This is a genomic window from Exiguobacterium sp. s28 (assembly GCF_018618135.1).
Lineage (GTDB): Bacteria > Bacillota > Bacilli > Exiguobacteriales > Exiguobacteriaceae > Exiguobacterium > Exiguobacterium mexicanum_A.
In genome coordinates this window covers 400,852-458,306 of record NZ_JACSLL010000001.1, presented here as the reverse complement: position 1 = coordinate 458,306, position 57,455 = coordinate 400,852, and the positions used below count along the sequence as shown (strand labels likewise).

Here is a 57,455-nt window from a genome sequence, read left to right as displayed (position 1 = left end):
GCTTCTCAATCGCCCAGATGACGGTCTTCTCTTGGCCGCGGATGAAGACGGTCTTCCCGAGATCTTCCGGCGTGAGGCTCACCAAGACGTCATCCAACAGCTGCCAACGTTCATCCCATGTCGCCATGAGTTCAGCGCGGGACTGTTGTTGGTCCTCGAACTCGGCGTCACGGTTCCGGTCCGGCTTCTCGCCGTCCGTCGTCAGAAAATCGGTCCAGCGTGACTTCATGTTGTTCGAGATATGTTGCACGATGACCGTGAGCGAGAGCGTGTCCTTCGCGAGCACGCGATGCATGTCCTCATCGTTCACTTGCTTCAACGCGTCCTCGGCGAGCTGTTTCTGTTCCTGGAAAATCGAGCGTACCGTTTCGATATAACGTGCTTCAAACATGGAATGACCTCCTTTGGATTCCTACTAAGCATACCGCATTCCGGACGTGAGCGTTTGTCCGTGAGTGGATGAGCGCGGTTTTTTTGTATGCGAAAAGGGAGAGACGCGGCTCTCCCTTTTACGCGTGTTCGATTCTAAAGTCTTCCCAATGCGACCGGGCTTGTGTGCGGATCCGCTCCGACACTTCCTTGCTACCGAGCAAGATGCCGTACCAACGCCTCGCGTCCTCATACAGACCGAGCGCGGCCGACAAGTCGGCGATCCGCAGCATGAGCTGGTCGTACGGGAGGCCGGTCCGGACTTGGTCCGTGTACGCCTCTTGTACCTCGTTGTATTTGTCGAGCGTCCGTTTCATCCATTCCTTCTCGGACGCCTCATTCCCCGTCAGGCGATACATCCAGACGAGCCGCATGCCGAGCATGGCGACGACGGACGGTTTCTGCCCGCTCAGTTGGGCCGTCACGACGGCGAACTTGTACAGCCGGATGACGTGCTCCGCCGAACGGTCACCGTTGAGCGCCTCGGCGTTGACGCGGTCGAAGTAGCCCGTCTCGAGCGCCTCACGATGCGTCTTTCTCACCTTGTCGAACGAGTCGTGAAAGACGAGGTGACAGTGACTGCAGACGGTCGGCTCATAAAAGTATGGGTTCGGGCCGTCGTACGTCGTATATCCGTCCTTCGCGACGTCCTGCGGCCGGATGTGGCGTGACAGCACGCGCGGCGTCTCGCTCTGTTTCAAACAATACGGACATTTCACTTTTTTCGAAAAGATATGTTCTGCCATTACTTCACCTCACACGTATACGTTGACGAGCAGGCCGCGAATCTCACCGACTTGATCGAGGAGCGAGAGACGTGACGTCTCGCCCGAGATGACCTGGTCCGTCAGCGCGAGCAGCTTCTGGTCGACCTGTTCGACGATCTTATAAATCTTGGCGCGGCCACGGCGGTTGAAGCCGCGTTTGTCCTCGAGGCGGAGTGCCGCGTCAACGGCGTCCTTCATAAAGTCTTTGATGAGCTGTTTATATTCGGCGAGCGACTCGACCGTCTGGCTTTCGGCGAGGAGTTCGCCTTTCTCGTGAATGGCCGCGATTTGGCGTTGGAAGCGCTCGTGCTCGCGGTCCTCCCGTTTTTGACCGATGACGTTCTGGAACGAGACGCCAGGCTCAGCCTCGGGGCGTTTCGCCTTACCGGCGCCGTGAAGCGACTGTGTCTCCATGATGCGACGAATGTCCATAGGATCCGTCCTTCCTTAAGTTAGTTCAACAATTGTAGCACGCCTTGCGGCAACGCGTTCGACTGGGCGATCATCGCCATGCCGGACTGGTTCAAAATGTTGAGACGGGCGAAGTCCATCATCTCGCGCGCCATGTCGGCGTCGCGGATGCGTGACTCGGACGCCGTCAAGTTCTCGGACCCGATCGTGACGACGCTTACGTTCGCTTCCAAACGGTTCTGGATGGCACCGAGCTTCGAGCGTTCGAGCGAGACCTTTTGGATGGCGGCGTCGAACTTGGCGATGGCGTCATTGGCGCCACCTTGTGTCGTCACATCCAAGCCGTCAATCCCGAGTGCGTCAGCACGCATGTCGTCGACGTTCAAGACGACGCCTTCACCGCTGCCGGCCCCGAGTTGGAAGAAGAGCGTCTCATTGCCGGCGATAAAGTCACCGTTCATGATCTTCTTCGAGTTGAACTCGGTCGTCTCGGCGATCCGGGTCACTTCAGCCGTGAGCGCCGCAATCTCGTCTTGAATCGCCTTCGCGTCATCACCGCTGAGCGTCCCGTTCGACGCTTGGACCGACAGTTCGCGCATCCGTTGCAGGAGGGCGTGCGTCTCGCTCATCCCACCTTCGAGCGTCTGGGTGAGCGAGATCCCGTCGAGCGTGTTGCGCTCGGCCATCGACAACGAGTCGAGGCGGATGCGCATCTTCTCGGAGATGGCGAGCCCGGCCGCATCGTCGGACGCCTTGTTGATGCGGACACCGCTCGAGAGTCGGTCCATCGTCTTTTTCATCGTCGCCTGGTTGACCGTGAGCGACGAGTAGGCTTTCAGTGCCTGGACGTTATTGGTAATTTTCATAGCGGTTTCCTCCTGCCGGTACGGGTTTCAGACGGGCATTCTCGATCGCCTCGCCCCATGTCTGGTCGAGCTCGGTCGCGAGACCGTGGAGCTCCTCGATTTTGTCCATGTCTTGTTCAATCAACGCCTCGAGGCTCGATTTCGCCATATAGAGGTAAAGCTCGTCGAGTTGGGCCGAGATGATGCCGCCTCCGTCGTGGAGTCCTTGATGGAGCTTCGCGAGCAGCTCGCGGGCTTGACGTAAATGACGGTTGCGTTCGGCGATCGTCGCCGTCCTAGCTTGTTCATAGTGATAGACGAGCGCGTGGAGCATCGCTTGCGTCAGCTCTTCCGGGCTCATTTCGTATAATCGGTTCGGGTTCATGATGGGTCTCCTTTGATGGTGTCGAGTTCTTCGATCAGTAATAGCACTTCGGCCATGACGTCATACAGTTGGGGCGGGATCGCGTCCCCGAGGTCGAGGTCGAGCAGGTGGCCAAGGAGCGAATGGTCATGCTCGATGGCGACGCCGCGCGCTCTCGCCTCATCTAAGATTTTATCGGCGACGGCACCAGTCCCGCGGGCGACGATGACCGGGGCACGGTCAATCGTCTCGTCATAGCGGACGACGGCGGCCGTCTTGCGTTTCGTCAAATCCATGCGTTGATACATAACAGCCTCCTAGATGCGGAAATCATAGCCGGTCGTCTCGAGTGTCGGACGCTCGGTCTCCGGTCGGTCGGACTTCGTAAGCGGGCGGAACTGGGTCGTCACGCTCTTGTAGCCGATCGCCTCGAGCGTCGTCTCGATCTTGCCGAGCAGGGGACGCGCGAGTGCCTCGACGGTCGGGTCATCGTGTTCAAGCGTGAGCCGGAGATTCCGGTCAATCGCTTCGAGCTTGACGCCAATCTCGCCGAGCCGCGGCGTCTCGAGCCGGATATAGAGCACGCTGTTCTCCCAGTCGACGACGTCCCCGGCCTCCCGGTTTTGGATATGGACGTGGATACCGGTGTCGATCTCTTGGACTTTCGCCGGCAAGGCGAGGATGAGCTGCTGGAGCTGTCCACCGTCGAGCCGGTTCAACGTCTGTTGGACTTGGAAGAACGAGGCGAGCCGCTGCGCTTCAGGTGTCGCCGCATCGGTCTTTAGCGACAGCGTCGAGGCCTGAACGCGCTGCGCCGTCTCTTGGATGACGCGGCCGGATAGGTTCGGGTCGACCTTGAACGGTGTGACGCGCGGCAGTTCGCCGGCGCGGGTCGCCTGGTGCGGGATGTATTCGAGCCGGACATGGTTCGGCACGTAGCGGAACTCGTTCAAGCTGGCGCGCACTTCTTTGATGAGCGCGGCACTCTCGGCCGGTTTCGTCGACAGCAACCCGAGGGCGACGTCGAGCTTCGCCGTCATCGCGACGAGCGCCTTCTCTTGGGTCGCGCTCGTATGTAGCAGGGCGTCCGTCTTTTGGATGAGTTGCGTCAGCCGGGTCGACACCGTCTCGAGCGCGGGGCGCGCCTGATGCGGGTTCGTCTCGACGAGGGCGGCGACTTGGCCGAGCTGTTTCGTCACCGTCACTTGCTCGTTTTGGAACGTGTTCGTCACGGTCGCGAGATGTGTCGTCACTTCTTTGACGAGCACCGGTCGGCCGAGAACGGGCGGTAACGCCTCGCGCGGCTCGATTCGCGTCGGGCGTGGCTCGGGTAATTCGTTGATGAGTCGGTCGACCGTCTCCGGTGTCGGCGTCAAACGTTCGCTGACGGGACGCGACAAGTTGACGTGCTCGATGAAACGTTCTTTCTGAGGGTAGGGGGCGTCGGGTGCCGGACGAGTCACCAGTTGTCTCGCTTCATCTAATGACGCGACGGCGATGTCGCGGGCGACGTCACGCGGGAGCGTGGGCGCCTCGATTGTCTTTAGCCAAAGGACCGCATCGCGCAGGTCACCTTTAAAGACGGTTTCGAGCAGACGCACCGTGTCCTCGTTCATCGGCAACCGTCCCGATTGGAGCAAACGGCTGACGGCGCTCCGCACCTCGGGCGGTAGCGACGCGAGCAACGCTTGGATTTTTGTATCGAGTTTCACCGGTTGGCCGCTCGAAGTGTCCGGCGTCTCCGGCTCAGGCTTGACGACGATCGTCCCGATTAGCTGGCCGTCTTGTTCGGCGAGCGTCAATTGGAACGGATTCGTCTTTGGGAGCCCGCCTTCGAACGTGACCTCGACGTGCTCGCCGTTGATTTTAACGATGCCGGAGTCGGGTCCGGTCTGTTTGACGAGTTCGGTCTTATAGACCCGGTTCGTTTGGATACCGGCCGTGACCGCGACGGCCGCGGTCAAAGGGGATTGGATTTGCATAGTTGTCACCTCGACCAATATATCGACCTCTTTTTCAAAAAGTGAAGCGAAACCGACAGAAAAAAACCTCCCGTCGGACGACGGAAGGGTCAGGATTCGAGCAAGGCGTTCTGGTTCAATTGTTGAAACCGGGCGACGAGTTCGCCCGTCGCTTTCAGCTGGTTGCGGAGGACGTACGCGGTCGCATTCGTTTGAATCCGGTGACCGTCCTGGGTGACGACCGAGCCGTTCGGCTCTAGCGAGTCACTCGAGATGTCACGGATGTGGGACCAGGCGTACCATTCGCAATCAGGGCGCTTCGGGGACTTCGTCGGGAAGAAGACGAGCCCGGACGTCGGTTCGATGACGACAGGCACTTTGCCTTTGACACCGGCGACGCGCTTGGCAACGAAGATGCGTTCCTCGATCGAACTGCTGTACTGGCGGCACGAGAGCTGCAACAGCTGGTAGGGCCGGAGCGGCGTCATGATCTCAGATCCGTCCTCGAGAATGATCCGCGATTGCATCGTCATGTCTCGACATGGCAAAATCGCCACCGTCCGTTTCGTGATACGGTATTTCTCCTCGGAATGGTAGGGGCGCATACAGCTGCACCGTCCTTTTCGTATTGGATTTTCAGGCTCGGCCATAACAGATGGAACACAAACCTAAATCATCCCTTCCATGATATATCACAAAATATGTAAATTCAATAAGACGATATGAAAAGTAGGGAAATATAATTCCAATGTAAGCCAAACGCGAATTCGTTTGCAAAAATTTGAGAAAGTGTTTGTCACGCCTGCAAGAAGGTGGTAAGATTACCGATAGAGGGAAAGCCTCTGTATTCTTCAATGGTGAAAGGAATGGATTTACACATGGTAGGTAAAGTAAAATGGTTTAACTCAGAAAAAGGTTTTGGATTCATCGAAGTAGAAGGCGGCAAAGACGTATTCGTACACTTCTCAGCAATCCAAACTGACGGCTACAAATCACTTGACGAAGGTCAAGAGGTAGAGTTTGAAATCGTTGATGGCGAGCGTGGCCCACAAGCGGCTAACGTTACAAAATTATAATTTCGAACCACGAGTCGGCTCCTAACGGGGCCGACTTTTTTGTTTTTCTCACATAATGTCCTTCCCAATCAAAATCGCGTTTAAGAACGGACAGAACGGGTAGTTTGTTTCTATACTACCGATTCATCTAGAAGACGGACCTGTCGGAACAAAATTGTCATTATTTTATGATGATAACGTTTTCAAACGATTCGGATTCGGGGTATACTATAAATGAGCCACCTGGTTCCACTTTCTTTTTAAGATTTAAGAAATGAAGCAGGAGATTCGGTCCAATCTGACGAATCATTGGGTCAAGCGGTTATTTTAAGGAGGAGTTCAGATGATTTATAACATTCGCGGCGAAAACATTGAAGTCACACCAGCCATCCAAGACTATGTCGAGAAAAAGCTGGACAAATTGACTCGGTATTTCACAACTCCTACGGATGCACAGACGGCTTACGTCAACTTGAAAGTGTACAATGAGAAACAAAAAGTGGAAGTGACGATCCCGATGCCGAACTTGTTGCTCCGTGCTGAGGAGACCAACCTCGACATGTACGCGGCAATCGACCTCGTCGTCGACAAATTGGAACGTCAAATCCGTAAACACAAAACGAAACTCAACCGTAAATCGCGTGCCAAAGATGGCGGTATCGGCGAGTACTTCAAATCACTCGAAGGTCCCGAAGACGTGGTCGTCTATGACGAGGACGAGGCAGAACTCGAACTCGTGCGGACGAAGCGTTTCACGCTCAAACCGATGGACACGGAAGAAGCGATTCTTCAGATGGACATGCTCGGTCACAGCTTCTTCGTCTTCTCAGACGCAGAGACGGGCAACACGAACGTCGTCTACCGTCGTAAAGACGGCAAATACGGCTTGATCGAACCTGAATAATTCAACCTTGAAACCACACGGCCCTCCGACTCGGAGGGCCGTTTCCTTTTGCCTTTCCTTGAAAGCAAGGGTCACTTCGGTTAAACTGTACATTAGGGAAAAAACATGCATTTTTTCAGTGAATGCAGAGGAGATAAAGCGTATGGCGAACTTTTTGAAAGATTTATTTGCTCCACAGAAACGAGTATTGAAAAAAGCAGAAAAAGCGGCCGACCTCGTCGAGTCGTTCGCCGAACCGATCAAGGCATTGTCTGACGAAGCACTTCAGGCGAAGTCGGTTGAGTTCCGGGAGCGTTTGGACAAGGGCGAGACGCTTGACGATATTTTGCCAGAAGCGTTCGCGGTCTGCCGCGAGGCGTCCGAGCGCGTGCTCGGCATGCGCCACTACCGTGTCCAGCTCATCGGGGGCTACGTGCTCCATAACGGCGACATCGCCGAGATGAAGACCGGGGAAGGGAAGACGCTCGTCGCGACCCTCCCGGTGTACTTGAACGCGCTCACGGGACGCGGCGTCCACGTCGTGACGGTCAACGAATACTTGGCCCGCCGTGACAAAGAACTCATGGAACCGCTCTACTTCGCGCTCGGTCTCTCGGTCGGCCTCAACGTGTCGAACATGGACCGCGTCGAGAAGCAGGCGGCATACAACTGTGACATCACGTACTCGACGAACAACGAGCTCGGTTTCGATTATTTGCGTGACAACATGGTCCTTTATAAAGAAGACCGTGTCCAACGCGAGCTCTACTTCACGATCGTCGATGAAGTCGACTCGATTCTCGTCGATGAGGCGCGGACCCCGCTCATCATCTCGGGATCGGCTCAAAAATCGACAGAACTCTATACACGGGCCGACGCGTTCGTGCGGACGCTCAAGATCGAGGACGACTACACGGTCGACGTGAAGACGAAATCGGTCCTCTTGACGGACAAAGGGGTCGACCTCGCCGAGAAGTTCTTCGGCATCGACAACTTGTTCGCGATCGAGCACGTCTCGGTCAACCACCACGTCGGACTCGCCCTTCGTGCCAACGCCGTCATGCATCATGACGTCGACTATATGGTCCGCGACGGCCAAGTCATGATCATCGACCAGTTCACGGGTCGGGTCATGGACGGACGCCGCTACTCGGAAGGGTTGCACCAGGCGATCGAGGCGAAAGAAGGCGTCGAGATTCAACGCGAATCGATGACGCTCGCGACGATCACGTACCAGAACTACTTCCGTATGTATGAGAAGCTGGCCGGGATGACCGGGACGGCGAAGACGGAGGAAGAAGAGTTCCGTAACATCTACAATATGCAGGTCGTGACGATCCCGACGAACAAACCGATCCTTCGGGAAGACCGTTCGGACCTCATCTTCAAATCGATGGAAGGCAAGTTCAAAGCCGTCGTCGACGAAATCATGGCAGCCCACGCGACGGGACAACCGGTCCTCGTCGGGACGGTCGCCGTCGAGACGTCGGAGTATTTGAGCAAGCTCCTCTCGAAGAAGAAGGTCAAACACGAAGTGTTGAACGCGAAGAACCACGCCCGTGAGGCCGAAATCGTCGAGAACGCCGGACAAAAAGGTTCGGTCACGATCGCGACGAACATGGCCGGACGCGGTACCGACATCAAGCTCGGCGAAGGCGTCATCGAGCTCGGCGGATTATACATCGTCGGGACCGAGCGCCACGAATCGCGCCGGATCGACAACCAGCTCCGTGGACGGGCCGGACGACAAGGGGACCCGGGTAAATCCCAGTTCTACTTGTCACTCGAAGACGAGCTTATGCGCCGCTTCGGTACCGACAGCCTCCAGAGCATGATGGAGCGCCTCGGCATGGACGACACGCAACCGATCGAGAGCCGCATGGTCTCGAAAGCGGTCGAGTCGGCCCAAAAACGTGTCGAAGGCAACAACTACGACGCACGGAAACAGCTCCTCGGCTACGATAACGTCATGGCCGACCAACGGAAAGTCATGTACAAAGACCGGGCCAGCATCCTCGAGAACGAATCGGTCACGGACATCGTCCGTTCGATGATTCAAGAGACGGTCGAGACGGGCGTGGCGCAATATACGCCGCTCGAACTCGTGCCGGAAGAGTGGAACATCGAGGAACTCGCGCACTGGGCCAACCAGACGCTCGCCCTCGAGCAACCGGTCGAAGGCAAGGACTTCTTCGGCAAAGAGCGCGAAGAAATCATCGAGCTCCTCGCTGAACGTACGAACGCGCAGTATGAGGCGAAACGCCAACTCGCGCCACCGGAACGCTTCAACGAGTTCGAGAAGATCATCGTTCTCCGTGCCGTCGATTCGCACTGGATGGCGCACATCGACCATATGGACCAGCTTCGTCAAGGGATTCACTTGCGCGCTTACGGGCAGAATGACCCGCTCCGTGAGTATCAGGCGGAAGGGATCAACATGTTCGATGCGATGAATGTGGCCATCTCCGAAGAAGTGACCGGCTTCGTGCTCCGTGCCGAAGTCGGCGACAACCTCCGACGCGAGAAAGTCGTCGAGGAGGAAGTGGCGGTGTCTGGCAAGGACGACACGCCGGTGAAGAAAAAGCCGGTCCGTCGCTCTGAAGACCAACGGCTCGGGCGCAACGACCCGTGCTGGTGTGGTTCAGGCAAGAAGTTCAAAAACTGCCACGGCAAACAACAGGCTTAATTTTGAAAGAGGCGAGCCCGCTCGCCTCTTTCCTACGGAAAGGTGACCTACACTATGGAAATTTCAGATATTCGTAACGAACTCGAGGCGATGGCGAAACGCCTCGAGAATTATCGCCAATCGCTCAACCTGACAGAGAAGCAGGCCCGCATCGCCGAGCTTGAGAACGAGATGACGTACCCGGACTTCTGGGACAGCCAAGAGAAGGCGCAAAAAGTCATCGACGAGTCGAACGCGCTCAAAGCGATGGTCGACAAGTATCAACAGCTTGCGGACGGCCATGAGGACGGCGAAGTCACGCTTGAACTCATCAAAGAAGAGCCGGACGCCGAGATGCAAGAAGAACTCGCGGAAATGGTGACGGCGCTCAAAGCCGACTTCGACGCGTTCGAACTCGAGATCCTCTTGAACGGACCGTATGACGCCAACAACGCCATCCTCGAGTTGCACCCGGGGGCGGGCGGTACCGAGTCGCAAGACTGGGCGTCGATGCTTCTGCGCATGTATCAACGTTTCGCTGACAAGCAAGGCTGGAAAGTCGAGACGGTCGACTACCTTGCGGGCGAAGAGGCCGGCGTCAAGTCGGTCACGCTCCGTATCGTCGGGCATAACGCCTACGGCTATTTGAAAGCGGAGAAAGGGATTCACCGATTGGTCCGCATCTCGCCGTTCGACTCGTCAGGCCGCCGTCATACATCGTTCGTCTCGTGCGATGTCATGCCGGAGTTCAATGACGACATTGAGATCGAAGTGAAGACAGAAGACCTCCGCATCGACACGTACCGCGCGTCGGGTGCCGGCGGTCAGCACATCAACACGACCGATTCGGCCGTCCGGATCACGCACGTGCCGACGGGTGTCGTCGTCTCGTGTCAGGCTGAACGTTCGCAAATCAAGAACCGCGAAGCGGCGATGAAGATGCTCAAAGCGAAACTGTATCAACGCGAACTCGACGAGCAGCAACGCAAGCTCGATGAGATCCGCGGCGAGAAAACAGACATCGGCTGGGGCAGCCAAATCCGCTCGTACGTCTTCCACCCGTACGCAATGGTCAAAGACCACCGCACGAGCTATGAGGTCGGGAACACGGGCGGCGTCATGGATGGGGACATCATGGGCTTTATCGACGCTTACCTCCGCAAGACAAATATGTGATGCAAGTGGCTCAAGGACTGACGTCTTTGGGCCACGTTGTATGTAGAGGAGAAAACCTTTAATGAAGCAAATCGTCAAAGACTACATTTATTTACTGACCGGGTCTGTCTTCGTCGCCTCGGCGTTCAGCTTGTTTCTATTGCCGAACAACCTCGCCTCGGGCGGCGTCAGCGGGATCTCGATCATCACGTACGAGCTGTTCAACATCTCGCCAGGGGCGTTCCAGCTCGTGTCGAACGTGTTGCTCCTCCTCGTCGGCTGGATGATCCTCGGGCTCGGCTTCGGCGTCAAGTCGCTCGTCGGGTCAATCTTTTTGCCGGGCGTGATCTTGTTTTATGAAGCGATCGACGCGGGAGCGGCCGTCAATGACACGTTGCTCGCGGCCATCTTCGGCGGGGCCGGCGTCGGGATCGGTCTTGGGCTCATCTTCCGGGGACGGGCATCGACCGGGGGAATGGATTTGCTCGCGCAGATCCTACATAAGTTCACCCACATCCCGCTCTATCTCTGTATCGCCATCCTCGATGGGGCGGTCGTCCTCGTCGCTGCGGTCACGTTCTCGTTCACGACGGGACTATACGCACTCATCGCGCTGTTCATCACGATCAAGATGATCGACTTCGTCCAGCTCGGCTTCACGCAGGACAAGATGGCATACGTCATCTCGGAGAAGCGGGACGTCATCACGCGCGCCGTCTTCGATGAGCTCGACCGGGGCGCGACGGAGATCCAAGCGATCGGGGCGTACTCGCGTCTCGAACGGCCAATGCTTCTCGTCGTCGTCCGCCAAAACGAGGTGAGTCGTCTGAAAGAGATCATCCGCCGCATCGATCCCGATGCGTTCCTCATCTTCAGCGAGGCGCACGAGGTGATGGGGCAAGGATTCACGTCGGACAAACGCTATATCAACGTGCCGTAAGTTGTGGAATCTTTGTGTATTTTTCGTGAGTTAGGTTAGAAAGCGGTTCATAACGGCTATAATGGTAAAAGTAGGTTATTTCTACGACATAGGAGGGGAACCTGATTATGAAGAAATGGATGATGGCGATCGGACTTGGCGCCATGCTCACGCTCGGTGCGTGCGGCGGTGGCGATGAAGAAGAGTCGACGAGCAACGGGGACGGCGCGAACACGGCGTCGGTCGACGCGGAAGCGGTCTACGCCCAAAACTGTGCGGCGTGCCACGGCGCGAACTTAGAAGGCATGAGCGGTCCGAAACTTTCGGACGTCGGTTCACGTCTGTCGGCTAGTGAAATCGAAGAAATTATCAAAAACGGGAAAGGCGCCATGCCTGCGAACGTGATCGAGGGAGACGAAGAAATCACAGCGGTCGCGGCTTGGCTCGCTGAGAAAAAATAATCAGGGCACGGGAGACACTCGTGGTTTGACTCAGGCACTCGCGGACGCGAGTGCCTTTTTGAATGTGCGTTTCACCGTCTGTGTCGATCTCGTGAAGCCCATCTTCATTTCGACAATTTCACACCGAACTCCATCCAACTGAAACATTCCTGTAATGGTTATTTAAAAGTCCGATTGCTATAATTGTAGGCGCTTGAAGAATATCGCCTGTCGCCTTTTTTGGATAGGTGGGCACGAACAGGGTCCCTTGACAGGACGAGTGCTTATCGTGTAGAACAGAGGCTAGGCGAAAATATTCACTTAACGAATCAATTCGATGAAACCAATTCAGAATTCGTCATAGATGCATGGAAAATATATAAAAAGGGTAGGGGAATACGTTATGATATCGATGCAAAAAGTCAGCAAAGTATATCCGAACGGCGTCGTCGCAGTCGACGACCTCGATTTGAAGATCGAAGACGGCGAATTTTTATACGTCGTCGGACCATCCGGCGCCGGGAAATCGACGTTCATGAAAATGATTTATCGGGAGGAGAAACCGTCGAGTGGTCAGCTCATGATTGACGGGATCGACGTCGGCAAACTGAAAAACCGCCACGTCCCAAAACTGCGCCGTCAACTCGGCGTCATCTTCCAAGACTACAAGTTGTTGCCGTCTTTGACGGTATATGAGAACGTCGCGTTCGCACTCGAGGTCGTTCAAGCCGACACGGGCACGATGCGCAAACAGGTCATGGACGTGTTGAACCTCGTCGGCCTGAAGCACAAGGCGCGCAACTATCCGGACGAACTGTCGGGTGGGGAGCAGCAACGTGTGTCGATCGCCCGTGCCATCGTCAATAAGCCTAAGCTCATCATCGCCGACGAGCCGACCGGTAACTTAGACCCGGACACGGCTTGGGGCATCATGGAAGTATTTGAAGAGATTCACCGTCGCGGGGCCACGATCGTCATGGCGACGCACAACCGTGATATCGTCGACAAGATCCGTCATCGCGTCATCGCGATCGAGAACGGAAAAGTCGTCCGCGATGAAGAGAAAGGAGCATATGGCTATGATATTTAAAAGTGGAATCCGTCATCTGCGCGAAGGGTTCAAGGGAACACTTCGCAACGGGTGGATGACGTTTGCGGCTGTCAGTGCCGTCACCATCACCTTGTTACTCGTCGGGGTGTTCGCCCTCGTCATGTTCAACGTCAATGAGATCTCGGAGAACGTCGAGAACGACGTCGAGATCCAAGTATTCGTCACCCGGACCGCGGAGGAAGCGAACGTCGAGAAGCTCGGCGAGAATATAGAGCAGATTCCAGGCGTCGCATCGGTCACGTTCAGCTCGAAAGAGGATGAACTGGAGAACTTCCGTAACCAGCTCGGGGAAGACGCCAACGCCTATGGAACGGTCGAGAAAGACAACCCGCTCCATGACCGCTATATCGTCAAGGCATCAGACCCGCTCGAGACGGAGACGGTCGCCGACGCCGTGCAATCACTCGACAACGTCGATAAGGTCACATACGGACAGGACTATATCGACAAGATGTTCGCTTTCTTCAACGGGATTCGCATCGGTGGACTCGTGTTGATCGTCGGTCTCACACTCATGGCGATGTTCCTCATCTCGAACACGATCAAGATGACGATCTTCTCACGCCGTCGCGAGATTGAGATCATGCGCCTCGTCGGGGCGAAAAACAGCTTCATTCGCTGGCCGTTCTTCATCGAAGGACTTCTCCTCGGTGTGCTCGGCGCGCTCATCCCGATCGCCGTCATCTACTTCGGTTATGACGTCGCATATAGTGCTTTACAACCATCGCTAGATCAACTGAATAGTGATATATTTAAATTGATTGATCCATCGGTACTGACGACACAAGTGTCGCTCGTCCTCTTGGCGCTCGGTGCTTTCATCGGGATCTGGGGCTCGACAACATCACTCGGTCGGTTCTTGAAAGTCTAATCTAATTTAAATATGAGGAGGAGTTGGCGGATGAAACGTTCGCTTGCGCTTGGATTAAGTTTGACGCTACTTGCCTCGCCGGTCATGGCGACGGAGAAAGACACGCTGAAAGCACGACAAGATCGTCTATCCAATCAATTGGAGGAGTCCAAGAAAGCGCAAGACGAGACGGACGCCGAGCTCGACATCACCGAGGCGGAACGCGACGCGGTAGCGACAGAGATTCGCGCCGTCAATGAACGTCTCGAGGGATTAAGTGAACAGATCGCCGTCCAGCAGGAAGAAGCGGACGCGGCGCGCACCGAGCTCGAGGAAACCCGTGATCAACTCGCTGCCCATGGGCAGTACCTCGAAAGCCAGAAGGCGCTCCTTAGTGAGCGTCTTCGTGTGCTTCAAGTACACGAGGACCGGTCCTATCTCCAAGTCGTCTTTGAGTCCCGCTCGTTCGGAGACTTCGTGACGCGGCTGTTGACCGCGCAGACGATCGCGGAGCAGGACCGGGACCTCATACATACCTACATGAATGAAGTCGAGCGGCTCGAAACGCTCGAGGCACGGCAACGGACGCAGCTGTCATTCTTGAAACAAAAAGAACGTGAGCTCGTCGTGACGAAACAAGCGCTCGACGTCGCCGCCGAACAGAAGCGCGACTTGTTGTCGGAGCTGAACGAACAGGTCGAACTGCTCGAACTTGAAAAAATGAGCCGTGCCGAAGAGCAGGCGCTCATGAACGAACAGAGCCGCATCATCGCCGGACAGCTCGAAGCGATCGCCACGGCGGAACGAGAAGCGGCCGAAGCGCAGGCCCGAGCCGAAGCGGAAGCACGGGCGAAGGCGGAAGCCGAGGCGAAAGCACAGGCCGAGGCCAAAGCCGCAGCTGCAGCGGAAGCGAAAGGACAGTCGGACGAGAAGGCCACGGCCTCACCAGCACCGACGCCCCCACCGCCTGCGGAAGCCCCGACGAACGTGTCGGGGCCGGCGACCTCGTTCGTCCGTCCGGTGTCCGGTTACGTGTCGAGCCCGTTCGGTCCTCGCCAAAACCCATTGACAGGCGTGGCGGAGTCGCATCGCGGCATCGATCTCGTCAATGCGACCGGGACCCCGATCGTCGCGGCGGCACCAGGCATCGTCATCAAGGCGGCGCCGGCGACAGGATACGGCAACGTCGTCTTCGTCTCCCACATCGTCGGTGGGGCCGTCTGGACGACCGTATATGCCCATCTCGACTCGATCACGGTCTCGTCTGGGCAAACGGTGTCCGCTGGCCAGACCGTCGGTACGCTCGGCAACACGGGCTGGTCGACGGGACCGCATCTCCACTTCGAATTACATCGCGGACAATGGGCGCCAGGGCAACCGAATGCGGTCGACCCGGGTCCTTATATCGGTTACTGATGAGACGGACGTGTTCCAAATTTGTGGAACGCGTCCGTTTTTCTGAACTTTTTGCTATACTGAATGAAAGACTGACAAAGAGAAAAGAGGGAATCACCCGTGAAAAATACAACCGCAGGATTACTAGCCGGCGCTACGTTCGTCGCCGGGGCCGGTGCAGGGCTCGCGACGATGGCGTTTACGGATACGGCGCTGCCGATTCAACCGAAGGCAGAAGGCTGGGACAAGGTCGACCAAGTCCGGCAATTGATCGAGACGCATTCATTGAAGGATATTTCGGAAGAGGATTTATTGACCGGTGCCCTCGACGGGATGACGGCAGCGCTCGACGACCCGTACTCGGACTTCCTCGATGCCGAAGAGACGTCACAGTTCACCGACTCAATCGAGTCGAGCTTTGAAGGAATCGGCGCGACTTTGGAGAAGAAAGGAGAAGACATCTTAATCGTCGCTCCAATCAAAGGCGCACCAGCCGAAGCGGCAGGTCTTCGGTCCGGTGATGTCATCACAGCGGTCGACGGGGAATCGATTGAAGGGATGGCCGTCGAAGAGGCGGTTCAACTCATCCGGGGCGAGAAAGGGACGGTCGTTACGCTGACGATTCAGCGCGGCGGCCAAGAGGCCGACTACGAGATCACACGCGATACGATTCCAATCGAGACCGTCTACTCGGAAGTGAAAGAACAGGACGGAAAAAAGGTTGGTTATATCGAGGTGACCCAATTCTCCGAGCCGACGGCGGACGAATTTTTAGAGCAGCTCGAGGCGCTTGAATCGGAAGGGATCGATAGCCTGATCATCGACGTACGAGGCAATCCGGGTGGATTGCTCCCTGCCGTCATCGAGATGACCGAAGGATTCGTCCCGACGAACAAACCGGTCGTCCAAATCGAGAATGCGGACGGGGACCGCGAGTCGCAGAGCGGCCGTGCCCGGGAAGCGAAGCCGTACGACTTGTTCGTCTTGACGGACGAAGGGTCGGCATCGGCGTCTGAAATTCTGGCCGGAGCCCTCAAAGAAGGTGCCGGGGCCACGATCATCGGCAACAAGACGTTCGGGAAAGGCGTCGTCCAGACGGCGTTCGATTTAGAGGACGGCAGCAACTTGAAGCTGACGACGAGTAAATGGCTCACACCGGACGGGAACTGGATCAACGAGAAAGGCATCGAACCGGACGTCGAGGTCGATCAACCGGATTACTTCAATGTCACCCGCATCCTCGCCGACGCGGATACGCTCAAAGTCGGGGACTACGGGGAAGCGATCTCGAACTTGCATACCGTGTTGACGGGCATCGGCTATGAGCCGGGCGGACAGCCGGGCTATTTCGGTGATACGATGGGCCGTGCCGTCAGTGCCTTCCAAGCCGACAACAACTTGTCGGAAGACGGGATCGTCAATGAAGCGACGGCGTCGGCGCTCGAGTCACGCTTGCTCGAGGAGATTCAAGATGAGGCGAACGATGCCCAATTGAATCGCGCGCTCGAAGAAGCTGCAAAATAAGGATTAGGGAAAGGATTGGACAAGTGTGGACGTTCTACGAATGAGTTTTACTGCTTTGTTGACCTTGATCGGTAGTCCGCTACTCTGGGCGACGCTCGTCGCCCTCGCTTACATATCCATGACGCGCATCAAACGGGAGCGGGGCATGTTCCGCTCGCGTCGGCGTTCGCCGAAATCGGACTGGCGCCATTTTCTATGGCCGAGCCTGCTCCTTGCCGTCATCGGTTCGGCGGCGCTGATTCTGCTCGAGACGACCGTCAACTGGGAATGGGTCGTGACGTTCAGCGTGCTGTACGCGCTCATCGTCTTGACGATGCACCCGCGTTTCAGTAGCCCGGCGTTCCCGTTTTTGATCATGCTGACGGCAGTCGCGCTTCGTGACGTCATCGAGTATGGCGGACTGACAGGGTGGATGGATCGATTGGCCGAGGTCGACTGGCCGGTGTATGCGCTCGTATTCGGTGTCGTGACGCTCGCGGAAGCGATCCTCTTACGGTGGAACGGTCCGGTCGAGACGTCACCGACGCTCATCTTGTCCAAACGGGGCCAATTCATCGGCGGCCACGTCGTCAAACGGCTCTGGTTCTTCCCGCTTGTCGTCTTCCTACCCCCGTCCTTCGGTCTCGACGGCCCAGTGCCGATCATCTTGCCGATCCCAATCGGGGTGAGCCTGCTGTCGACGGGAGCACTCCCAGGGACGCTCCTCGGCCGCTTGAGCCTGTATCGAGGCCTGCTCGCGCTCATCGCCATCGGTTTGGTCGGGGCTTCCTACGCCATCGACGTCCCGTACGCGGCCTACATCTTGCTCGGTCTGTTCGTGTTGTATGAGTTGGCGCTACAACTCATCAAGCGAGAGAATCGAGGGACGACGCCGGTGTTCATCAACGGCAACCGAGGAGCGGTCATCATCGACACGCTCCCGGGCTCACCGGGCGAGGCGATGCAGCTCATCCCGGGCGAATCGATCTACAAAGTGAACGGAACCGTCATCACGGGCGGGAGCAGCTTCTATGAGGCGCTCCAGTTGCATAAACCGTACATCAAGCTCGAGGTGCTCAACTTGAACGGGGACATCCGTTTCGTGCAACGGGCGATGTATGAGACCGACCCGCACGAGCTCGGCATCTTGTTCGTCGCCGAACCGGCGAGCCCACGTTTGCGGTTACGGAAACTATAAAAGGGAGCATCCTTGGCGGATGCTCCCTTTCGTGCGTTCAATTAAAGTTCAAGTTTTGATGGTTTGAAGCCCATTGTCGCTTCGACTGCGTGTTGCCAGCCTTTATACAGATTTTCGCGGTGTGCGTCGTCCATCTTCGGTTCGAATTGATGGTCAAGTTTCCACTGTTGTTTGATCTCTGCTTGGTCTTTCCAGAACCCGACGGCGAGACCGGCGAGATAGGCGGCACCAAGAGCCGTCGTCTCGCTCACTTCAGGTCGTTCGACCGGGACGTCCAAGATGTCCGCTTGGAACTGCATGAGGAAGTTGTTGTTGACCGCACCGCCGTCGACGCGGAGCGTCTTCAACTCGATGCCAGAATCTTGTTCCATCGCCGTCAAGACATCGCGTGTCTGATAGGCGAGTGACTCGAGCGTCGCCCGGACGAAATGTTCTTTCTCCGTCCCGCGCGTGAGGCCGAAGATGGCACCACGGACGTCCGAGTTCCAATACGGGGCACCAAGTCCGACGAAGGCTGGGACGACGTAGACGCCGTCTGTCGTCTCGACGCGGTTGGCGTACTGTTCCGTGTCTTTCGCCGACTTGAGCATACGGAGTCCGTCACGGAGCCATTGGATGGCCGAACCGGCGACGAAGATTGAACCTTCGAGCGCATATTCGACTTTACCGTTGTATCCCCATGCAATCGTCGTGAGCAGACCATGGTCCGACTTGACGGCTTCTTCGCCCGTGTTCATGAGCATGAAGCAACCTGTACCGTACGTGTTCTTACCTTCTCCTGACTCGAAGCAGGCTTGACCGAAGAGGGCTGCCTGTTGGTCACCGGCCGCGCCGGCAATCGGAACTTCGAAGCCGAAGAAGTGGTACGGGATCGTGTTGGCGTACACTTCACTCGACGGTTTGACTTCCGGGAGCATCGACTTCGGTACCGTCAAGATCTCCAGCAACTCATCGTCCCACTTCTGCTCATAGATGTTGTACATGAGCGTCCGTGACGCGTTCGAGTAGTCCGTGACGTGGGCGTGGCCGCCTGACAGTTTCCAGATGAGCCAAGTGTCGATCGTTCCGAAGAGGAGGTCACCGGCTTCGGCTTTCTCACGGGCGCCTTCGACGTTGTCGAGGATCCATTTGACTTTCGTGCCTGAGAAGTAGGCGTCAATCAAGAGGCCTGTCTTATCGCGGAACAAGTCGGCATGACCGGCTTCCTTCAACTCATCACAAATACCGGCTGTTTGACGCGATTGCCAGACGACGGCGTTATAGACCGGACGTCCTGTCGACTTCTCCCAGACGACGGCTGTTTCCCGTTGGTTCGTGATGCCGATAGCTGCGATCTCTTTTGGATCGATGTCGGCCGAACCGAACGCCTCGGCCATGACAGCGAGGACAGAACCCCAAATCTCATTGGCGTTATGCTCGACCCAGCCTGGCTTAGGGAAGTATTGTTTGAACTCGCGCTGAGCGGTCGTGACGATTTTTCCGTCGTGGTCGAAGATGATCGCCCGTGAGCTTGTCGTTCCTTGGTCAAGTGCTAAGATGTAGCGTTTTTCTTTCTCCATATGAGAGAGCCTCCTTAGAAATTAGAAAGATTATGGTACGAGAATACCGTACAGCAATGCGGCGATGACCGCCCCGATGATCGGTCCGACGACCGGGATCCATGAGTAGCCCCAGTCCGACGTGCCTTTGCCTTTGATAGGAAGGATCGCATGTGCAATCCGCGGTCCGAGGTCACGCGCCGGGTTGATGGCATATCCCGTTGTACCACCAAGCGAGAGACCAATCGAGACGACGAGGAAACCGACGATAAGCGGATTCAAACCGTCCGTGAACGTGTTGGCCCCGAAAGATAAAATTCCGAAGACGAGGACGAACGTACCGATGATTTCTCCGATCACGTTGAACGGTGTGCTACGAATCCCAGGTGCGGTCGAGAATGTCGCCAATTTGGCGCCCGGGTCGTCGGTCGCATCATAGTGCGGCTTGTAATGGACATACACGAGGACGGCCCCGATGAACGCCCCGATGAATTGTGCCAAAATATACGCTGGCACATCAGCCCAAGGGAATGAGCCTGCTGTCGCGAGACCGACCGTCACGGCAGGGTTCAAGTGAGCCCCTCCATAGATTCCGGCTGCGTATACCCCGATCATAACGGCGAAGCCCCAACCGAACGTGATGACGACCCAACCTGCGTTCTCCGCTTTCGAATGACGGAGGACGACGCCGGCGACGACACCGTTACCGAGCAAGATGAGTAGCATTGTACCAATAATTTCGCTGACGAATGCTGACATGTGATACTCCCTTCCTTCCATATTAAATTTGGCTTACCACTTCATTATATGCCCCAAATGAAAGCGTTTCAAAACCGAATATGCAAAAAAAGCCACTTTTCTTATGAAAAGTGGTTTTGATTGGTAATCCGGCGTCTGAAGTCGAGGCCGATCCCGACGAGAAAGATGAGCAGGACCATCAAACTCACGTACGCGAGCGGGGGAAAGCTCGTGGCTCCGAGGTCGAGGAGAATCGAAGCGATGACGGCGAGGTAGAGCCAAGCGAGGCGTCGCGAAATCTCTTTATCGTCGTAACGGTCCGTGAGGGATGCCCCAATCGGCGCGCCGATGAACGCCCCGAGGACGAGGGCAAGCGGCGTCACATAATCGAGCGATAGCGACGGCAGATAGCCGACGAGTCCGCCGAGCGAGATGAACAGGACGGCAGCAAGGCTCGTCCCGACCCCGCGATGCGTCGTGAAGCCGAGCCAACTGACGAGGAGCGGGACGATGATGAACCCGCCGCCGATGCCGAGGAGGGCGGACAACAGTCCGGCCATCGCTCCGATCATCATCCCCGCGAAAACGGTCGATTTTTTCGGCTTCTGCGGTTTCGATGTTTTCTTTAATAGCGTAACGGCAAAATAAGATAGGATAGCCAGATAAAATAAGTTCAGTAACCAATCATACGTGCCCGAGATCGAGAGGACGAGGCGGCTCGACAGCTGTGCCGTGACGGCGCCGGTCAGTCCGACCGTGATGCCGGTCGACCAAGACACGTTGCCGAGCGACGTATGTTTCTTCGCGCCGGACAGGCTCGTCCCGACGACGAACAAGAGCGACGTGGCGACGGCCTCTGCTGCCGAATAACCACTAAAGAGCAGCACCGGGACGATGATGACCCCGCCGCCGATACCGAAGAATCCGGACAAGGCGCCGACGATGGCACCGAGCGGGATGAAGAGAAGTGACCACATGACGACCAACTCGTTTCTACTTAGATTCACTCTCCATGATAACGAAAAGCGGAGCGATTTGGGAAGCGTGTCAGAAGCGAATATTTGTTCGTGTATGTGCTATAATCAAGTCAATATGCAAGGAACAGAAAGCGAGGAATATATATGGATAAGATTAGCGTTCCGTTCGACTTACAATCAGAATATAAGCCGGCCGGCGACCAACCGGAGGCGATTCGACAGCTCGTCGAGGGCGTCAATCGCGGCGACCGGTACCAGACGTTGCTCGGGGCGACCGGCACCGGGAAGACGTTCACCGTATCGAACGTCATCCAAGAAGTGAAGAAGCCGACGCTCGTCTTGGCCCACAACAAGACGCTCGCCGGACAGCTCTACTCGGAGTTCAAGGAATTCTTCCCGAACAACGCCGTCGAATATTTCGTCAGCTATTACGACTACTATCAGCCAGAGGCGTACGTCCCATCGACGGACACGTTCATCGAGAAAGACGCCTCAATCAACGACGAGATCGATAAGCTTCGTCACTCGGCGACGTCGGCCTTGTTTGAACGCGATGACGTCATCATCGTCGCCTCCGTGTCGTGTATTTACGGTCTCGGTAACCCGGAAGAATATAACAGCCTCGTCTTGAGTCTCCGTGTCGGGAAAGAGTTGGGCCGTGATCAGATGCTCCGCAAGTTGATCGACATCCAATATGAGCGGAACGATATCGACTTCCAACGCGGGCGGTTCCGTGTCCGAGGTGACGTCGTCGAGATCTTCCCGGCGTCACGCGACGAGCAGTGTTTGCGCGTCGAGTTTTTCGGAGACGAGATCGACCGGATCCGCGAGATGGACCCGCTCACCGGCGAGATCATCGCCGATCGCGAGCATGTCTCGATCTTCCCGGCATCCCACTTCGTCACCCGCGACGAGAAGCTGCAAAAAGCGATCGTCAACATCGAGGCCGAGCTCGAACAACAGCTCGAGAAGTTCCGCGAGGAAGGGAAGCTGCTCGAGGCGCAACGGCTTGAACAGCGGACGAACTATGACCTCGAGATGATGCGTGAGATGGGCTACTGTTCAGGCATCGAGAACTATTCGCGCCATTTGAACTTGACCGAGGCAGGGGCGACGCCGTACACGCTCATCGACTACTTCCCGAAAGACTTCCTACTCGTCGCCGATGAGTCGCACGTGACACTCCCGCAAGTACGCGGGATGTACAACGGTGACCAGGCCCGGAAACAAGTGCTCGTCGATCACGGCTTCCGCCTCCCGTCGGCGAAGGACAACCGGCCGCTCAAGTTTGAAGAGTTTGAGAAGAAGTTGTCACAGGCGATCTTCATCTCGGCGACACCGGGTCCGTATGAGCTTGAACATACACCGGACATGATCGAACAAATCATCCGGCCGACAGGTCTCTTAGACCCGACGATCGAGATCCATCCGATCAAAGGACAAATCGATTACTTGATGGACCAGATCCGCGAACGCATCAAACAGGACGAACGCGTCCTCGTGACGACGCTCACGAAGAAGATGGCCGAGGACTTATCGGACTATCTGCGTGAAGCGGGCATCAAGGTCAACTATATGCACTCAGAAATCAAAACGCTCGAGCGGATCGAGATCATCCGTGACCTCCGTCTCGGAAAATATGATGTCCTTGTCGGGATCAACTTGCTGCGGGAAGGTCTAGACATCCCGGAAGTGAGTCTTGTCACGATTCTCGACGCCGACAAGGAAGGATTCCTTCGTTCGGACCGCTCGCTCATTCAGACGATTGGACGGGCGGCTCGGAACTCGAACGGGCACGTCATCTTGTTCGCTGATAAGATGACCGACTCGATGACACGGGCGATTGAAGAGACCGACCGTCGTCGCTCGATTCAACAAGCCTATAATGAAGAACACGGCATCACGCCGCAGACGATCCGCAAAGAAGTGCGCGGCGTCATCCGCGCGACGGTCGATGCCGAGGAAGAAGTGCTCGAGTCGCTCAGTTCGATGAAACCGGCCGAGCGCGAGGTGGCGATTGCCAAACTAGAAGAAGAAATGAAACAAGCGGCCCGCGACCTCCAGTTCGAACGGGCGGCCGAATTGCGTGACTTAATCTTGGAGTTGAAGGTAGGGAATTAAATGGCTGAAAAGAAAAATGCGATCGTCATTAAAGGGGCGCGCGTCAACAACTTGAAAAACATTGATATCGATATCCCGCGTGACCAGCTCGTCGTCTTGACGGGCTTGTCCGGCTCGGGCAAATCGTCACTTGCGTTCGATACGATTTACGCCGAAGGACAGCGTCGCTACGTCGAGAGCTTATCGGCCTATGCCCGGCAGTTCCTCGGACAGATGGACAAGCCGGACGTCGATACGATCGAGGGTCTCAGCCCGGCCATCTCGATCGACCAGAAGACGACGAGCCGCAACCCGCGCTCGACCGTTGGGACGGTGACGGAAATTTATGACTACTTACGCCTGTTGTTCGCCCGCATCGGGAAACCGGTCTGTCCACGTCACGGCATCGAAATCTCGAGCCAGACGATCTCGCAGATGGTCGACCAAGTGATGGAACTGCCGGAGAAGACGCGGCTGCAAATCTTGGCGCCGATTGTCTCAGGCCGTAAAGGGACGCACGTCAAAGTGTTCGACTCGCTCAAAAAGGAAGGGTTCGTCCGCGTCCGTGTCAACGGCGAGACGATCGAACTGACCGATGAGATCGACCTCGATAAGAACAAGAAACATTCCATCGAGGTCGTCGTCGATCGCCTCGTCGTCCGCCCTGACGTCGAAGGCCGTCTTGCTGATTCACTTGAGACGGCGCTTCGCCTCGCCGACGGCCGAGCCATCATCGACAAGATGGACGGCACCGAGCTCCTGTTCAGCGAACATCACGCTTGTCCGATTTGTGGCTTCTCGATTGGCGAACTCGAGCCGCGTATGTTCTCGTTCAACTCGCCGTTCGGTGCCTGTCCGACGTGTGACGGGCTCGGTACGAAGCTTGATGTCGACCCGGAACTCGTTATCCCGGACCCGTCGAAGACGCTGAAGGAAGGCGCCGTCGTCGCCTGGCAGCCGACAAGCTCGCAATATTATCCGCAACTGCTCGCCTCGATGTGCAAACACTTTGACATCGACATGGACGTGCCGTTCGAACGTCTGTCGAAGCGTGACCAAGACCTCGTCTTGCACGGGACGGACGAAGAGTCGTTCTTGTTCCGTTACGAGAACGATTTCGGACAAGTCCGGACGAACACGATCTTCTTCGAAGGGGTGCTCCGCAACATCGAGCGCCGCTATAAAGAGACGACGTCCGATTATATCCGTGAACAGATGGAGACGTACATGGCGACACACGCTTGTCCGACATGCAGCGGTTATCGGTTGAAAGAAGAGACGCTCGCCGTCAAAATCACGGGCCACCATATCGGGCAAGTGACCTCACTGTCCGTCGTCAACGCCATCAAGTTGTTCGACTCGATCATGACAGAGTTGAGCGAGAAAGATATCGCCATCGCCCGTCTCATCTTGCAAGAGATTTGTGAGCGGCTCAGCTTCTTGAACAACGTCGGGCTCGACTACTTGACGTTGTCACGGGCGGCCGGGACGCTCTCGGGCGGGGAAGCACAGCGGATTCGTCTCGCGACCCAAATCGGCTCACGGCTCACGGGCGTCCTATACGTCCTCGATGAACCGTCGATTGGATTGCATCAGCGTGACAACGACCGCTTGATTGCGACGCTCAAACAGATGCGTGACATCGGCAACACGCTCATCGTCGTCGAGCACGATGAGGATACGATGATGGCAGCCGACTACTTGATCGACATCGGACCGGGCGCCGGCGAACACGGCGGAGAAGTCATCGCTGCCGGGACGCCGAAGCAGCTCATGAAGAACAGAAAGTCGCTCACGGGCCAATATTTGTCCGGTAAGAAGTTCATCCCGCTCCCGGCCGAACGGAAAGTGCCGGACGAGCGTTTCTTGAAGATCTTGAAGGCGGAAGAGAACAACTTGAAAGGGGTCGACGTCTCGATTCCGCTCGGTATGTTCATCGCCGTCACCGGCGTCTCCGGTTCCGGGAAATCGACGCTCATCAACGAGATTCTGTATAAATCGCTCGCCCACCACATCAACCGGGCCAAGGCGAAACCAGGGAAGCATAAGAAGATTGAAGGACTCGACCATATCGACAAAGTCATCGATATCGACCAGTCACCAATCGGACGGACGCCGCGGTCGAACCCGGCGACATATACCGGTGTATTCGATGATATCCGTGACGTGTTCGCGTCGACGAACGAGGCGAAGATGCGCGGCTATAAGAAAGGGCGCTTCAGTTTCAACGTCAAGGGCGGACGCTGTGAGGCGTGCCGCGGGGACGGAATCATCAAGATCGAGATGCACTTCTTGCCGGACGTCTACGTCCCGTGTGAAGTGTGTCACGGGAAACGCTATAACCGTGAGACGCTCGAAGTGAAGTACAAAGGTAAGACGATCGCCGACGTGCTCGATATGACGATCGAAGAAGGGCTCGACTTCTTTGACAAGATTCCGAAAATCAAGCGTAAGATTCAGACGATTTATGACGTCGGTCTCGGCTATATGAAACTCGGGCAACCGGCGACGGAACTGTCAGGCGGGGAAGCGCAGCGCGTCAAGCTCGCCTCCGAGCTCCATAAACGTTCGACCGGGAAGACGATCTACATCTTGGACGAGCCGACGACGGGTCTTCACGTCGACGACATCGCTCGTCTGTTGAAAGTGTTGCAACGCCTCGTCGAGAACGGGGACACGGTGCTCGTCATCGAGCATAACCTCGACGTCATCAAATCGGCCGACTACTTGATCGACCTCGGACCTGAGGGCGGTGACGGCGGCGGTACGATCGTCGCGACCGGGACGCCGGAAGAAGTCGCCGAAGTGGCCGCGTCGTACACCGGTAAGTATTTGAAGCCGGTGTTAGAACGGGATGCGGCCCGAGCGAAACCGAAAGCAGGAAAACGGAAGTAAGGTATAGAAATGATGAGAAACGGGAACATGATTGACGTGTGACCAAATCGAAGGGGGAAACGAACAGTGAAACAAGAAATGCGTGAACTGATTCTCCAGCAAGTGAAAGACGGGAAGTTGACGATTGAAGAAGGCATGACCCAGCTCGAACGGCTCGAGAAGTTGGAGCCGGAGCGCGTCCAAGCGCTCGAGGAACGTCAAGAGACGGAGAAAGTCGATGCCTACTCGGTCGAGTCGCTCACGACGAAACTGACGTCGGCGGTCGAAGGGCTCGTGACGAAACTTCGTGACAGCGACTTCACGTTCAGCTCGAACTTCGGGCCGGAAGTGACGTATTCGAAATCGTTCCCGTTCACCGGGAAAGATATCTCGCTCGACTTGTTCAACGCCTCGGCGACGATCGTCTCGTCGGACAACGACGAGTGTGAACTGATTGTCACCGGACGTCCGCTCCGTCAGCAGGACGCGGACAAGGCGCTCGAACAGCTCCAGTCAGCGGTCAAGCATTCGGTCATCGGTGACCGTCTCGTCGTGTCACTCCGCGACAAGCTCGTCCGGGCGCACGTCGAACTGTACGTCCCGCATCATCATTTCGATCACCTACATGTACAGACGCTCAACGGTGAGGTCCGTGCCGACGGCCTCGACGTCGAGAGCGTTCGTATCCAGACGGCGAACGGCCGGGTCGTACTTCATGAAGTACATGCCTCGGAGCTGCTCCTCAACACGGGGAACGGAACGGTCGAGGTCGAAGCGGTCGAATCTGAACTCGTCCACGTCCGGACCGGCAACGGAGCCGTCATCGTGAACGGCAAATACGACAAGGCGTCGCTCAAGACCGGCAACGGGAACATCCGCGCCGAACTCGCGACGGCACGTCCGGCCAAGTTCGAGCTCGCCTCGCTCGCCGGAAACGTCCGTCTCGTCTTGCCGCACGGCGTCGAGGTCGAAGGAGAACTCGAGACGAACTTCGGTGGTCTCCACTGTAACTTGGACGAGCTCGAGATTATCCGCGACCGGAAAGACGTCGCCCAACGCCGACTCGAATTCTTGTCGGGCCGTGGCCAGACACCGCGCATCGAAGTCGAGGCCGGGACACGTACCGGCACGATCGACCTCGAACACGGTTCGCTCCACACACCGTCGACGTTCCTCGAAGAGGACAAACACGAGCCGGTGGAACCAATCGATCCAGTCGACCCGGTCAATCCGGCTGACTTGAACAACCCGTTCCATCAGCAATGACCGACAACCCGAAGGCCTCTCGCCTTCGGGTTTCTTTTAACTTGAGAGACGAGGAGGGACGGGATGAAGCGATTTGTGTCAGCGTACGGACGGATGATGATTGCGGTGCTGGTGCTTGGCGGATGTGCCGACGAACAGCGCATCGTCAATGAGAACGAGCCGGCTGGCGACGAAGCGATTGCCATCGCCTGGGCGTATGTGACCGCGCGGAACTGGCAGGGGCCCGCAATCGATGCGGGAGCGAGTGCCGAGGTACATCGTGTCACGGTCGATGATGGCTATGAACTGTTGGACGATGCGTATACGGGGACCGAGGCGCTCGCCGTCTCGTTCGAAGCGGACCCGAACAGTAGCGTCGACGTACCGACGATCTTGGTCGCACCGGAGTCGAACACCGTGGTCGGCTATGTACCGGGCGAATGAGACATCCATGACAAAAACCCGAAGGCGGTTGCCTCCGGGTTTTTGTCATGTCATAGATTCATTTGATACTCCATTTGTTCCCAATCCATCATTTGACCGTCATACAGCGTGAATGAGCCGATGATGAACAGGATGAACAGGACCGGTCCGGCGATGAGTAAGAAAATCCCGAGGTTCCGCATCGTCTTCGACCGTTTCCAATAGAAGATGATGGCGACGATCATCGATAACAGCGACCCGGACAAGAACAAGCCGACGATGTTCAAGATGAACAACAGCAACACCGTCTCGTTTTTCGTCGCGGCATATTCGCGCCACATGTCAAACAGTGATTTGACCAAGTAGACGAGCGCCGCGATCCCGACGATAAAAATAAAGACAATGGCAATCCAAAATAGTGAATTCATGTGATTTCACCTCCCTAATCCTCTATACCCGTTCTACGGAATCGCCACGAATTAGTTTCATCTCTTTTTTTCGACACGTTTCGGCTCACTTTCGTTGACGCTTCTCCAGAAGAGCTATGATACAATAATGAGCGTGAAAGGGGCAGATACTCATGCAAAATATCGTACGCACGGCTCAACTCGTTGAGCGCTTCAAACTTCAAGTCATCGCCGGGGAAGAGGGACTCCATCGTCCCGTCGCCACACCGGACCTCAGTCGACCGGGACTCGTCCTTGCCGGCTACTATACCCACTATGCGAAAAATCGGCTGCAAGTGCTCGGGAAGACCGAGCTCACGTTCTACGCGAGCTTGTCGGAAGAGAGCCGCCGCGAGCGGGCGAAGATTTTATGCACGGAATTGACACCGGGCATCCTCATCACGCGCGGCTTCGACATCCCGAAAGAGATTGAACAAGAAGCCGAGGCGGCGAACGTCCCGCTCATGCGCACGAACGCGGTGACGACATCGATCGAGTCACAAATCACGAACTTCCTCGAGATGGAACTCGCACCGATGACGGCGATGCACGGCGTGCTCGTCGACATCTATGGCGTCGGCGTGCTCATCAAAGGACAGAGCGGCGTCGGGAAATCCGAGACCGCCCTCGAACTCGTCAAACGGGGCCATCGCCTCGTCGCCGATGACTCGGTCGAGATTCGTCAGACCGGGGACCAGTTGCTCGTCGGTTCGGCACCGAAACTGATTCGTCACTTGCTTGAGATTCGCGGAATCGGCATCATCGACGTCATGACGTTGTTTGGCGCTGGCGCCGTCCGCTCGCACAAGAAGATCAGCTTGATCATCAACCTCGAGAACTGGGATGCGGGCAAAGTATATGACCGCGTCGGGCTCGACCACAACACGATGAAAATCATCGATAGCGAAGTGCCGTTGCTCACGATCCCGGTCCGTCCGGGACGTAACTTGGCCGTCATCGTCGAAGTCGCGGCGATGAACTACCGCCTCCAGAACATGGGCATCAACACGGCCGAAGAGTTCGCGGAACGTCTCGCGAACGCCATCCATGACAACGAAGGGGACATGGAATAATGGTAGAGCCAACGTTTGACCGCGTCGCGTTTGAAATCGGGTCGCTCCCGATCTATTGGTACGGCATAATCATCGCCTTCGGTGCGATGCTTGGCCTCGTTCTCGCCTTGTTCGAGGCGAAGCGCCTCAATTATGATTCAGAACGGGTCGTCGATGTCATCATCTGGTCGATTCCGATCAGTATCGTCTTCGCCCGGATTTACTACGTCATCTTCCAATGGGACTACTACAGTGAGAACCTTGGACAGATCATCGACATCCGCCAAGGTGGGATCGCAATCCACGGCGCCATCTTCGGAGCGTTGCTCGTCGTCATCATCTATTGCATGCGCAAGTCGATGTCGTTCTGGAAGATCACCGATATCCTCGCTCCGTCGCTTCTCCTCGGGCAAGCGGTCGGACGTTGGGGGAACTTCATGAACCAAGAGGCGCACGGTGCCGAGACGACGAGCCGTTTCTTGAAAGAGACGCTCTTCCTCCCGGATTGGATCGTCAATCAGATGTATATCGATGGCGCTTATTACTTGCCGACGTTCTTGTTCGAGAGCGTCTGGAACATCATCGGCGTCATCTTGCTCGTCGTCTGGCGCATGGTCGGTAACCCGCCGCGCGGCTACATCTTCTTGTCGTATCTCGTCTGGTATTCGATCGGACGCTTCTATATCGAAGGGCTCCGCACGGATAGCCTCATGGCCGGCGATCTCCGGACGGCACAACTCGTTTCGATCGCGATGATTGTATTCGGTGTCGTCATGATGATCGTCCGCCGCAAAGCGAAACGATACGATGACCCTTCAGAGAAAGGACTGTTTGATTGATGGATACACTTCTATTCGATTTGGATGGCACGTTGCTCGATACGAACCCGCTCATCATCGCGAGTTTCCGTCACACGCTCGGGTACTACTTCCCGGACGAGACGTATCGCGATGAGGATATCTTCCCGTTCATCGGACCGACGCTCGAGAAGTCGTTCAAGGCGCTCAATGAACCGGAATGGAAAGAGATGCAGGCGTTCTATCGCAGCTTCAATATCGCGATGCACGACCAGCTCGTCGCCGAATATCCGGGTGTGATCGAGGGGCTGTATCGCCTCCACGCCAAAGGCTACAAGATGGGCGTCGTCACCTCGAAAGGCCGTCCCGTCGTCGAGCAAGGCTTGCGTCTGTTCAAGATCGACCATCTGTTCGATGTGGTCGTCACGGCCGACGATGTGGAATATGAGAAACCGCACGCCGAACCGGTCGAACGGGCGCTCCGTGCGCTCGGATCGACGGCGGACCGCGCTGTCATGGTCGGGGACAACGACACGGACATCTTCAGCGGCAAGAACGCCGGGACGAAGACGGTCGCTGTCGGCTGGGCCATCAAAGGCCGTGCGTTCCTCGAAGCGCTCGAACCGGACGTCATCATCGACTCGATGGAACATTTCGAGGCGTGGCTCGACGAGGTCACGGTCCATGCGTAAGACGGAACGGTTTCGTCTCGACGGACCGAATCCGCTCTGGCAGATGTATCGGACGATTCGTTTCCTGCGTGTCTTTAAAAACACGACCGTCGTCTTGATCGGCCGGTACTTCCCGTCCGTCAAGGCGAAGCGCTGGCTATACCGGACGTTCCTCGGTATGGAAATCGGGGAGTATAGCGCGCTCGCCCTCATGGTGACGCCGGACGTCATGTTCCCGGAGCGGATTTCGATTGGCCGCAACACGGTCATCGGGTTCAACTCGACGATCCTCTGTCACGAGTATCTCGTCGACGAGTATCGGATTGGCGACGTCCACATCGGGGACGAGGTGTTGATCGGGGCGAACGTGACGATTTTACCTGGCGTGACGATTGGCGACCGGGCCGTCATCGGTGCCGGGGCCGTCGTCCATCGTGACGTCGCGCCCGGAGAGCGCGTCGTTGGGGCAAAGCTCCATACCATCGACACAAAATAGACACAATTTAGTGCGAAATCATTTTGAGGTCAAGACATGTAGGGCCTCATAAAATTACTAGGGCGGTATCACTTTTTTTAAAGGCGATACCGTTTTTTTGTGTCTATGGGCGCTGACATGAAACCTCCATATTTTTGTCGAAAAGCATTTGAACGACCTAGCAAAATATATTCATTATAGAAGGAATATAGTCCCGATTTTTTTTAAGTTTTTCAGTTGCCCTCGTTGTTTGAGTGCGGTATTCTTAACCCTGCAACTAAAAAATAGATTTAGAGATGATGTGGAGGATTTAGAATATGGAAGCGAACTATGAAGCAGTAATGACGCTACCCGAACCAGAATCTCCGCTCGCCGCGGAGCTCCACTACTATAGAGGTCGTCGTGCGTTACGTGAAGGTCGCCTAGATGAAGCGACTTTTTTCATGGCTGAAGCCACTGCCGCTGCAGCGCACCGCGTCGACTATCACAAACAGTACGCTGAACTGTTATTTGAAGTAGGGGAGATCTATCACGCCAATGACGTGTGGAAACGGGTGCTAGAACTCGATGAGACGTCAACCGAGGCCTTGTATCACCTTGCGAGCAATTGCGCTTATATCTCTTTATATGAAGAAGCAGCGATGTATGCGAAACGTTACCTCGAAGTCGAGGCACACGGGCGCTATGCGGACTCGGTCCAATCGCTATTAGAACTGATCGAACTCGAGCAAGAACTCGAGGACGAAGATGAAGACGAGTTGATCACGTGGCACACCGAGGCCCAGCAGCATATCGACAAAGGCCGCTTGTTCGCCGCCAAGTCGACGCTCGAACGGTTGATCGACCGCTATCCGCGCTTTTGGCCGGCGTTCAACAACTTGGCCGTCGTCAATTTTTATCTCGGCAACGATGAAGCGGCGTTCGAGACGCTCGAGTATGTGCTCGATGAAAACCCAGGCAACTTGCATGCGATTTTGAACACGATTTTGTTGTTGCATGAGGCCGGACAATCAGAAGCGGCGCTCCAACTGTCGGTCCCGCTGACACGGGTCCGCCCGCTCCAGTTCGACTTACGCTACAAACTCGCCACGACACTCGCGCTCGTCGGTCAATACGACCGCGCGTACGAAGAACTCCGCCTCTTGAAAGACCGCGGATTCCGTGGGGATTCACTGTTCGGGCATTGGCTCAGCGTGTCCGCCTACAAGACCGGGCGTCTTGAAGAAGCGGCCACCTATTTGAACAGTGACGAGTTGAAACAATTTGAAGAAGCGAGCCCGTATGACATTCGCGACAACCTCGAGTTCCGTTCGGCACTCGTCCAAGGGTTGCGCCAAGAAGAAGACGCGGCTCGAATCGAAATCATCCGAATCATCTCGAAACTTGCCGACGACGAGGCGTTTGAAGCACTCGCGTTGACGAACGGGATCACCGACAACGAGACGGTGCTCGCCTTCGCCGAGAAATGCCGCGCTGAGATTTGCGGGGCACCGTTCACCGGTGACGCCCGGATCGCTCGGGCATATGAGGCCCTTGTGCTCGCCGAGACGGAAGTGACGGAAGCGGAACAGATGAGCCTCGACGGCGACTTCTATGAACGGTTCTCACTCCTGCTCCTTGCCGGGGCATCGTTCGAGGACGTCACGGCATCGGCCGCGGCCCTCGTCTGGATGTTCTATGCGAAACGGGATGCTCTCATCCTCGACGACTGCGCCGACACGTTCGGAATCGACGTCGCGACGCTGACGGGGACGATCCGTTCGTTCAAGCAGAAACTCGAACAAGCATAAAGATAGACGATACCTCCCTAGGTTTCTTATACTGAAGTCAATCAATTTCATGCAGAGGTGGAATCATTATGACAGAAGAAAAAATCTATGACGTCATTATCATCGGGGCCGGCCCAGCCGGAATGACGGCGGCACTTTACGCGTCGCGTGCCAACTTATCGACACTTATGATCGAACGCGGTATCCCAGGTGGACAGATGGCGAACACGGAAGATATCGAAAACTATCCGGGCTATGACAGCATCCTCGGCCCAGACTTGTCTCAAAAAATGTTCGACCACTCGAAAGCATTCGGGGCGGAGTACGCTTATGGCGACGTCCAAAGCATCTCGGACGAAACGGAATATAAAGTCGTCCACGCGCACAACCGTGACTATAAAGCACGGGCGATCATCCTCGCTTCTGGCGCACAATATAAGAAAATCGGTGTCCCGGGCGAAGAAGAGCTCGGCGGCCGCGGTGTATCGTATTGTGCGGTCTGTGACGGGGCGTTCTTCAAAGGGAAGAACTTGTTCGTCATCGGCGGCGGCGACTCAGCTGTCGAGGAAGGCGTGTTCTTGACACGTTTTGCTGACAAGGTGACAATCGTTCACCGTCGCGACGAGCTTCGCGCGCAGAAGATTCTTCAAAAACGGGCGTTCGACAACCCGAAAATCGACTTCATCTGGAACCACACGCTCAAAGAGATCGTGGAAGCGGATGGTAAAGTCGGTGGGGCACGTCTCGTCAGCACGGTCGATGGGACCGAGTCGGACCACGAAATCGACGGTGTGTTCATCTATATTGGTATGAACCCGATCACTGGTTTCGTCAAAGACCTCGGCATCACGAACGAGCAAGGCTATATCGTCACGAACGAAGCGATGGAGACGAAGATCCCAGGGATTTTCGCAGCCGGCGACGTACGCGACAAGACGCTCCGTCAAGTCGTCACCGCGACGAACGACGGATCGATTGCCGCTCAAAACGCGCAACACTATATCGAGGGGCTCCTCGAGGCGTTGCACGAACAAAACGCGTGACATGAGGCAGAAGGGATTGCGGGCGACCGCAATCCCTTCTCTTTTTTTCGGACGTTCGTTATACTAAGGACAGAAGAGAGCTGCACACACGGCTCGGTTGTCAATTTTAAGGGGGCGTCAGTGACATGGAAGACTTTAAAGGATTAGAAGAATTGATCATCATCAGCGGGATGAGCGGGGCCGGGAAATCGGTCGCAATGAATAGCTTTGAGGATCTCGGCTATTTTTGCGTCGATAACTTGCCGCCGGTGCTCTTGCCGCAATTGATCGATGTCATCAGCTCGGTCCGGCCGAAGATCGCCGTCGCGATCGACACAAGGACGCGCGACTTCATCGACAGCCTGTTCATCGTCATCGACGACTTGGAACAGAAGAACGTACACCCGCACTTGTTGTATCTCGACACACGGGACGAAGTGCTCGTGCGCCGCTACAAGGAGACGCGCCGGTCGCATCCGCTCGCCCCGGAAGACGCACCGCTCGTCGGCATCGGGATGGAGCGCTCGTTGCTCGAAGGGTTCCGTGACCGGGCCCATACGCTCTACGATACGAGCGACTTGAAGCCGCAGATGCTCAAAGACCGCATCTTGCTCCAGTTCAACGAGGAACGGATTCCGTTCACGGTCAACTTCATGTCGTTCGGGTTCAAACACGGCGTCCCGCTCGACATCGACCTGTTGTTCGACGTCCGCTTCATCACGAACCCGTTCTATATCCCGGAACTCCGTCCGCTCACCGGGCAGACGGAAGAAGTCCAGAACTACGTCATGTCGCACCCCGAGGCGCGGGCGTTCTATAAAAAACTGATCGACATGCTCGAATTCCTGTTGCCGCAGTACAAGCGCGAAGGGAAGACGCAAGTCGTCGTCGCCTTCGGCTGTACGGGCGGGAAGCACCGTTCGATCACGTTCGCCGAGAAAGTGTCGGCCCATTTCGCCGAGCGCTATAACGTCAAAACCGTCCATCGCGATCTCGCGCATGCGACGAAGGAGAAATAAGATGAGACGCGATAGAAAAGTGGTGGCCATCGGTGGAGGGACGGGCCTCTCGACGCTCGTCCGGGGCTTGAAGCATTATCCGCTCGACATCACGGCCATCGTCACGGTCGGGGACGACGGGGGCAGCTCGGGGCGCCTCCGTGACGAGTTCCATATGTTACCGCCGGGCGACATCCGGAACGTCATCCTCGCCTTGTCCGAGGTCGAGCCACTCATGGACAAGATTTTGCAGTATCGGTTCGACAGCGGTTACGGGCTCGAAGGGCACTCGCTCGGCAACCTCATGTTGACGGCGGCGACGCACATCTGTGAAGGCTCGTTCGTCAAGGCGGTCGACGTCTTGTCGCAGCTGTTGAACGCCCAAGGCAAGGTGCTCCCGGTGACGGAGACACTCATGACGCTCGCCGCCGAGTTCGAGGACGGGACGATCGTCAAAGGTGAATCAAAGATCCCGCTCGTCGAGAAACAAATCAAGCGTCTGTTCTTGCTCGAGGAAGGCATCAAGCCGGCGGCTGGTGTCGTCGAGGCGATCGAGGACGCCGATCTGATCGTGCTCGGTCCAGGGAGCTTGTATACGAGCATCATCCCGAACCTCTTGATTCCAGAAGTGCGTGACGCCATCGTCCGCTCGGGTAAACCGGTCGTCTACATCTGCAACGTCATGACGCAGCCTGGTGAGACGAAAGGGTATGACGCGATGAAACATTTGAAATCGATCGAGGCATATCTCGGCAAGTCGACGGTCGACACGATCGTCGTCAACAACGAGCCGATCGAGGACATCTATTTAGAGCGTTACCTCGAGGACGGCTCGGAAGAAGTCCGCTTCGATCGGAAGAAGCTTCGAAATTACGGCACGAACGTGCTCGCGGGGGACATCGTCGACTATAACCGTGACTATATCCGCCACGACTCGGACGCCATCGCCGGACTCGTCATGCAACGCGTCCTGCGCATCAAGAAACCACGCTCGTTCCAAGAACTTGAGCTGAAATAAGTTGTGATTGAACAGAAAGGAGGGGACCGGCATGAGCTTTGCCTCTGACGTCAAAAAAGAATTGACGCAACTCGTCGTGACCGATGCCGAGGCGAAAGCGGAACTATCCGCGCTCGTTCGGATGAACGGGGTCATCTCGCTCGCTTTAGGGCGAGGGATGACGCTCGACGTCTCGACCGAGAACGCCGCCATCGCACGTCGAATCTATTCCCTCATGAAACGGCTGTACGACCATCATCTCGATTTGTTCGTACGGAAGAAAATGCGGTTGAAGAAGAACAACGTCTATATCGTCCGGGTCGCCCAGCGTGCCGAGACGATGCTTCGAGACCTTGAAATCCTCGGGGAGAACTACGAGATGATCCGCACGCTCAACTCGGACATGACACGTGACGAGAACCTCGCCCGTGCCTATTTACGCGGGTCGTTCCTTGCCGGCGGGTCAATCAACCATCCGAAGACGTCGTCATATCACCTCGAGGTGTACAGCCTGTACGAGAACCATAACCAGGCGCTCCGTGACCTCGCCAACCGCTTCGGCTTGAACGCGAAGACGCTCGAGCGGAAGAAAGGGCACATCCTCTATATCAAAGAGAGTGAAAAGATCTCGGACTTCCTGAAACTCATCGGGGCGACGCGCGGCATGCTCGACTTCGAGGACGCGCGTATCATCAAAGACATGCGCAACTCGGTCAACCGGCTCGTCAACTGTGAGACGGCGAACTTGAACAAGACCGTCGGGGCGGCGCTCCGTCAAGTCGAGAACATCAAGTTCCTCGAGCGCACGGTCGGGCTTGAAATCTTACCGGTCAAACTCCGGGAAATCGCCGAGCTCCGGGTCACCCATCAAGACGTCTCGCTCCAAGAACTCGGCGAGATGCTCGAGACGGGACCGATCTCGAAGTCGGGGATCAACCATCGGCTCCGCAAAATCGACCAGATCGCGGACAAGGTGCGAAACGGTGAAGAAATCAGCTCATCGTGACCCCGGTTGCACCAAAACCATTCTTCCTATATAATTAGCAATTGTGTATAGGACTTAGAAATGTAACTTAAAGGAGCTTCATGATTATGTCGAATGCAAAGAAAAGAATCTCGCTCACGATCGACGCTGATTTAGACCAGGTCATCACGGAGCGTGCGAAACAAATCGGGATCCCGAAAAGCGCCCTTGTCACGTTCGCGACAAGCCTCTTCCTCAACCAATTGCGCGCGGAAGAAGTATTGTCAGGTGACACGAACGCCATCTATCAGGTCATCCGCAAAGATTATGAACTGCTCACGAGCGTGGATAACTTAGACAAATAATTGCGAAAGGCTGACTGCGGTCAGCCTTTTTTGGTTGCATCCGGCCTTAAAATTTGGAATAGTGGTTATATTGAATTAGAATGGAGGTCGATCCTATGGGGCAAATCTTGCTCATCCTAGTATTACAACTCGTCTACGTACCGGTGCTGACGCTTCGGACAATCATGCTCGTCAAAGGAAAAACGATGATTGCGGGGCTGTTCGGGACGCTTGAGACGCTAATCTATATCTTCGCGCTCGGGATCGTGTTCCAAGATTTGACGACGCTCGGCATGATCGTCTATGCGGTCGGATTCGGGCTCGGGATTCTCGTCGGCGGTTACGTCGAGCGTAAGCTTGCTATCGGCTACAACATGATCCAAGTCCACACGCAAGAGTTCCCGGCCGAGCTCATCCAAAAGATGCGCGACAGCGGTTATGGCGTGACGCATTACCAAGGACAGGGACGTGACGGCATCCGATATCGTCTCGACGTCTTGGCGGCACGGACGCGGATGAAAGATTTGCGGCAAATGGTCGAGGAGTATGAGCCGAAGGCTTTCCTCGTCGCATTCGATCCGATCGACTTTAAAGGCGGCTATATGATGAAAGGGCTCCGACGCCCGAAATGAACGGGACGACTCACGGAAGTGGGTCGTTTTTTTTCGTGGAACGGGGAATACAAGAACAAAGGAGATGAGCGAGTTGAGACGAAAAGGGTTATGGATCGTCGTGGTTGGGTTGATTCTCGTCGGTGGCGCGCTGTTGGCCACCTCGTTTTGGAAGTCGGAGTCCTCGATCAAACCGCCGCTCCCGACGGTCCGGGTCGGGTCGGTGACGGCCGAGGTGAAGCAGTCGACGTTCTGCTGGTCCAATGGGGGCGAGGCGGTATGTGAAGACCACGGGTTGCCGGAAGCGGACGACTTGCAGCTCGTGCCGGTCGAGCCGGGTGCCGAGATTGATGTCGAGTTCCATGCCGAACCGTCGAATGTCTCATTCCATCAAATCATCGACGGGGAGCTCGTACGGTCTGAACCCGTCGTCCCAGACGAACCGGGCGTCTATCTGTTCGAGACGGGCGGGGAGTGGCCGCGTGGGGACAGCCACTATGTGTTCGGGGTCGAGGTCGAAGAGTAAACAAAAACCCCATTCTCTGAGGAGGATGGGGTTGCGTCATTAACGCGTCATGACTTTGTCGATGAGACCGTAGTCTTTCGCTTGGTCAGCTGACATGAAGTAGTCGCGCTCAGTGTCGCGCTCGATGACTTCAAGCGGCTGGCCAGTGTTGTCGGCCATGATTTGGTTCAATTTCTCGCGCATCTTGATGATGCGTTCAGCATGGATCTTGATGTCCGATGCTTGACCTTGCGTACCGCCGAGCGGTTGGTGAATCATGATCTCCGCGTTTGGAAGCGCGAAGCGTTTGCCTTTTTCACCGGCTTGGAGCAAGAAGGCACCCATCGATGCGGCCATTCCGATACAAATCGTCGACACGTTCGGTTTGATGAAGTTCATCGTGTCATAAATCGCCATTCCGGAAGTGATCGAACCACCCGGGCTGTTGATGTAAAGTGAGATGTCCTTATCTGGGTCCTCGGCTGCAAGGAAGAGGAGCTGGGCAACGATCGAGTTGGCGACGTTGTCGTCGATCGCACTTCCGAGCAAGATGATGCGGTCCTTGAGCAAGCGTGAGTAAATATCGTACGCGCGTTCCCCGCGACCTGTTTGTTCGATAACTGTTGGAATTAACATTGAATCTGCCTCCTTTATGTAGGTTGTAAACATATCATACCGCTATAGTCAATGTTGGTCAAACGATAGTCATCGTTTTTGACCTATTCCACGGTTTGACGATTCTAAAACGACAAAAGAGGCCAGGCATCTGCCTGACCTCTTTCTTTGATACACCCGGAGAGATTCGAACTCCCGACACCTGGCACCGGAAACCAGTGCTCTATCCCCTGAGCTACGGGTGCATGTTCTCTGACACGATTTATTATACATTTGTTTTTTTAAAAAAGCAATCCTGTTCGTCTCACTTTTTTTTGAGCGCGTTTTCCCGCCTTTCGCTACAATAGGAAACGAGAGGGGTGTGACCGATGCAACGCCAAGAACAACAGCAACTTCAAAAGCAACAACTGACCCAGGACATGGTCAGGCGTCTGCCGGTTCTCGAAGCAGACCGGACCGCGATCGCTTTTCAGCTCGGCCGCTTGTCAAAGCGGAACCCGAACATCGCCATGGGCAGCGGCGCGGTCGAATGGGTGGAGGACACGGCGAGCGGATTCGAGTCGCGTCTGTTCGAACAGATTGAGGAAGGAAGTGGGAACGAGGTCCAACGTATGCTTCAAAAGCGGCTCGTCCTCGCGCTAGACCACCGCGGCCTCTTACCTGATAGTGACTTCGTGCTCGCCCATCGCTTCGAGGTCGATGTGGCGGACATTGAGGCGGCACGCCAGGCGCTCTTGTTTTTAGAACCGACGGGGATCGGGGCGAAGAATGAGCGTGACTGCCAATACCGGCATGCGATTGAACATGACGACCCGCTCGTCTTGGACGTGTTCGAGGCGCTCGACGCGAACGTTGATGACATCCCGGGCCGACTCGACATCTCGGTGGCCGAGTTCGACCGGGTGACCCGTATCGTGGCGACGTTACCGAAAACACCAATATTATATGAAGGAACCGAGCATATCGTACCGGAACTCGAAGTCGTCCGGCGTGACGGTGAGCTTGTGACAACATGGTTCAGCCCAACGCTCGATGTGGCTCGGATCGGGGACGACCGCGAGGCGAAGTGGTGGCACGAGACGCTCGAGATGCGGAACGCGACGCTTCATTCAGTATGGACGGTCATCGCGGAACGTCAGGCGGACTGGCTCGACGGCAAGCTCGTCTTGCATCCGTTGACGCGGAAAGAAGTCGCCGAACGGATCGGCAAGCACGAGTCGACCGTCGGACGGGCCATCCAAGGAAAGTATGTGGCGACCGAGGGCGGGGTCATGGCGTGGCGCCACTTTTTCGTCAGGTCCACGGATCATGGGCAATCGCCGTTCATGGTGAAAAAGGCGCTCGCCGAACTGATTCAACAAGAGACGTCACCTTTGAGTGACGCCGCACTCATGCGAGAGTTGGCCCGGATCGGCTATACGGTGACACGACGGACCGTGGCGAACTATCGGGAGGCGCTCGGTTTTGGAAACTCGCGGGAGCGGGAACGACAACTATGGAAAGGAGGGGACTGACATGGTGCTGACATTATACCGGCGTGCCAACTGTTCGCTCTGCGAGGAGGCACTCGTCATGCTCGAATGGCTCATGGAAGACTATCCGTTCGAACTCGAGCAGGTCGACATCACGGGCAACGAAGAACTCGAGGCGAAGTACTTGTTCGAGATCCCCGTCGTCTTACACGAGGGGCGCGTCATTAGTCAAGGGCGATACGATGACAGTAAAGTTGAAGATTTTGTTAAGTATACGCTTACATCGAAAAAAAACGTTTGAAGGGGTTGCAAGACGGAAAGGTCATTGATAAGATGAAGTCGTAGCGGTGGGACGCAAATATAAAAGTGGGACAAAAATTGTCCATGCTTTAAGTCGAGGGGGAATGAGTATGATCCAGCAGCTGATTCAAGTTCAGAAGCAAATCGTTCCCGACATGCTCGATACGCTCCGACATCGTTACGACATCTTACATTACGTCCGGTTGATGCAGCCAATCGGCCGCCGGACACTCGCCACAAGCCTCGGGCTGACGGAACGAATCCTAAGACGAGAAGTCGACTTTTTGAAAGACCAAGGTCTATTGATGGTCGCTACTCAAGGTATTTCCCTTACGGAATCGGGCCGAAACGTTCTCAGAGACTTGCACGAGGTCATGGGAGAGATCCTAGGCATCTCGGAAGTCGCACGAGAACTCGAGCGAAAACTAGGCGTTCGCCAAGTCGTCATCGTACCGGGTGATTCCGACGAGACGTTCTGGGTCCAGCGAGATATCGGTCGGGCCGCCGTCACGCAACTGAAAGCGCGACTGGCACCTGACGACAATATCATCGCGGTCACAGGCGGGACGACGATGGCATCGGTTGCGGCCATGATGTCGCCCGATAAAAAAGAACGGCCGATGCATTTCGTGCCGGCACGCGGCGGACTCGGGGAGACGCTTGAGTTACAGGCGAACACCGTCTGTTCTCGAATGGCCGACCGGGCCCATGCCGACTATCATTTACTCCACATTCCGGACGAGGTTTCGCAAGAGACGTTCGAGCGGATGGTGGAGGAACCTAGCATAAAAAATGTCCTGGAAATGATTAGAGCGGCGCGAATTGTGGTACATGGAATTGGTGAGGCGGAAACGATGGCGAAACGCCGTCACGCGTCACCAGAGCATTTGCGGATGATCGAACGGCATGATGCCGTCGCCGAGGCGTTCGGATATTACTTCAACGCCGAAGGTGAAATCGTTCATCGGGTCAAGACGGTCGGGATCCAATTAGAGGAGCTCGACGACATGGACACCGTCATCGCGGTCGCCGGAGGGAAATCGAAGGCACAAGCGATTGCCGCATATGCGAAACACACGCCGAACATCATCCTCGTCACAGACGAAGGTGCGGCGACAGAATTATTAAATCGTTATTAAAGAGTTGACCCCCGTTGGCTCTTCAATAAATAGCTTCTACCCTAAGGAGGAAATTAACTATGGCAGTAAAAGTTGGTATTAACGGATTTGGACGTATTGGTCGTTTGGCATTCCGCGAGATCATCAAAAACGAAGGAGTCGAAGTTGTTGCAATCAACGACTTGACTGACACGAAGATGCTCGCTCACCTTCTCAAGTATGACACGACACAAGGTCGTTTCGACGGAGAAGTAGAAGTACACGACGGTCACTTCCTCGTAAACGGCGAGAAAGTCGTTACACTTGCTAACCGCAACCCAGAAGAACTTCCATGGGGCGAGCTCGGTGTTGACATCGTTCTCGAATGTACTGGTTTCTTCACAGCAAAAGAAAAAGCGGAGCTTCACTTGAAAGCTGGCGCGAAAAAAGTTGTGATCTCGGCTCCGGCTACAGGTGACATGAAGACTGTTGTTTACAACACAAACCACGACATCCTTGATGGTACTGAGACAGTAATCTCTGGTGCTTCTTGTACGACAAACTGCTTGGCGCCAATGGCGAAAGTTCTCCAAGACCAGTTCGGAATCGTTGAAGGTCTCATGACAACAATCCACGCTTACACAGGCGACCAAAACACGCTTGACGCTCCACACCCGAAAGGCGACTTCCGTCGTGCACGTGCGGCAGCAGCAAACATCGTACCGAACACAACTGGTGCGGCTAAAGCGATCGGCCTCGTTATCCCAGAACTTCAAGGTAAACTTGACGGTGCGGCACAACGTGTACCAGTTGCTACAGGTTCACTCACAGAGCTCGTAACAGTTCTTGAGAAAACTGTATCTGTTGACGAAATCAACGCAGCAATGAAAAAAGCAGCGAACGAGTCATTCGGTTACACTGAAGATGAAATCGTATCTTCTGACATCGTCGGAATCACTTACGGTTCACTCTTCGATGCGACACAAACTAAAGTAATGACAGTTGGCGACAAGCAACTCGTTAAGACAGTTTCTTGGTACGACAACGAAATGTCTTACACTGCACAATTGGTTCGCACACTCAAGCACTTCGCTGAAATCGCGAAGTAAGTTCGTGAACTAAATAGAATCAAATAGGAGCGGAAACAAGAGATTGTTCTCCGCTCTATTTATGAAATTGACACGCACGACATATGGAGGCGAAGGTTATGAACAAACAGTCTATTCGTGACATCGATGTAAAAGGGAAACGCGTCTTTTGCCGCGTTGACTTCAACGTTCCACTCAAAGATCGCGTCATTCAAGATGAAACGCGGATCCAAGCGGCTCTTCCGACGATCAAACACTTGATCGACGGCGGCGCGAAAGTCATTTTGGCGAGCCACCTCGGCCGTCCAAAAGGCGAGAAGAACCTCGAGTACTCACTCGCACCGGTCGCTAAACGTCTCGCTGAACTTCTCGGCAAAGATGTACCCCTCGTTGAAGAGGCGTACGGTCCAGTCGCAGAAGAAGCCGTTTCAAAACTTGGTGAAGGTGACGTCGTCGTTCTCGAGAACGTCCGTTTCTACCCTGGTGAAACGAAAAACGATCCAGAACTCGCGAAAGGTTTCGCGGCACTCGCTGATATCTTCGTCAACGACGCGTTCGGTGCGGCTCACCGTGCCCACGCTTCAACAGAAGGTATCGCGCAAAACGTGGACCACGCGGTGGCTGGTCTCTTGATGGAGAAAGAACTTGAAGTCCTCGGGAAGGCACTCTCGAATCCAGACCGTCCGTTCACGGCGATTATCGGCGGATCGAAAGTTGCTGACAAGATTGGGGTCATCGACCACCTTCTTGACATCGTTGACACACTCATCATCGGTGGCGGTCTCTCGTACACGTTCTCGAAAGCACTCGGGCACGAAGTCGGAACGTCACTCCTTGAAGAAGACAAGCTCGACCTCGCTCGTCAGTTCATGAAAAAAGCAGAAGACAAAGGCGTGAAGTTCTTGATGCCGGTCGACTGTGTCATTGCGAAAGAATTCGGCGAAGAGACATACGTCGGACCAGTCGATATCGACTCGATCCCTGCGGATCACATGGGTCTTGATATCGGACCGAAGACAGTCGAAATTTACGCGGAAGCGATTCGCGAATCGAAACTTGTCGTTTGGAACGGACCGATGGGCGTATTCGAACTCGATAAGTACGCTAACGGAACGAAAGGTGTCGCTCAAGCACTCGCAGACAGCGACGCATACTCAATCATCGGTGGTGGTGACTCAGCCGCGGCAGCAGCCAAGTTCGGCCTTGCTGACCAAATGAGCCACATCTCGACTGGTGGCGGCGCTTCACTCGAATTCATGGAAGGCAAGAAACTTCCAGGCGTCGAAGCGTTGAACGACAAGTAAAATAGAGGAGGGTTATCGATGCGTAAACCGATTATTGCAGGTAACTGGAAAATGAACAAAACACTCTCGGAAGCTGTCGCTTTCGTAGAGGAAGTTAAAAATAACATCCCGTCAACGGACAAAGTTGACGCGGCGATTGGTGCACCAGCACTTTTTCTCGCACCGATGGTAGAAGCAGCGAAGGGGTCAAACCTTAAGCTCGGTGCTCAAAACATGTACGACAAAGACAGCGGGGCATACACAGGTGAAATCAGCCCGGCCATGGTCGCTGACCTCGGCGTGACATACGTCATCCTTGGACACTCAGAGCGTCGCGAATACTTCGGCGAATCTGATGCGTTCATCAACAGCAAAACGAAAAAAGCGTTCGAACACGGTCTTACGCCAATCGTTTGTGTCGGTGAAACATTAGAAGAGCGCGAAGGCGACAAGTTCGAAGAAGTCATCAAGACGCAAGTCGAAGGTGGCCTCGCGGACCTCTCAGCTGACCAAGTCAAACAACTCGTCATCGCGTACGAGCCAGTTTGGGCGATCGGCACTGGTAAATCAGCGGACGAAGCAGATGCGCAAAGCTCATGTAAATATGTTCGTGACGTGGTAAAAGGTCTTTACGGTGAAGACGTGGCGGCTGCGGTTCGCATCCAATACGGCGGTTCTGTAAAACCTGAGAACATCAAGGAGTATATGGCACAAGAAGACATCGACGGCGCACTCGTCGGCGGTGCTTCACTTGAAGCTGCTTCGTTCCTCAAGTTGTTGGAGGCGATTTAAATGGCAAGACCAGTCGCCCTCATCATCTTGGATGGTTTTGGAATGCGGAACGAGACGTTCGGTAATGCGGTCGCTGCGGCGAACAAACCGAACTTCGACCGCTTCTGGGAGCAGTATCCACATACGCTCTTGAACGCGAAAGGCGAGTACGTCGGCCTTCCGGAAGGTCAGATGGGGAACTCGGAAGTCGGTCACTTGAACATCGGTGCCGGCCGGGTCGTCTATCAGTCACTTTCACGCGTCAACAATTCCATCAAAGACCGTTCACTCTTCGACCGCCAAGCGATGAATCACTTGGCCGGACATGTGAAAAAGTATGATTCGAGCCTCCACATCATGGGCCTCGTCTCAGACGGTGGGATTCACTCTCACATCAACCACATGTACGCCATCGTCGAGTTTGCAAAACTTCATGGTATCGAAAAAGTATTCATTCACGCTTTCACGGACGGCCGTGACTGTGATCCGAAATCAGGCGCTGGCTTCCTCGAACAGACGGAAGCGAAACTCGCTGAACTCGGACTCGGTCAAGTCGCTAGCGTGTCTGGACGTTACTATGCCATGGACCGCGACAACCGTTGGGAACGCGTCGAGAAAGTATACGACGTGCTCGTCAACGCGAAAGGTGAAGTCGGCACGAATGCAGTCGACGTTCTTAAACAGTCGTATGCAGACGGCTTGACGGATGAATTCGTTCTTCCGACGGTCATCGAGAAAGACGGTCAACCGATTGCGACGATTAAAGACAACGACGCAATCATGTTCTTCAACTTCCGTCCGGACCGGGCGATTGAACTTGCGAAAGTGTTCAAAGAGAAGACCGGCTTCAAAGGCTTCGAACTTTCGAACACACATCCAGAGAACATCTTGCTCGTCTCGATGACGAAATTCTCGGATGAAATCGACACGGACATCGTCTTCCCACCAGAAGATTTGAAAAACACGCTCGGTGAGACTCTCGCCGCGCAAGGGTACAAACAGCTCCGCGCTGCGGAAACTGAGAAATACCCGCACGTCACGTTCTTCTTGAACGGACAACAAGAAACACCGTTCGAAGGTGAAGATCGTTTCCTCGTACCGTCACCGAAAGTGGCGACGTACGACTTGAAGCCGGAAATGAGCGCATACGAGCTCACGGAAGGTCTTCTCGAACGCATCGAATCGGACACGTATGACGCGTATATCATCAACTACGCGAACCCGGACATGGTCGGCCATTCCGGTATGCTCGAACCGACGAAGAAAGCTGTCGAAGTCGTCGACGAATGCCTCGGTAAAGTAGTGGACGCACTCATTGCCAAAGGCGGCGCGGCGATCATCACGGCGGACCACGGGAACGCTGACCTTGTCACGAACCCGGACGGCTCACCGATGACGGCCCACACGACGGAACCAGTACCATGTATCGTCACGAAAGAAGGGGTGGAACTGAAACCAGTTCTAGAAGGCGCTTTATGCGACCTCGCCCCGACGCTCCTTCACCTTCTCGGTGGAGAGCAACCGGCAGAAATGACCGGCACATCAATCGTCACGAAGTAACTCAAATAACTTTCCAAACAAAAAGGAGCGAATTTTCATGTCAATGATTACAGAAATTTACGCACGCGAGATTTTGGATTCACGCGGTAACCCAACAATCGAAGTAGAAGTCTTCACAGAAGACGGCGGTTTCGGCCGTGCCCTCGTCCCATCAGGCGCATCAACTGGTGAGCACGAAGCAGTAGAACTCCGTGATGGCGACAAGTCACGTTACCTTGGTAAAGGCGTACTCAAAGCCGTTGCTAACGTAAACGACACAATCGCACCAGAACTCATCGGCTACGATGTATTCGACCAAAACGCACTCGATAAGAAAATGATCGAGCTCGACGGTACGAAAAACAAAGGTAAACTCGGCGCAAACGCGATCCTTGGTGTCTCTATGGCAGCAGCACACGCAGCAGCAGACGAGCTCGGCCTTCCACTTTACACGTACCTCGGTGGATTCAACGCGAAGACGCTTCCAACTCCAATGATGAACATCATCAACGGTGGTTCGCACGCTGACAACAACGTTGACTTCCAAGAGTTCATGATCATGCCTGTTGGCGCGCCAACGTTCCGTGAAGCGCTCCGCATGGGTGCAGAAGTATTCCACGCCCTCAAATCAGTTCTTTCTGGTATGGGTCTTAACACAGCTGTCGGTGACGAAGGTGGTTTCGCACCAAACCTTAAGTCTAACGAAGAAGCGATCACAGTTATCCTTGAAGCGATCGAAAAAGCTGGTTACAAAGCTGGCGAAGACATCTACCTCGCAATGGACGTTGCGTCTTCTGAGTTCTACGACAAGTCGACTGGCAAGTACGAACTCGCTGGCGAAGGCAAGTCAATGACAACTGCTGAGCTCGTAGACTTCTACGCTGAGCTCGTAAGCAAATACCCAATCATCTCAATCGAAGACGGTTGCGACGAAAACGACTGGGATGGCTTCAAATTGCTCACTGACAAAATCGGTGACAAAGTTCAACTCGTTGGGGATGACCTCTTCGTAACGAACACTGAGAAATTGGCTGAAGGTATCGAAAAAGGAATCTCGAACTCGATCCTCATCAAAGTTAACCAAATCGGTACGCTCACAGAAACATTCGACGCGATCGAAATGGCTAAAAAAGCTGGCTACACAGCTGTTATCTCACACCGTTCTGGTGAAACAGAAGATGCGACTATCGCGGACATCGCTGTTGCGACAAACGCTGGTCAAATCAAAACTGGTTCGCTCTCGCGTACAGACCGTATCGCGAAGTACAACCAACTTCTCCGCATCGAAGACATGCTCGGCGATGTAGCGAAATACGACGGTATCAAGTCGTTCTACAACCTCAAAAAATAATTGATGTTTTTCAGGCTCGCCAACTGGCGGGCCTGTTTTTTTGTGGTTAAACCCGTCTTTACGGCACCGATGCTTTCTGCAGGCAATCCACGGAGCCTCCTCGCGCTTACGCGCTTGCGGGGTCTCCGTTAGATTGCATTCCTGCAAGAGTCACGGTCCCGCTTCGACGGGCATGAACGCTCTGTGTCGAGCCTTCGTGTTGCTGTATACTGACCGTAACTGATGAAGAATGGGGGGTATTGGATGGACCAATCGCATGAACAAGAAAAAAGGTTGAGTGGCGGGAACGTGTCGACCGTCTATAAAAAAGAAAATCATGTCTATCGTACGCAGAAAGATGGCAGTGCGCATATTCATCGGTTGTTAACGCATTTGGAGGCGAAAGGGATATCGGGCGTGCCGCGATTTGTCGGGGTGGATGATCAGGGCCGAGAAGTATTGACGTACCTCGAAGGGGAGACGACCGATTATCCGTTGAAAGCCTACATGTGGTCAGATGAGGCGATTCAAGACGCCGCTCGATTGATGCGCCAGCTGCATGACGCGACCGCCGGTGTCGAGTGGCCGTCTGATTGGCAACCGCTCGACCATACGCCAGCACCGTTTGAAGTGATTTGCCACAACGATTTCGCCGTCTACAATACGATTTTCCATGACGGGAAAGTGGCAGGGGTCATCGACTTTGATTTGGCGGCGCCCGGACCACGAGCCTGGGATATCGTCTATGCCCTTTATACGTTCGTTCCGCTCAGCCGGCGTCATCAAGCCGAGTCGGGTGAAGTCATTTACTATGAGGCGGAACGTGATGATGGGACGTACAAACGACGAGTCGCCCTCTTCTTGGAGGCGTATGGCTGGGAAGGTTCGACAACGGAGTTGCTGACGATGTTACTGTTACGAATCGATGCGCTCTGTCGATTGATGAAACGGAAAGCGGCGGAAGGGGATGCAGCCTTCCAACACATGATCGATGAAGGGCATTATGACCATTATCAAGAAGAGTACCGGTTCATCGAGGTGCACGGACGGAAGTGGTTCTGAAATAGAATGTCAGAGGGGTGCTTGTCGACCAGTCATTCCGGGAATAGACTAGTGTAGGTGAAAGGAGGCGTTCATCATGATGGTCAGCGGTTTTCTCCTTCTTCTCATTGTGCTCGGTGTCGGTGGTTGGTTCCTGTACAAGTATATGGACGACCGGAAATGGTCGTGACGTGCGTCACGGCCGTTTTTTTTGTGCGTGAATACTCGGAAATTGGGTATAATCATCAGATACAGCATAAAAAAGGAGAGACGTCCATGACACGCGTACGGAAAGCCATCATCCCGGCCGCCGGGCTCGGTACCCGCTTCTTGCCGGCGACGAAGGCGATGCCAAAAGAGATGCTCCCGATCGTCAACAAACCGACGATTCAATTCATCGTGGAAGAAGCCGTCGCTTCCGGCATCGAGGACATCATTATCGTGACCGGGAAGAACAAGCGCGCCATCGAGGACCATTTCGACCGGGCCATCGAGCTCGAACAGAACCTCGAGTCAAAAGGCAAGACCGAGCTCCTCGAGTCGGTGCGCCACTCGTCGAACCTCGCCAACATCCACTACATACGGCAACAGGAACCAAAAGGGCTCGGCCACGCGATTTGGTGTGCCCGGAAGTTCATCGGCGACGAACCGTTCGCCGTCCTGCTCGGGGACGATATCATCGAGGCGGACGTGCCGGCGACGAAGCAATTGATCGACCAGTACGAGCAGTATGAGCGCTCGATCATCGGGGTGCAACGCGTCCCGTATGAAATGACGAATCGATATGGTATAATTGACCCGCTTGCCGTCGAAGGAAAGCTCATCCCGGTCCGGACGTTCGTTGAGAAACCGGCCGTCGGTGAAGCCCCATCGAACCTCGCCATCCTCGGCCGTTACATTTTGACACCGGACGTCTTCGAGGCGTTGTCGGCGCAAGAAGTCGGGACGGGAGGCGAGATCCAATTGACGGACGCCATCGCCCGCTTGAACGAGGTGGAGACCGTCTTCGCCTATGAATTTGACGGGCGTCGCTATGACGTCGGGGAACCGATCGGTTTCATCGAAGCGACGATCGCCCACGCACTGTGCGACCCAGATTTAAAAGCCAACGTCCACACGCTCTTGAAGCGCTTCGTGGACGAACTCGAACAACAGTAAGGTGTGTTATTTTTGAAAACAATGTTAATGGTCTGTCAAAACTATTATCCGGAGATCGGCAGTGCCGGCAACCGGATGCAAAATATCACGCATCTCATGAAGGAACGCGGATACGAGGTGGAGGTCATCACGGCCGCCCCATCGTATCCGAACTTCAACTTGTATAAAGACGATCGCTTCTGGAACGACAAGGCGCTCAACAACCAGTCGTTCATCAAGCGACTCATCACGAAGAAGCGCAAGCATACGTCGAACATGGTGAGTCGGCTCGCTTTGTTTTTGGAACAGATGATCAAAGGCGTCGCCGCCGTCCAAAAGCTCGACTCGAAACCGGATGTCGTCTTTGCGACGACCCCGTCTTTTTTTATGGCGTTCGTCGGTGTGTATGCGAAACGCAAGTACGGCGTCCCGTTTATTTTGGACGTGCGTGACCTCTGGCCGGAGTCGGTGAAAGGCGTCGGCGTGTTCAAACACGACTGGATGCTCGCCCCGGCGTTCTGGTTCGAGAAGCGTCTTTACAAGTCGGCCGATGAAATCATCATCAACTCGGAAGGGTTCCGCAGCTATCTTCGCCAGCGCGGCGTCGAGAACGAGATGATCCACTACATGCCGAACTCGATTCGTGAGAGCGAGCGCAACCTCGAGCGGACCGTCCCTGAGGACGACCGGATGGAAATCCTGTACGCCGGGAACATGGGCCTCGCCCAAGACGTGTCGCTCTTGCTTGAACTTGCGGAGCGGTTCCGTGACGAGCCGCGCGTTCACTTCAAATTGATCGGTTACGGGTACCGGAAAAACGAGTTGAAAGAGACGATCAAGGCCCGTGGCTTCAAGAACTTCCTCTTCCTCGAGGCGATGCCTCGGACGGAGGCGTTCCAAGCCATAAAGAACGCGGACGTCGCGTTCGTCAGCCTGATCGAGCAAGAAGTGTTCGATACGGTCATCCCGGGCAAACTGATTGATTACATGGCGGTTGGTAAACCAATCGTCGCGGCGGTGTCAGGCCATGCGGCGAATGTCATCGAAGCGGCCGAGGTCGGTTACGTGTCACGGAAACGTGACATCAATGAGATCGAGCACATGCTCCGTAAACTGCTCGAACGTCCCGAGTTACGTGAGAAATATGGCGTGAACGGGATCCGTTATGTGAAAGAGAACCTGTGCTGGGAAAACAATATACACGTCCTCGAAGACGTGATAGAAAAAGTAACGATGGAGGAAACATGATGAAGTCAGTATGTATGTTTGTATGGAACCATTTTACGAATGATGCGCGCGTCTTGCGCGAATGCTCGGCGCTCGCCGAAGCGGGCTATGAAGTCGATTTGATTGCGCTCCAAGACCCGAAAAATCCGTCGCTCCCGAAAGAAGAGATGCGTCCGGAAGGGTTCCGCGTCATTCGCGTCAAACGTCAGCCGTCGATTCTCGCCAACGGGATGAAGGCGCTCAAATCGATTCGGACATGGGTATCTGAGAAGAAGACACGTCAACTCGGGGCTGGACTCGTCGGCGCGGGATTGTTCATCCTCGCCCCATTGACGATGCTCGGACTCGGTGCGGCAGCGGGTGCGATTTTATTCCCGCCGGTGCGTAAAAACATCGTCAACGCGAGCGCGATGCTCGAGATGGTGTTCACTTCGACGAAGAAGTCGTACGATTTCTATCACGCCAACGACTTGAACACGCTCCCGCAGGCGTTGATCGCCGGGAAACTCGTCAACAAAGGCAAAATCGTCTACGACTCGCATGAAGTCCAGACGGACCGGACCGGTTACGGCTACATTCAAAGTAACCTTGAAGGCTGGCTCTTGCCGTACGTCGACTCGATGATGGTCGAGAACCACACGCGCGCGGCGCACAACGAAGAGCTCTACGGCTTCTATCCGTACGTGCTCCACAACTATCCGTTCTATCGTCCGTTCGACTTCTCGCTCCGCAAAGACTTGCATGCGCTCCTCGACTTGCCGAAAGATGAGAAGATCCTCTTGTACCAAGGCGGCATTCAAGCCGGCCGCGGACTCGAGCAGCTCATCCTCGCCGTCAAGGACTTCAACGAAGGCACGCTCGTCATGATCGGGGACGGAAAACTCAAGCCGGTCATCAAACGGATGATCGAGGACGAAGGCGTCAGCGACCGCGTCAAGATGATTGACAAAGTACCGGTCGAGGCGTTACCGTACTATACGATGAACGCATATCTCGGTTTCCAAGTGTTGAACAACGTCTGCTTCAACCACTACTCGGCGTCATCGAACAAGCTGTTCGAATATTTGATGGCCGAAGTACCGGTCGTCTCATGTGACTTCCCGGAAATCGAACGTGTCGTCGCCGGGAACGACGTCGGTGTCGTCGTCGACTCGCACGACCCACAATCGATCGCCGAAGGCGTCAACCGCCTGCTCGACGATCAAGCACTCTACGCCCGTGTCAAAGAGAATACGAAGACGGCGCGTGAGCAATATAACTGGGATTTGGAAAAAGAGGCACTCTTGAACGTCTACACGAACGTCGTGGACCGCAAGTTGCCGATTATGAAAGACGGTGCGCCAAAGCCAGCTCAACAGTAAGACGAAGACTGTGGCTTTGTGCCGCGGTCTTTTTTTATGGAAGGGGGAAAATTGATGAAACGTCAGCAACAACATCTACTGCGTCAACAAGTCTGGAAGAAGCTCCAATCGATCTCCTTGAAGGATATCGCCTGGATCATCGCCGGCTCATTCATTCTCTCGTTCGGGGTCAACTACTTCACCGTCCCGAACGACTTCTCGGAAGGCGGCCTGCTCGGGGTCACGATCATCCTGTACTACTTGTTCGGCTGGGACCTCGGTGTCACGTCGATCATCGGGAACGGTCTGTTGTTCATCGTCGGCTATAAGCTGCTCGACCGCCGGACGATGGTCTATTCGGTCGTCGCCGTCATCGCGACATCGTTCTTCCTCAGCTTGACCCATAGTTGGGGCAGCCCGGCCGAGGACAAACTGCTCGCGGCCGTCTACGCCGGGATCATGATCGGGGTCGGCATCGGCATGGTGCTCCGCGTCGGTGGGACGACCGGGGGCGGGGTCATCATCGCCCGCCTCATGGAGCGGTACTTGCACATGAGCGTCGCCGTGTCGATGTTCATCATCGATGCGATCGTCGTCGGGGCGTCGGGCTTTATCCTCGGGGAGCAGGTCGTGCTCTATACGTTGATCGCCATCATCATCGGCTCGTGGGTCATCGACCTCGTCGCCGAAGGGCTCAACATCCGCAAGGCCGTCACGATCATCAGCGACAAGCAAGAAGAACTCGCCGTCGTGTTGACGGAGACACTCGGCCGCTCGGCAACGATTATCCATGGCCACGGCTACTACACGAAGCAGGACAAAAACATGTTGTATATGATCGTCGACAAGCGTCAAATCGGTCCGCTCAAGCGAATCGTCGAAGTGACCGACCCGCGTGCCTTCGTCGTCATCCACCAAGTGAAAGAGGTCATCGGGGAAGGGTTCAGCTACCCGTCCCGATAATTTGAACGCTGGCGTTTTGACGCCAACTTCTATATAATAAGAAGCGTGTAAAAAGAAGGAGGAACTGACTACTATGCAAACGATCGCTACAATCAGCCTGCTCGTCGTGGCTGTTTTATTGATTGTCGTCGTACTGCTCATGTCAGGTCGGTCGCAAGGTCTTGGGGCGATTGCAGGTGGCGCGGAGCAGTTGTTCGGCCGCCAGAAAGCGCGCGGCTTCGACGCTGTTTTGAACCGAACTGCAGCTGTACTAGGCACATTGTTTTTCATTTTAGGATTACTAGTCGCATCATTATGATGAAAGGCTGATCGTTCTCGATTTTTACGTGAGGCGGTCGGCTTTTGTTTTTTTCAATTATTTTTTGGGAATAATGGATTGTATGAGGAGATGACGTTAGCAATGAAGATTACAGCACCGAAACCGTTCTTCTTTGAAGGCGGACCACGTGCCGTGTTGATGTTACATGGCTTTACCGGATCGAGCGCGGATGTCCGCATGCTCGGTCGTTTCCTGCAAAAAGAAGGCTATACGTGTATGGGTCCCCAGTATCGGGGTCATGCCGTGCCGCCGGAAGAATTGCTTCAGTACGGACCGGCGGACTGGTGGGAAGACGTCATGAACGCCTACCAGTCATTGAAAGAGAAAGGCTATGAGGAGATTGCCGTCTGTGGCCTCTCGCTCGGCGGCGTCATGTCGCTTCGCCTCGCTTCGGAGGAAAACGTCAAAGGCGTCATCCCGATGTGCGCTCCGACCGGAATCGATGCCGAAGATCGGTTATACAAAGGAGTCAAAGCCTACGCCCGAGAATATAAATCTCGAGAAGACAAATCACCTGAACAGATCGAACAGGAGATGGCGGACTTCAAACCGATGCCGACGCTCAAAGACCTCCGTGCCTTCGTCCGTGACACGACGACAAAACTCGAAGATATTTTCGTCCCGGCGCTCGTCGTCCAAGGGGCGAAAGATCAAATGGTCGATCCTGAATCTGCACACGAAATTTACGAGGCGATCAACGCGTTCCAAAAAGAACTGCTCATGTATGAGGAGTCGGGACACGTGATCACACTCGATAAAGAAAAAGAGAAACTGCACCAGGACGTGCTCGATTTTCTCGAAACGTTAGACTGGTCAGTCTAAAAAGGAGGTGTCACGTTGAATTTACGTGACCAACTACTAGAAATCATCCAAGCCAGTGACAAAGCACTGACGGTGGACCAATTGACCGAGCGTCTTGCGCTCGAGTCGACGGATGCCTTTAAAGAGCTCATCCGCACCTTGAACACCCTCGAAGAAGAGGGCTTAATCGGCCGCACACGGACGAACCGTTACGGGACGCTCGCCGTGCTCGGCCAAGCAGCGGGAATCATCTCGATTCACCAACGCGGCTTCGGATTCTTATCGGTCGAAGGGGAGACGGAGGACGTGTTCCTTCCGCCCGACCAATTGAAAGACGTCTACCACGGCGACACGATCCTCGTCAAAAAACGCGAGGACAACCGCGGCAAGACCGAGGGCGTGCTCCTCAAAGTCTTGAAGCGTGGCTTGTCGGAGTTCGTCGGGACGTATACGCTCCCGAGCGGACGCCTCGACCAGTTCGCCTTCATCGAGCCGGACGACAAGCGCATCAACTTCTGGCCGGTCGTCAACCCGGACAAATCGCTCGGTGCCGTCGATGGCCATAAAGTCGTCGTCCGCATCACGAAATATCCGGACGGACGTTTCGCCGGAGCGTGTGACGTCGTCCGTATCATCGGACACAAGAACGACCCAGGCGTCGACATCTTGTCGATCGTCTATAAGCACGGCATCCCAACGGAGTTCCCGGAAGATGTCATCGACCAGGCGAACGCCGTGCCGGACGAGGCCGACGAGAAAGACTTCATGGGCCGCGTCGATCTTCGCAACGAGACGATTTTCACAATCGATGGCGAAGACGCGAAAGACTTGGACGATGCCGTCCACGTTAAGAAACTCGATAACGGTAACTATGAGCTCGGCGTCCATATCGCCGACGTGTCACACTACGTGACGGAAGGGTCACCGCTCGACGTCGAGGCGTTTGAACGGGGGACGAGTGTGTATCTCGTCGACCGCGTCATCCCGATGTTGCCGCACCGTCTCTCGAACGGGATTTGTTCACTCAACCCGCACGTCAACCGGTTGACGCTCAGCTGCGTCATGGAGATCTCCCCGCAAAACGGGAAGGTCGTCCACCATGAGCTGTTCCCGAGTGTCATCAAGACGACGGAGCGGATGACGTATACGAACGTCCGCGAGATCATCGAACGTGATGACGAAGCGACGCTCGAACGCTACGAGCCGTACATCCCGTTGTTCGACCTCATGGCCGAACTCGCGGAAGTGCTGCGCAAGCGCCGTAACTCACGCGGTGCCATCAACTTCGATTTCGCCGAGGCGAAAGTCGTCGTCGACGAAGAAGGCAAACCGGCCGATATCGTCTTGCGTCCACGCTCGGTCGCCGAGAAGTTGATCGAAGAGTTCATGCTCGCGGCCAACGAGACGGTCGCCGAACACTTCCACAAGATGGACGTGCCGTTCATCTATCGTGTGCACGATAACCCGAAATCGGACAAGCTCGATTTCTTCTTCGACTTCGTCGCGAACTTCGGCGTGCATATCGAGCGGTTCAAAGGCCAGAAGGTCGAACCGAAGACGCTTCAGAAGATTTTGAAGGCGATCTCGGGTGAACCGGAAGAGCCGGTCATCAGCACGATCATGCTCCGTTCGATGCAACAGGCGAAGTACGACGATGTCTCGCTCGGTCACTTCGGCCTGGCGACCGACTTCTATACGCACTTCACGTCACCGATTCGTCGATACCCGGACTTGATCGTCCACCGTCTCATGCGCACGTATGCTTTCAACGGCGACGTGTCAGAGAAGACGATCGCCAAGTACGAGGACCGTCTCGGTTCGATCGCCGAACAGGCGTCGAAACGCGAGCGTCGTTCGGTCGATGCCGAACGTGAGACGCAAGCCTTGAAGAAAGCCGAGTACATGGAATCACGTCTCGGTGAAGAGTTCGATGGCGTCGTCAGCGGTGTCACGAACTTCGGGATGTTTATCGAGCTTCCGAACACGATCGAAGGACTCGTTCGTCTCCAGTCGATGGATGACTACTACCACTTCGACGAGTCGCAGCTCATGTTGCTCGGCGAGCGGACGAAACGTCAGTTCCGCATCGGTGACGCGGTGCGCGTCAAGGTAGACGCCGTCAACTTGGACGAGCGCACGATCGACTTCACCGTCGTCGGCATGCCGAAGCGGGAACAGTCGCGCCGTCGCCAACCGACGACGATCAAAGCGACGGAAGGCCGTCCAAAGAAAGACGACAAAAAAGGCCGCGGCCGTGACGACAAACGTCCGAAGCGCGGCAAGCCGGGTAAACCAGGGAAACCAGGTCAAGCCGGCAAACCGGCCAAGCCAAACGAGAAGCCGAAGACGTCGCAAGGACGCTCGGCACTCGACTTGAAGAAGAAAGACGGTCAAAAACGAACAGGCGACGCCAAACGCGGAGCGAAGAAGCGTCGTTGACGGGAGGGGGCGACCCCTCCTCCATATTGAAGTAAAGGACTGAATGTCTATGGCCAAGAAGAAAGATTCGAACGCGCTCGCGCAAAACCGAAAAGCGTCCTTCGATTATGCGATCGAAGATACGATTGAAGCCGGCATGGTGTTGACGGGGACCGAGATTAAATCGGTGCGCCAGTCAAAAATCAACATTGCCGAC

At 55.3% G+C, this 57,455-nt stretch carries 57 protein-coding genes and 1 tRNA gene (2 of these 58 only partly in view); 44 read left to right on the top strand and 14 right to left on the bottom strand.

Translation table 11 applies throughout. From position 1 onward, the window contains the following. From KNP78_RS02315 to KNP78_RS02280, 8 genes are all read right to left on the bottom strand, one after another. Positions 1-391, bottom strand: the 5' portion of a protein-coding gene (locus tag KNP78_RS02315) for a DUF1572 family protein (protein ID WP_214823217.1). 110 nt of this gene lie to the left of the window's left edge; the window shows 391 of its 501 coding nt (coding positions 1-391); it begins with the start codon at positions 389-391; the stop codon falls past the left edge of the window. Between the two features lie 118 nt (positions 392-509). Further along, the gene (locus tag KNP78_RS02310; RefSeq protein WP_214823216.1) at positions 510-1,175 is read right to left on the bottom strand and encodes a DUF2225 domain-containing protein; all 666 of its coding nucleotides are present in this window, start codon (positions 1,173-1,175) and stop codon (positions 510-512) included. A 9-nt stretch (positions 1,176-1,184) separates the two neighbouring features. Further along, on the bottom strand, positions 1,185-1,628 hold the full coding sequence (locus KNP78_RS02305; RefSeq protein WP_214823215.1) for a YaaR family protein: 444 nt from the start codon (positions 1,626-1,628) through the stop codon (positions 1,185-1,187). Positions 1,629-1,648: 20 nt separating this feature from the next. Further along, positions 1,649-2,473, bottom strand: coding sequence for a flagellin N-terminal helical domain-containing protein (locus tag KNP78_RS02300; RefSeq protein WP_214823214.1), 825 nt, complete (start codon positions 2,471-2,473; stop codon positions 1,649-1,651). After that, on the bottom strand, positions 2,457-2,837 hold the full coding sequence (locus tag KNP78_RS02295) for a flagellar export chaperone FliS (RefSeq protein ID WP_214760512.1): 381 nt from the start codon (positions 2,835-2,837) through the stop codon (positions 2,457-2,459). The genes KNP78_RS02300 and KNP78_RS02295 overlap by 17 nt, the downstream gene beginning before the upstream one ends. Further along, positions 2,834-3,124 carry an EscU/YscU/HrcU family type III secretion system export apparatus switch protein gene (locus KNP78_RS02290; protein WP_021065408.1) on the bottom strand — a complete coding sequence of 97 codons (291 nt, stop codon included), beginning with the start codon at positions 3,122-3,124 and terminating at the stop codon, positions 2,834-2,836. The genes KNP78_RS02295 and KNP78_RS02290 overlap by 4 nt, the downstream gene beginning before the upstream one ends. A 9-nt stretch (positions 3,125-3,133) precedes the next feature. Then, a complete protein-coding gene (locus KNP78_RS02285; protein WP_251128407.1) occupies positions 3,134-4,798 on the bottom strand; it encodes a hypothetical protein in 1,665 nt (554 codons plus the stop codon). An 89-nt stretch (positions 4,799-4,887) separates the two neighbouring features. Continuing rightward, positions 4,888-5,382 (bottom strand): competence protein ComK, encoded by a 495-nt coding sequence (locus KNP78_RS02280; RefSeq protein WP_138859057.1) that lies wholly within the window; start codon positions 5,380-5,382, stop codon positions 4,888-4,890. 273 nt (positions 5,383-5,655) lie between these two features. Between KNP78_RS02280 and cspD the strand changes: the two genes are divergently transcribed. From cspD to KNP78_RS02225, 11 genes are all read left to right on the top strand, one after another. Continuing rightward, on the top strand, positions 5,656-5,853 hold the full coding sequence (gene cspD / locus KNP78_RS02275; protein WP_021065411.1) for a cold-shock protein CspD: 198 nt from the start codon (positions 5,656-5,658) through the stop codon (positions 5,851-5,853). A gap of 322 nt (positions 5,854-6,175) precedes the next feature. Further along, positions 6,176-6,736 carry a ribosome hibernation-promoting factor, HPF/YfiA family gene (gene hpf / locus KNP78_RS02270; protein ID WP_021065412.1) on the top strand — a complete coding sequence of 187 codons (561 nt, stop codon included), beginning with the start codon at positions 6,176-6,178 and terminating at the stop codon, positions 6,734-6,736. A gap of 142 nt (positions 6,737-6,878) precedes the next feature. Next, complete coding sequence (secA, locus tag KNP78_RS02265; RefSeq protein WP_214823213.1) at positions 6,879-9,401, top strand: preprotein translocase subunit SecA; 2,523 nt, start codon at positions 6,879-6,881, stop codon at positions 9,399-9,401. Between the two features lie 54 nt (positions 9,402-9,455). Beyond that, positions 9,456-10,556, top strand: coding sequence for a peptide chain release factor 2 (prfB, locus tag KNP78_RS02260; protein WP_034778563.1), 1,101 nt, complete (start codon positions 9,456-9,458; stop codon positions 10,554-10,556). A gap of 61 nt (positions 10,557-10,617) precedes the next feature. Continuing rightward, positions 10,618-11,475: a YitT family protein gene (locus KNP78_RS02255; protein WP_021065415.1), complete on the top strand. Its 858-nt coding sequence runs from the start codon at positions 10,618-10,620 to the stop codon at positions 11,473-11,475. Positions 11,476-11,582: 107 nt separating this feature from the next. Then, a complete protein-coding gene (gene cccB, locus KNP78_RS02250) occupies positions 11,583-11,915 on the top strand; it encodes a cytochrome c551 (RefSeq protein ID WP_214707242.1) in 333 nt (110 codons plus the stop codon). Positions 11,916-12,297: 382 nt separating this feature from the next. Beyond that, positions 12,298-12,984: a cell division ATP-binding protein FtsE gene (gene ftsE / locus KNP78_RS02245; RefSeq protein WP_214707244.1), complete on the top strand. Its 687-nt coding sequence runs from the start codon at positions 12,298-12,300 to the stop codon at positions 12,982-12,984. After that, complete coding sequence (gene ftsX, locus KNP78_RS02240; RefSeq protein WP_214792817.1) at positions 12,974-13,876, top strand: permease-like cell division protein FtsX; 903 nt, start codon at positions 12,974-12,976, stop codon at positions 13,874-13,876. The genes ftsE and ftsX overlap by 11 nt, the downstream gene beginning before the upstream one ends. A 30-nt stretch (positions 13,877-13,906) precedes the next feature. Continuing rightward, positions 13,907-15,271 (top strand): murein hydrolase activator EnvC family protein, encoded by a 1,365-nt coding sequence (locus KNP78_RS02235; RefSeq protein WP_214792820.1) that lies wholly within the window; start codon positions 13,907-13,909, stop codon positions 15,269-15,271. A gap of 99 nt (positions 15,272-15,370) precedes the next feature. Beyond that, on the top strand, positions 15,371-16,774 hold the full coding sequence (locus tag KNP78_RS02230; RefSeq protein WP_214823212.1) for a S41 family peptidase: 1,404 nt from the start codon (positions 15,371-15,373) through the stop codon (positions 16,772-16,774). Between the two features lie 40 nt (positions 16,775-16,814). Beyond that, positions 16,815-17,951, top strand: a complete 1,137-nt coding sequence (locus KNP78_RS02225) for a PDZ domain-containing protein (RefSeq protein ID WP_214823211.1) — start codon at positions 16,815-16,817, stop codon at positions 17,949-17,951. Between the two features lie 41 nt (positions 17,952-17,992). Here the strand turns inward: KNP78_RS02225 and glpK are convergent, their stop codons facing one another. The 3 genes from glpK to KNP78_RS02210 all read right to left on the bottom strand — a co-directional run bounded on the left by glpK (position 17,993) and on the right by KNP78_RS02210 (position 21,204). Further along, positions 17,993-19,510 carry a glycerol kinase GlpK gene (gene glpK / locus KNP78_RS02220; RefSeq protein WP_214823210.1) on the bottom strand — a complete coding sequence of 506 codons (1,518 nt, stop codon included), beginning with the start codon at positions 19,508-19,510 and terminating at the stop codon, positions 17,993-17,995. Positions 19,511-19,540: 30 nt separating this feature from the next. Continuing rightward, positions 19,541-20,248, bottom strand: coding sequence for an MIP/aquaporin family protein (locus KNP78_RS02215; RefSeq protein ID WP_034778546.1), 708 nt, complete (start codon positions 20,246-20,248; stop codon positions 19,541-19,543). 101 nt (positions 20,249-20,349) lie between these two features. Beyond that, positions 20,350-21,204, bottom strand: a complete 855-nt coding sequence (locus KNP78_RS02210) for a sulfite exporter TauE/SafE family protein (protein ID WP_214823209.1) — start codon at positions 21,202-21,204, stop codon at positions 20,350-20,352. Positions 21,205-21,348: 144 nt separating this feature from the next. Here KNP78_RS02210 and uvrB point away from each other — a divergent pair, with 144 nt between their 5' ends. The 4 genes from uvrB (at position 21,349) to KNP78_RS02190 (ending at position 27,867) form a co-directional block, all read left to right on the top strand. Further along, positions 21,349-23,325, top strand: a complete 1,977-nt coding sequence (gene uvrB / locus KNP78_RS02205; RefSeq protein ID WP_034778544.1) for an excinuclease ABC subunit UvrB — start codon at positions 21,349-21,351, stop codon at positions 23,323-23,325. Then, the gene (gene uvrA / locus KNP78_RS02200; RefSeq protein WP_034778543.1) at positions 23,326-26,199 is read left to right on the top strand and encodes an excinuclease ABC subunit UvrA; all 2,874 of its coding nucleotides are present in this window, start codon (positions 23,326-23,328) and stop codon (positions 26,197-26,199) included. A 66-nt stretch (positions 26,200-26,265) separates the two neighbouring features. Beyond that, on the top strand, positions 26,266-27,444 hold the full coding sequence (locus KNP78_RS02195) for a DUF4097 family beta strand repeat-containing protein (protein ID WP_029595044.1): 1,179 nt from the start codon (positions 26,266-26,268) through the stop codon (positions 27,442-27,444). 63 nt (positions 27,445-27,507) lie between these two features. Further along, entirely contained in the window at positions 27,508-27,867 is a 360-nt protein-coding gene (locus KNP78_RS02190; RefSeq protein ID WP_214823208.1) for a hypothetical protein, read from the top strand. A 50-nt stretch (positions 27,868-27,917) separates the two neighbouring features. Here the strand turns inward: KNP78_RS02190 and KNP78_RS02185 are convergent, their stop codons facing one another. Then, the gene (locus KNP78_RS02185; RefSeq protein ID WP_029595046.1) at positions 27,918-28,274 is read right to left on the bottom strand and encodes a hypothetical protein; all 357 of its coding nucleotides are present in this window, start codon (positions 28,272-28,274) and stop codon (positions 27,918-27,920) included. Between the two features lie 152 nt (positions 28,275-28,426). On the opposite strand from KNP78_RS02185, the gene hprK reads away from it, so the two are divergent. The 12 genes from hprK (at position 28,427) to KNP78_RS02125 (ending at position 38,518) form a co-directional block, all read left to right on the top strand. Continuing rightward, the gene (hprK, locus tag KNP78_RS02180) at positions 28,427-29,365 is read left to right on the top strand and encodes an HPr(Ser) kinase/phosphatase (protein WP_034778542.1); all 939 of its coding nucleotides are present in this window, start codon (positions 28,427-28,429) and stop codon (positions 29,363-29,365) included. Continuing rightward, the gene (gene lgt, locus KNP78_RS02175; RefSeq protein ID WP_214823207.1) at positions 29,365-30,183 is read left to right on the top strand and encodes a prolipoprotein diacylglyceryl transferase; all 819 of its coding nucleotides are present in this window, start codon (positions 29,365-29,367) and stop codon (positions 30,181-30,183) included. The genes hprK and lgt overlap by 1 nt, the downstream gene beginning before the upstream one ends. Then, the gene (ppaX, locus tag KNP78_RS02170) at positions 30,183-30,833 is read left to right on the top strand and encodes a pyrophosphatase PpaX (RefSeq protein ID WP_034778540.1); all 651 of its coding nucleotides are present in this window, start codon (positions 30,183-30,185) and stop codon (positions 30,831-30,833) included. Before lgt ends, ppaX begins: the two co-directional genes overlap by 1 nt. Continuing rightward, entirely contained in the window at positions 30,826-31,308 is a 483-nt protein-coding gene (locus KNP78_RS02165; protein ID WP_034778539.1) for an acyltransferase, read from the top strand. The genes ppaX and KNP78_RS02165 overlap by 8 nt, the downstream gene beginning before the upstream one ends. A gap of 296 nt (positions 31,309-31,604) precedes the next feature. Beyond that, complete coding sequence (locus KNP78_RS02160) at positions 31,605-33,077, top strand: tetratricopeptide repeat protein (protein WP_251128406.1); 1,473 nt, start codon at positions 31,605-31,607, stop codon at positions 33,075-33,077. A 68-nt stretch (positions 33,078-33,145) separates the two neighbouring features. Then, positions 33,146-34,099 carry a thioredoxin-disulfide reductase gene (gene trxB / locus KNP78_RS02155; protein WP_029595052.1) on the top strand — a complete coding sequence of 318 codons (954 nt, stop codon included), beginning with the start codon at positions 33,146-33,148 and terminating at the stop codon, positions 34,097-34,099. Positions 34,100-34,224: 125 nt separating this feature from the next. Further along, positions 34,225-35,097: an RNase adapter RapZ gene (gene rapZ, locus KNP78_RS02150; protein ID WP_029595053.1), complete on the top strand. Its 873-nt coding sequence runs from the start codon at positions 34,225-34,227 to the stop codon at positions 35,095-35,097. Position 35,098: 1 nt separating this feature from the next. After that, positions 35,099-36,094: a gluconeogenesis factor YvcK family protein gene (locus KNP78_RS02145; protein ID WP_214752922.1), complete on the top strand. Its 996-nt coding sequence runs from the start codon at positions 35,099-35,101 to the stop codon at positions 36,092-36,094. Positions 36,095-36,125: 31 nt separating this feature from the next. Then, positions 36,126-37,079: a DNA-binding protein WhiA gene (whiA, locus tag KNP78_RS02140; protein ID WP_034778536.1), complete on the top strand. Its 954-nt coding sequence runs from the start codon at positions 36,126-36,128 to the stop codon at positions 37,077-37,079. A gap of 86 nt (positions 37,080-37,165) precedes the next feature. Then, the gene (locus KNP78_RS02135) at positions 37,166-37,402 is read left to right on the top strand and encodes a hypothetical protein (RefSeq protein ID WP_021065439.1); all 237 of its coding nucleotides are present in this window, start codon (positions 37,166-37,168) and stop codon (positions 37,400-37,402) included. A 95-nt stretch (positions 37,403-37,497) separates the two neighbouring features. Further along, a complete protein-coding gene (locus tag KNP78_RS02130) occupies positions 37,498-38,013 on the top strand; it encodes a DUF2179 domain-containing protein (RefSeq protein ID WP_021065440.1) in 516 nt (171 codons plus the stop codon). Between the two features lie 64 nt (positions 38,014-38,077). Continuing rightward, positions 38,078-38,518: a hypothetical protein gene (locus KNP78_RS02125; protein ID WP_214823206.1), complete on the top strand. Its 441-nt coding sequence runs from the start codon at positions 38,078-38,080 to the stop codon at positions 38,516-38,518. A 39-nt stretch (positions 38,519-38,557) separates the two neighbouring features. Here KNP78_RS02125 and clpP read toward each other — a convergent pair whose 3' ends face one another. Continuing rightward, positions 38,558-39,133, bottom strand: a complete 576-nt coding sequence (clpP, locus tag KNP78_RS02120) for an ATP-dependent Clp endopeptidase proteolytic subunit ClpP (RefSeq protein ID WP_024370422.1) — start codon at positions 39,131-39,133, stop codon at positions 38,558-38,560. 151 nt (positions 39,134-39,284) lie between these two features. Continuing rightward, positions 39,285-39,357, bottom strand: a tRNA-Arg gene (locus KNP78_RS02115). Between the two features lie 123 nt (positions 39,358-39,480). Between KNP78_RS02115 and KNP78_RS02110 the strand changes: the two genes are divergently transcribed. The 17 genes from KNP78_RS02110 to smpB form a co-directional block, all read left to right on the top strand. Next, entirely contained in the window at positions 39,481-40,626 is a 1,146-nt protein-coding gene (locus tag KNP78_RS02110) for an RNA polymerase factor sigma-54 (protein WP_214823205.1), read from the top strand. Between the two features lies 1 nt (position 40,627). Continuing rightward, positions 40,628-40,885, top strand: coding sequence for a glutaredoxin family protein (locus tag KNP78_RS02105; RefSeq protein WP_034778531.1), 258 nt, complete (start codon positions 40,628-40,630; stop codon positions 40,883-40,885). A 112-nt stretch (positions 40,886-40,997) separates the two neighbouring features. Continuing rightward, positions 40,998-42,023: a sugar-binding transcriptional regulator gene (locus KNP78_RS02100; RefSeq protein ID WP_034780023.1), complete on the top strand. Its 1,026-nt coding sequence runs from the start codon at positions 40,998-41,000 to the stop codon at positions 42,021-42,023. Positions 42,024-42,082: 59 nt separating this feature from the next. Beyond that, a complete protein-coding gene (gene gap, locus KNP78_RS02095) occupies positions 42,083-43,090 on the top strand; it encodes a type I glyceraldehyde-3-phosphate dehydrogenase (protein WP_034778529.1) in 1,008 nt (335 codons plus the stop codon). Positions 43,091-43,188: 98 nt separating this feature from the next. After that, complete coding sequence (locus tag KNP78_RS02090; protein ID WP_131437839.1) at positions 43,189-44,373, top strand: phosphoglycerate kinase; 1,185 nt, start codon at positions 43,189-43,191, stop codon at positions 44,371-44,373. A gap of 18 nt (positions 44,374-44,391) precedes the next feature. After that, the gene (gene tpiA, locus KNP78_RS02085) at positions 44,392-45,144 is read left to right on the top strand and encodes a triose-phosphate isomerase (protein ID WP_034778525.1); all 753 of its coding nucleotides are present in this window, start codon (positions 44,392-44,394) and stop codon (positions 45,142-45,144) included. Beyond that, complete coding sequence (gene gpmI, locus KNP78_RS02080; protein ID WP_214823204.1) at positions 45,145-46,683, top strand: 2,3-bisphosphoglycerate-independent phosphoglycerate mutase; 1,539 nt, start codon at positions 45,145-45,147, stop codon at positions 46,681-46,683. A 37-nt stretch (positions 46,684-46,720) separates the two neighbouring features. Next, on the top strand, positions 46,721-48,013 hold the full coding sequence (eno, locus tag KNP78_RS02075) for a phosphopyruvate hydratase (RefSeq protein ID WP_021065450.1): 1,293 nt from the start codon (positions 46,721-46,723) through the stop codon (positions 48,011-48,013). Between the two features lie 243 nt (positions 48,014-48,256). Further along, a complete protein-coding gene (locus tag KNP78_RS02070; RefSeq protein WP_214823203.1) occupies positions 48,257-49,054 on the top strand; it encodes a phosphotransferase enzyme family protein in 798 nt (265 codons plus the stop codon). A gap of 255 nt (positions 49,055-49,309) precedes the next feature. Beyond that, positions 49,310-50,191 (top strand): UTP--glucose-1-phosphate uridylyltransferase GalU, encoded by an 882-nt coding sequence (gene galU, locus KNP78_RS02065; RefSeq protein WP_214823202.1) that lies wholly within the window; start codon positions 49,310-49,312, stop codon positions 50,189-50,191. A gap of 21 nt (positions 50,192-50,212) precedes the next feature. Further along, positions 50,213-51,418 carry a glycosyltransferase family 4 protein gene (locus tag KNP78_RS02060; protein WP_251128425.1) on the top strand — a complete coding sequence of 402 codons (1,206 nt, stop codon included), beginning with the start codon at positions 50,213-50,215 and terminating at the stop codon, positions 51,416-51,418. Then, positions 51,418-52,758, top strand: a complete 1,341-nt coding sequence (locus KNP78_RS02055) for a glycosyltransferase (RefSeq protein ID WP_214823200.1) — start codon at positions 51,418-51,420, stop codon at positions 52,756-52,758. Before KNP78_RS02060 ends, KNP78_RS02055 begins: the two co-directional genes overlap by 1 nt. A 54-nt stretch (positions 52,759-52,812) precedes the next feature. Further along, on the top strand, positions 52,813-53,700 hold the full coding sequence (locus tag KNP78_RS02050) for a YitT family protein (protein WP_052090147.1): 888 nt from the start codon (positions 52,813-52,815) through the stop codon (positions 53,698-53,700). Positions 53,701-53,773: 73 nt separating this feature from the next. After that, on the top strand, positions 53,774-53,998 hold the full coding sequence (gene secG / locus KNP78_RS02045; RefSeq protein WP_012726902.1) for a preprotein translocase subunit SecG: 225 nt from the start codon (positions 53,774-53,776) through the stop codon (positions 53,996-53,998). Positions 53,999-54,100: 102 nt separating this feature from the next. After that, positions 54,101-54,841 carry an alpha/beta hydrolase gene (locus KNP78_RS02040; protein ID WP_029595064.1) on the top strand — a complete coding sequence of 247 codons (741 nt, stop codon included), beginning with the start codon at positions 54,101-54,103 and terminating at the stop codon, positions 54,839-54,841. Between the two features lie 15 nt (positions 54,842-54,856). Beyond that, positions 54,857-57,259: a ribonuclease R gene (rnr, locus tag KNP78_RS02035; RefSeq protein WP_214823199.1), complete on the top strand. Its 2,403-nt coding sequence runs from the start codon at positions 54,857-54,859 to the stop codon at positions 57,257-57,259. Positions 57,260-57,308: 49 nt separating this feature from the next. After that, positions 57,309-57,455, top strand: the beginning of a protein-coding gene (smpB, locus tag KNP78_RS02030; RefSeq protein ID WP_029595066.1) for an SsrA-binding protein SmpB. 324 nt of this gene lie beyond the right edge of the window; 147 of the gene's 471 nt are visible here — the first part of the coding sequence; it begins with the start codon at positions 57,309-57,311; the stop codon falls past the right edge of the window.

What these genes read in the sequence shown, in the direction of transcription:
- KNP78_RS02310 (WP_214823216.1), bottom strand. Translation starts at nt 1,175, where the DNA reads ATGGCAGAACATATCTTTTCGAAAAAAGTGAAATGTCCGTATTGTTTG.
- KNP78_RS02305 (WP_214823215.1), bottom strand. Translation starts at nt 1,628, where the DNA reads ATGGACATTCGTCGCATCATGGAGACACAGTCGCTTCACGGCGCCGGT.
- KNP78_RS02300 (WP_214823214.1), bottom strand. Translation starts at nt 2,473, where the DNA reads ATGAAAATTACCAATAACGTCCAGGCACTGAAAGCCTACTCGTCGCTC.
- KNP78_RS02295 (WP_214760512.1), bottom strand. Translation starts at nt 2,837, where the DNA reads ATGAACCCGAACCGATTATACGAAATGAGCCCGGAAGAGCTGACGCAA.
- KNP78_RS02290 (WP_021065408.1), bottom strand. Translation starts at nt 3,124, where the DNA reads ATGTATCAACGCATGGATTTGACGAAACGCAAGACGGCCGCCGTCGTC.
- KNP78_RS02285 (WP_251128407.1), bottom strand. Translation starts at nt 4,798, where the DNA reads ATGCAAATCCAATCCCCTTTGACCGCGGCCGTCGCGGTCACGGCCGGT.
- KNP78_RS02280 (WP_138859057.1), bottom strand. Translation starts at nt 5,382, where the DNA reads ATGCGCCCCTACCATTCCGAGGAGAAATACCGTATCACGAAACGGACG.
- cspD (WP_021065411.1), top strand. Translation starts at nt 5,656, where the DNA reads ATGGTAGGTAAAGTAAAATGGTTTAACTCAGAAAAAGGTTTTGGATTC.
- hpf (WP_021065412.1), top strand. Translation starts at nt 6,176, where the DNA reads ATGATTTATAACATTCGCGGCGAAAACATTGAAGTCACACCAGCCATC.
- secA (WP_214823213.1), top strand. Translation starts at nt 6,879, where the DNA reads ATGGCGAACTTTTTGAAAGATTTATTTGCTCCACAGAAACGAGTATTG.
- prfB (WP_034778563.1), top strand. Translation starts at nt 9,456, where the DNA reads ATGGAAATTTCAGATATTCGTAACGAACTCGAGGCGATGGCGAAACGC.
- KNP78_RS02255 (WP_021065415.1), top strand. Translation starts at nt 10,618, where the DNA reads ATGAAGCAAATCGTCAAAGACTACATTTATTTACTGACCGGGTCTGTC.
- cccB (WP_214707242.1), top strand. Translation starts at nt 11,583, where the DNA reads ATGAAGAAATGGATGATGGCGATCGGACTTGGCGCCATGCTCACGCTC.
- ftsE (WP_214707244.1), top strand. Translation starts at nt 12,298, where the DNA reads ATGATATCGATGCAAAAAGTCAGCAAAGTATATCCGAACGGCGTCGTC.
- ftsX (WP_214792817.1), top strand. Translation starts at nt 12,974, where the DNA reads ATGATATTTAAAAGTGGAATCCGTCATCTGCGCGAAGGGTTCAAGGGA.
- KNP78_RS02235 (WP_214792820.1), top strand. Translation starts at nt 13,907, where the DNA reads ATGAAACGTTCGCTTGCGCTTGGATTAAGTTTGACGCTACTTGCCTCG.
- KNP78_RS02225 (WP_214823211.1), top strand. Translation starts at nt 16,815, where the DNA reads ATGAGTTTTACTGCTTTGTTGACCTTGATCGGTAGTCCGCTACTCTGG.
- glpK (WP_214823210.1), bottom strand. Translation starts at nt 19,510, where the DNA reads ATGGAGAAAGAAAAACGCTACATCTTAGCACTTGACCAAGGAACGACA.
- KNP78_RS02215 (WP_034778546.1), bottom strand. Translation starts at nt 20,248, where the DNA reads ATGTCAGCATTCGTCAGCGAAATTATTGGTACAATGCTACTCATCTTG.
- KNP78_RS02210 (WP_214823209.1), bottom strand. Translation starts at nt 21,204, where the DNA reads ATGTGGTCACTTCTCTTCATCCCGCTCGGTGCCATCGTCGGCGCCTTG.
- uvrB (WP_034778544.1), top strand. Translation starts at nt 21,349, where the DNA reads ATGGATAAGATTAGCGTTCCGTTCGACTTACAATCAGAATATAAGCCG.
- uvrA (WP_034778543.1), top strand. Translation starts at nt 23,326, where the DNA reads ATGGCTGAAAAGAAAAATGCGATCGTCATTAAAGGGGCGCGCGTCAAC.
- KNP78_RS02190 (WP_214823208.1), top strand. Translation starts at nt 27,508, where the DNA reads ATGAAGCGATTTGTGTCAGCGTACGGACGGATGATGATTGCGGTGCTG.
- KNP78_RS02185 (WP_029595046.1), bottom strand. Translation starts at nt 28,274, where the DNA reads ATGAATTCACTATTTTGGATTGCCATTGTCTTTATTTTTATCGTCGGG.
- hprK (WP_034778542.1), top strand. Translation starts at nt 28,427, where the DNA reads ATGCAAAATATCGTACGCACGGCTCAACTCGTTGAGCGCTTCAAACTT.
- lgt (WP_214823207.1), top strand. Translation starts at nt 29,365, where the DNA reads ATGGTAGAGCCAACGTTTGACCGCGTCGCGTTTGAAATCGGGTCGCTC.
- ppaX (WP_034778540.1), top strand. Translation starts at nt 30,183, where the DNA reads ATGGATACACTTCTATTCGATTTGGATGGCACGTTGCTCGATACGAAC.
- KNP78_RS02165 (WP_034778539.1), top strand. Translation starts at nt 30,826, where the DNA reads ATGCGTAAGACGGAACGGTTTCGTCTCGACGGACCGAATCCGCTCTGG.
- KNP78_RS02160 (WP_251128406.1), top strand. Translation starts at nt 31,605, where the DNA reads ATGGAAGCGAACTATGAAGCAGTAATGACGCTACCCGAACCAGAATCT.
- trxB (WP_029595052.1), top strand. Translation starts at nt 33,146, where the DNA reads ATGACAGAAGAAAAAATCTATGACGTCATTATCATCGGGGCCGGCCCA.
- rapZ (WP_029595053.1), top strand. Translation starts at nt 34,225, where the DNA reads ATGGAAGACTTTAAAGGATTAGAAGAATTGATCATCATCAGCGGGATG.
- KNP78_RS02145 (WP_214752922.1), top strand. Translation starts at nt 35,099, where the DNA reads ATGAGACGCGATAGAAAAGTGGTGGCCATCGGTGGAGGGACGGGCCTC.
- whiA (WP_034778536.1), top strand. Translation starts at nt 36,126, where the DNA reads ATGAGCTTTGCCTCTGACGTCAAAAAAGAATTGACGCAACTCGTCGTG.
- KNP78_RS02135 (WP_021065439.1), top strand. Translation starts at nt 37,166, where the DNA reads ATGTCGAATGCAAAGAAAAGAATCTCGCTCACGATCGACGCTGATTTA.
- KNP78_RS02130 (WP_021065440.1), top strand. Translation starts at nt 37,498, where the DNA reads ATGGGGCAAATCTTGCTCATCCTAGTATTACAACTCGTCTACGTACCG.
- KNP78_RS02125 (WP_214823206.1), top strand. Translation starts at nt 38,078, where the DNA reads ATGAGCGAGTTGAGACGAAAAGGGTTATGGATCGTCGTGGTTGGGTTG.
- clpP (WP_024370422.1), bottom strand. Translation starts at nt 39,133, where the DNA reads ATGTTAATTCCAACAGTTATCGAACAAACAGGTCGCGGGGAACGCGCG.
- KNP78_RS02110 (WP_214823205.1), top strand. Translation starts at nt 39,481, where the DNA reads ATGCAACGCCAAGAACAACAGCAACTTCAAAAGCAACAACTGACCCAG.
- KNP78_RS02105 (WP_034778531.1), top strand. Translation starts at nt 40,628, where the DNA reads ATGGTGCTGACATTATACCGGCGTGCCAACTGTTCGCTCTGCGAGGAG.
- gap (WP_034778529.1), top strand. Translation starts at nt 42,083, where the DNA reads ATGGCAGTAAAAGTTGGTATTAACGGATTTGGACGTATTGGTCGTTTG.
- KNP78_RS02090 (WP_131437839.1), top strand. Translation starts at nt 43,189, where the DNA reads ATGAACAAACAGTCTATTCGTGACATCGATGTAAAAGGGAAACGCGTC.
- tpiA (WP_034778525.1), top strand. Translation starts at nt 44,392, where the DNA reads ATGCGTAAACCGATTATTGCAGGTAACTGGAAAATGAACAAAACACTC.
- gpmI (WP_214823204.1), top strand. Translation starts at nt 45,145, where the DNA reads ATGGCAAGACCAGTCGCCCTCATCATCTTGGATGGTTTTGGAATGCGG.
- eno (WP_021065450.1), top strand. Translation starts at nt 46,721, where the DNA reads ATGTCAATGATTACAGAAATTTACGCACGCGAGATTTTGGATTCACGC.
- KNP78_RS02070 (WP_214823203.1), top strand. Translation starts at nt 48,257, where the DNA reads ATGGACCAATCGCATGAACAAGAAAAAAGGTTGAGTGGCGGGAACGTG.
- galU (WP_214823202.1), top strand. Translation starts at nt 49,310, where the DNA reads ATGACACGCGTACGGAAAGCCATCATCCCGGCCGCCGGGCTCGGTACC.
- KNP78_RS02060 (WP_251128425.1), top strand. Translation starts at nt 50,213, where the DNA reads ATGTTAATGGTCTGTCAAAACTATTATCCGGAGATCGGCAGTGCCGGC.
- KNP78_RS02055 (WP_214823200.1), top strand. Translation starts at nt 51,418, where the DNA reads ATGAAGTCAGTATGTATGTTTGTATGGAACCATTTTACGAATGATGCG.
- KNP78_RS02050 (WP_052090147.1), top strand. Translation starts at nt 52,813, where the DNA reads ATGAAACGTCAGCAACAACATCTACTGCGTCAACAAGTCTGGAAGAAG.
- secG (WP_012726902.1), top strand. Translation starts at nt 53,774, where the DNA reads ATGCAAACGATCGCTACAATCAGCCTGCTCGTCGTGGCTGTTTTATTG.
- KNP78_RS02040 (WP_029595064.1), top strand. Translation starts at nt 54,101, where the DNA reads ATGAAGATTACAGCACCGAAACCGTTCTTCTTTGAAGGCGGACCACGT.